The following is a 55565-nucleotide window of genomic DNA, read 5'->3' as shown; positions in this document are numbered from 1 at the left end:
CCAGGCAAAGCCAATAGCCTTTGAAAACCACAGTTCCCCTTTTGACTAACAAGATTTTGTTGTTTGGAAATTCTATTATGGCTGTTACTGTTCTGCCGCTAAACTTCATGTCATAGCACCAAAAAGATTAAGATAGGTAAAAAATTCTGCTATTCTGCTTTTCAGTTGTGAATAAGGACGCATATAAGGGAAGGAAGGCTTTGTTAGTATTGGGTTATTCCAGTGAAGCGGAGTTTCTCCAGTTTCATTGCAGGCGTATTGACCTCTTCCACTATTTCAAGTTTTTTTCCAAGCATTGGAATTCCTTTTAGAGCAGATAGCATGCTGTCTGTATAGCGTAGATTCATTACAGGCTTGGCGATTTCACCCTTTTCAATTAGAAACGTGCCGTCTCTTGTAAGCCCTGTGAGAATTGCCTTTGTAGGCTCAACTGGGTTAGTGTAGTGAAATCTTGTTACGAATATGCCATGTTTCGTTTCTCGAATCATCTCTTCCACAGACGCGTCGCCAGAAGCTACTGAGATGTTGAAAGGTATGGGTCTATTGTAGAACCCAAATACCGGCGGTAACACGTGTCCAGTGCTCTTTTTGCCTTTTTCTTTTCCTGCAGTAAAGGAGTCGTAGCAAATGCTTTTTGTCGAAACCCTGCCGTTATTAATAAGTTGCACCTTCTTTTTTGGAACGCCTTCGCCGTCTACTGGAAAGGGATACAATGCCTTTGCGTCTCTTGGGTCGTCCTTTACGTTCAGTTTTTTGTCAAACACTTGTTTTTTCAAATTGTATTTAATGAAGGATTGTCCATCTTGGTAGCTAGTTGCTGAAAAACCAATGTATCCCAGATACATGAGAAGCTCTGCCGTAGCCCGTGGCGAAAGAACTACTTCGTATTCTCCGATGGGAATTTTCTTTGGGTTTACGCTTTTAACCGATTTCTCTGCTGCTTGGCTACTAATTTTTACGGGGTCAATATCTTTTATTCGCTTAGAATGCTGCTCTGCTGATCCAAAACCCTGTGAACCTTTTGACTTTGAGATAACGGTTGTCTGCAAGGAGGTTGTCGAGATTTTTGCCCACGCCGAAATTCCAAGCGAGTTTGCAATGGCGAAAGCGAAAGATCCAGTGAAAAAGGATCCAGCAACTGCGTTGACTAGGCGAGATTTTGAATGCGCCGTATCTATGGCCTCTTTTACTCTTTCTGCTCTAAAGTCGGGTGTACATTTTGCAGTTTTCTTGTCGAATGTTCCTTTTATTGGAGTCCACTTTATCGGTTTGGGAAGGCTTTTGAAGTTTTTATTTGGAGGCATGACTTTGGCGATTTTGACGGCTTTTTTCACCGAGTCTTTAATTTGCTTTGTCTCTAAAGAGTTGGCACGTAATATTCCAACTTTTTTGCCGATAACAACTTTTATCGCCACTCCACCTCTTTTTGAGGCAACGTTTTGATGGATTTGTGAATTAGCATACCTTGTCAACGCAGAGTCTACGAAAAACGCAGCTGTCTGTGCTTGGTCTACTTCATGTTTTAAAGCAAGTTCAACGGTTTTTTCAGCGATTTCCAAAAGTCTTTTTGTAACCATACTTGTTCTCACCTTTTTTACTTGATTAGTCCCACCTTGACTTTTTTAAAGCGAGCAGTACCGCAGCCATGCCCCACATACATAACTTGCCCAGGCACTCCTTTTCCACAATTATGTACTCCCCACATTACCCAGTCATCTTTGCTTATGGCGTCGCATGACCCCCAAAATTGCGGTGTGATGCCCGTGTAGGTTGGATTTCTAACCATTTTTTCTTTGCTGCCATTTTTTATTGTCCAGCCAATTTCGGTGCCAAACTGAAAGTTTAATCGCCTGTCATCTATGCTCCATGACCTATTTACCTGCATCAAAATTCCTTTCTGTGTATCCTCAATGAGTTCTTCTGCTTTCCAGTCGCCTGGCAGTAGGTTGATGTTTGTCATTCGAATCAGCGGTATGGTTAAAGGTGAGTCTGCTCGCATGCCGCCGCTGCTTTCTTTCAGTTTAAGTAACGCGGCCGTTTCTCGCGATGACTGGTAGCCAACGAACATACCCTTCTTCACAAGATAGACTTTTTTAGCTGGTGTTCCTTCGTCGTCATATCCGAGCGTGCCCAACCCGCCTGGAACCGTCGCGTCGGCAACAATGTTGACGTGATTCGAACCATATCTGAGCTTTTTCAATTTATCTGGTGTAAGGAAGCTTGTGCCTGCATAGTCGGCTTCCATGCCTAAGGCTCTGTCGAGCTCGGTTGGATGCCCACAGCTTTCGTGAACTTGAAGTGCCAACTGATCACCAGTAATGATTAAATCAGTGTTTGCCGAGGGACATTTTTCAGCTTTAAGCAACTGTACAGCTTCTTTCCCCGTTTGTTTTGCGTGTTTAGACAGTTTTAGAGATTTGAATAACTCGTAGCCGCTTGTTGAGAAGTTGCCGCGGAAAGAGCTTGGATAGGAGCGCCGTTGCACTTCACCGTTTTTTATAGCCACAGCCATAATTCCACCGCCGCACCAGTTTATCTGTTGACGAATTTCAGCGCCTTCCGTGCTCATGAACAGCTTTTTCTCTTGCATTGCTCTGAAGAAAGCATACGACACTTTGATGAGAGGCGACTGTTTTGCAACGGTACGTTCTGCGTTCATCAACGTTTCCATTTTTTCTTCTAACGGAATTTCAAAGGGGTTTTTCCTTACTGGTGTTGAATAATTACTTTTCTTTGCCTCAGTTTTCTTTAATGCTACAGCTTTTTTCTTGACTTTGGCGCTGGCTTTTGCGATCGCCACAGCTTTATGAGCTATCTCTTTAATTTCTTTTTTAGTCAAATCTACGGATGCTGCGAATCCCCAAGCACCGTTTATCATTACACGTATTCCGATGCCATTCGTCTGCAACAAGTTAGTTTCTTCTGGAACACCGTTTTTCACAGTCAAGTTTTCATCTAGAATCTCTCCAATTCGGACGTCAGCGTATGATGCGCCTACCTTAACTGCTTCCTCTAACCCTTTTCTTCCAAGGTCCAGTGACATTCTACTTTTCTCCTTTTGACCTATGTTTGGTCTAGGATGCTTAAAAAATGTATACTCGTGGTTAGATCATCTTACGATGCGAATTTGCCGTTGATCGATCAGAACACGTCTTATGTAGAAAGGTATTAAAAAAGAAACGCTGCCAATATCTTACTGAAGACGCAGAAAGAAGTGTTGATATGGAGCTTCCTGAGCTAACCATTCTAGGCCACCAGATGGAAAAAGAGATTACGGGAAAACGAATTTCCGAAGTTGAAGTGGCTAACCCTAAATGTTTGAACACGTCCTTTGAACAGTTTCAGGAAGTTGTTGTTGGGAAAACCATCAACTCAGTTGAAAGCAAGGGTAAGTGGCTTTTCATCAAACTTAACTCAGATCATGTTCTTCTATTTAACCCAGGTATGGGCGCTGACGTCATCCACTTCAAACCGTGTGGCAAACTGCCCGAAAAATACCAAGTGAAATTCGCTCTAGACGACAAATCAGGCTTCACTATCCGCGTCTGGTGGTTTTGCTATTTACATCTCATGCTAGAAAACAAGCCTGGCGAACACAAATTAACCTCAAAGCTGGGCATAACATTGCTAGATAAAAAATTCACGTTGGATTATTTCAAACAGTTACTTGGCAAGAAACGCGGCAACATCAAAAATTTCCTGCTTGACCAGAAGAACGTAGCAGGCATCGGCAACGTCTACATTCAGGACATGCTTTTCAACGCGAAACTTCACCCAAAAAGAAAAATTCCATCACTCACTAAAAAGGAAATTGAAGCCCTTTACAACTCTATACAATCAGTAATAAACGAAAGTATTATGCTAGGCGGGCTAACCTACGAGAAAGATTTCTACGGTAACAAAGGTGGCTACGGCGCGAAACAATTCAAAATAGCCTACAAATCTGGCAAGCCTTGCCCCTCTTGTCAAACAATTATACAGAAAATCAAGACGGGCTCAACTAGCAGTTTTATCTGCCCAGCCTGTCAACCTTTAGACGAGTAGGGCGCGGCTAAACTGTTTCAACCTTAGTTATTTCAGGTATCTTTCGTTTGAGGAATTTTTCAACTCCCCATTTTATTGTCATTGTTGACATTGGACAGCCAGCGCATGCTCCTTTCAACTTAACCTTAGCGATTCCGTTCTCTACATCGATAAGTTCGATGTCTCCGCCGTCAGCCTGTAAATTCGGCCTTATCTCTTCAATTGCGTTTTCGACTTTTTCTCTAATCTTTTCTTCCATTTTAGTTCACTAGGAGACATTAATGAGGATGTATCATAAAAACTTCTCTTAAAAGATGTTTCTTACACGGCTCCTAAATCTAATAGCAGGATTTTGCGTTAGTTGTTTTTATGTCTGCAAGAAGAAATAATAGCACCCATTCCTAATGTGTACGGTAAAATGTTGAATGTCTCTCTGCTTCCTCTAGACTTTTTTGGCAGTTTATTCTCTGTCAGATTTTGGAGAGACGGGCAAATATCTTTGTGGAACTTTGGTTACCAATGTAAAAAACAACTCTGCGAGGGATTAGTCAATGCCGCACTATGTTGAGATCATAGAAAACTTGTCACGAATGCTAAAACCCGTGTCAGCAGTGCAAAACGCAGATGCTACTGTTGCTCTCCTGCTAAGACCTGTGAATCAAGACTTTAAGATTCTCCTAGTGAAGAGAACAGAGAACCCTTTTGATCCATGGTCGGGACAGATGGCTTTTCCCGGCGGGAAACGCAACCCCAAAGATCGGAACATAAGGCACACAGTTGTTCGAGAAACGCTAGAAGAAACCAACATAAACATTATTCGTCGCGGTCGTTTTTTGGGGGTGTTGGAAAATATGAGGTCAACTGTGAGACCAAAACTATCAGTTGCTCCTTTCACCTTTCTTTTAGAACATGAGCCTACAATAATATTAAACGAAGAATTAGAAGGGTATTCGTGGATTTTCTTGAAAAAACTGCGAGAATGTAATGGAATTGCCAAACTTCCTTTCGGAGAAGTTCCAGCATATATTGTTGAGGGAAATGTTATTTGGGGCTTGACTTATAGAATTCTGGAAAATTTTATTCAAATCTTTTGGCGAGCTACACGCAATCGCTCATCTCTTTAAGGTTTTTCGCTAAAACCATGCAAGGCTATTAATAGTCTTTTGATTCAAATCTGCATAAGTCGAATATTGGAATAACCTCTTTATTGCTGCAATAGTTTTATAAACTAGCGAAAGGCGGAAGAAAGGAGAACACACACTTTGTGTAGCAGTAAACTTGTCGCCAGTTTAGATGTAGTTATACACATGTTGGCTGATCCATGCTGGAGCAAGAAGGCTAAAGAGGTGAAGACTTTAAGAGAGATGCAGCAATTCCTTCTCGACTTTTGTAAGGCTAATGGAAAGGTAACACGAATAGACAAGGACACTGTACACGTCTACCTCTAGTTAACATTATCTAGGCAAAATTGCTGTTTAGAGATTCAGATTTCCATTTCATAGACCTTTTCACTTGGAAACTAGAACCTTCCTCTGTGAAATGTTTCATGCATAGAAAAAAAGCCAGCAAACTTGTTGCGGCCATTACAATGGCGTTCTTTCTGACTCTAATGCTTTCTAGGGTATGTTCTGCACAGAATTATGAGCAGCAGTATTTTCTGTTAAAAGGACAATCTACTTATCGACTTACTCTTTCAATAACTCATTCACTATACGAATATTACCAGCAGAAGAATCATCAATTAACTCAAGATAACTTTGCAAGTTTTGTAACTCCTTATTCACTAGCACTAGTAGCCGAAGACATTAGAAGCATATTCCCAGATGAGGAAAACTTCGTAAACGCGGTTCTCATGTTGGTTCATCAAATTCCATATCAAATCGTTGAAGAAGCTAAATATCCAGTTGAAACTATCGTCGAAAACAAGGGCGATTGCGATTTACTTTCGTATGTTGCAACGTCATTGATAAAATCTCAAGACTTGAGCGTTGTCCTATTATACTATGAACAGGAAAGCCACATGAACATCGGTGTAAGTCTTCTCAACCCTCCAACAAATGCACGGGCAACAATTTCACACGTTGACTACATGGAAACTCGATACTACATAGCAGAATGCACGGGTGATGATTGGCGGAACGGTTGGAGGGTTGGTGAGTGTCCTCCCGAGCTTGAAGGGGCTCAGGTAACTGTTGTCACTCTGGAGAACAGTGAGCAAATTGCCCCCGGTCAAGTTTCATCTAGCTTCGGGACATTGAAATCTTCAGCAATATCTTTGACTACTTCATCAAACTTCGTGATAGAAGGAAGCGCCGTAGTAATAACTGGTCAAGTTTCCGCCTCGAATCCTGAAGGAACCGTTACGTTGTATGCAGCAACGAATGGTTACTGGTTCTCTATTGAAACAGTAGAGTTAGATTCAAGCGGGCAATATGTTTTTTCGTGGATTCCACCGCTTTTGGGGCAGTACTATGTGAAGGCAAGCTGGTCTGGAGATGCTGAATATGCAGGGGCGGACAGCGGAACAGTTTCTATTTATGTTGTTCCCGAAATTTTGGTCTTTGCTGGTGGTGGGCTTGTCGTTATTACTATAATTGTTGTTGTGTTGTTTTTGATGTATAGAACTACGCATCCCCAGGAGATGCAAACTCTTGAAGCAGTTTCTCAATGAGATTTACAGATGGAAGCTTTCATTGTCGGAATATGTCGATTTTGGAAACATATTTTCTGAGGATATATACAGAAAATGATGTGAATCACAAATTCATAAAATATATTTGTAATTGCAATCTAAATTCCACCGATCTAATATGTTCTTCCAAGATAAGGAAAAACAAGAAACACACGCAAGAGACAGAAGCACAAGATTCAAGCAGACGGAAATTAAGAGAATCTTAAGAGCAGTGCCAAACGAGAAGGCTTTTTACTTCTACGAAGAAATTGGAAAACCTACGGGGCAAGTTGCCACGAGTTTACTTGATTTCTGCAAGAAAATTAACACTACTCCCTCCTCATGCTTGGTCTTCCACTTAAAGCGGAAAGATTTCGAGAGATGGATCAAGAAAACCATAAGAGATCCTGAGCTGGCTAAAAAAATTGGCAACATCAATCCCAATGACTTCAACTTGAAAACGAAGCTATATGCAACAGTCAACATGCACATCAAGGAACTAAAAGGAATGTTGCCAGCCCAATCGGTCATTTCTGAACCTCTGCCTGTTGTTCCGCGCTTCTCTAAAACTGAGCTTTCGCAATAAAAAGAGTATTCCCACTTTTTGGCTTTATCTTTCTTGCGAACCAGTTGTACTTGCTGCATTAGAGCATATACCACTGCCCTTGAATCCCTTTCATAAGCCCCTAAAATTCTAATTTCCCAAGTTGCACAACCTTTTAGATTAGTTTCATCAGCCTTTTATGCACGCTCAAAAGAATATTATTTGAATATCAGAAAAAACCTATGTGCGCATTGAAACACAATAAATCAGTAAATATGTAGATTCTAATTTAGGATCGATTTTAAGCGGTTGAGTGCGTTGATGCTAAAGGAAGATAGCAACGTAGCCACAAGCAGAATAATTTTTCACGTTGACATGGATCAGTTCTACGCCGCAGTGGAAGAGCGTGAGCATCCGGAATTCAAAGGAAAACCGGTTGTCGTTGGAGCCGATCCGAAAGAGGGAAAGGGACGAGGAGTGGTGAGCACTTGTAACTACGAAGCGAGGAAATACGGAATAAGTTCCGGAATGCCTATCTCAAGAGCTTGGAAATTCTGCCCTGACGCCGTATATATACGATCCCACTACAGACTTTATATCCAAACTTCGTCTAGGATCATGATGATTCTGCGGGAATATGCAGATAAATTTGAGCAGTGGGGGCTCGACGAAGCTTTTCTCGATGTTAGCTCAAAAATTGGCAACTTCGAAGAGGCAAGACAGCTGGCAGAGGCAATAAAGCGTGAGATTTACGAGAAGGAGAAGCTTACCTGCTCAATAGGTGTTGGACCTAACAAAGTTGTGGCGAAGATAGCAAGCGACTTTAAAAAGCCTGATGGGATAACAGTTGTTGAAGGGCGTGATGTTGAACGTTTCTTGGCTCAGCTACCTGTACGGAAACTGTTGTGGGTGGGCAAGAAAACAGAGCGTAAGCTAAATGAGATGGGTATAAGAACGATAGGCGATCTAGCTGCTTTTGACGTGTCGGTTTTGACTGAGAAGTTTGGTGTAATGGGTGCTCAGTATCACTTTTTAGCTTGTGGTATAGATAAAAGTGAAGTTACTGAGAGAGGCGTAGTCAAATCTGTAAGCAAAGAAACCACTTTTGAAGAAGATACATCTGACTTTAACTTAGTCCTTGAAACATTAGCCAAGCTCAGCCAAGGAATCTATGAAGAACTCGTAGAACGTAAACTGTTCTTCAAAACAGTGACTATTAAAATCCGTTATGAGAACTTTGAAACTCACACACATGGAAAGACCCTGCCTTTTTCCACGAATAATCTTCAAAGCCTCCAGAAAGCATCTAGAGAACTTATTCAACCATTTCTTAGCAAAAATAGAAAAGTAAGATTAGTAGGGGTGAGAGTGTCAAATTTCATCTCTAGCAAAGAACAGATAACTCTCATTTGATGATATTCTAGTAATAGCTTCAGGTGAAAGACAATAATAACTTATGCTCTTTTCAAAAGAAGATATACCCTGTAAAGGGTATGCGTGATTCCCCATTATTTTGGGGACGCACACCATTCGCGCTGTGCGCTTACCTTAAAATCTTACAGCAAAACAATATCAAACTTATGAAGAGAGAATCAACATTTAGGATGCGTGTGCAGAGATGAAAACTTATGTGCGGCTGCGAAAAATAGTTCTTCAATTAACATGTGGTGTTTAAGATGAGTTGGCCAACTAGGAAAGATTTGGAATTGTTGGGCAGCATGCCTAAAGACAAGCTACTGGAGCTTTTCTTTTTGCACATCAAGAATCTTTGGCGAGTTGACGGTCTGTATTTCCTTGGAATAGAAGAAAAATTTGGAACAGGGGCGGCTACTGAAATTGATGCAAACTGTTGGAAAGCCTTGGGTAAAATTGAGGCTAGAGAACTAAAAAAAATGTTAGGCGTGAAGGAGAATGTTGAGGCTCTGATGCAAACTTTGCGGAACACAAGTTGGGCTCTGTATCAGACCGAAAAACAATCTGAAGCATCGACTGAGAAAGGAACTTTCCGAGTAATACATTGTCGAACTCAAGAAACGAGAATAAACAAGGGCTTAGGCGAGTTTCCATGTAAACAAGTGCGATTTGGCTATCTCCAAAGTTTTGCAAAGGAGTTTAACCCAAACATGAAAGTAGTATGCAAAATGTGTCCTCCGGGGCCACATCCCAAAGGCATATGGTGTGAATGGGAGTTTACTCTACGTTAACTGCCTCAAGAAAAAACATGTTGGGTGATTATACTACATAGTAGTCGACAACTTTCTTCATGCGTTTTGGAGCCATTTTCTCGCTCAGTTTTTTGAGGATGCGAATCATCTGCGGCTGGAAGCGTGCAAGGTCTGTAAGCGTCACTAATCCCATTAACCGTCCACTTTCAACTACTGGAAGCTTTTTTATCTTCATTTTAAACATTAGCTTGGCAACTTCTTCCAATTCCATGTTTGGTTCCACGACAATTAGGGGTTGAGACATAACTGTCTCCACTTTTGTTCTTTTAGGATTCTTTGCTTGACTTACCACTCTTTTTAGCAAGTCTCGTTCTGTTAGTATGCCAACTGCTTTACTGTTTTTGGTAACAATTAGGCAGCCAATTTCAAACCTGTTCATGATGTCTGCCGCTTCCTTTACTGTTGATTTCTCATCTACCGTGATTACCTCTTTAACCATTACATCTTCAACCTTTAAGGACATAGATACACAACCACATTTAGTATTCTAAACTTGGCATATAAACTAACAAAGATTTACAGTTATTTCTTTTTAGTTTTTGTCTCTGCGTAGAAGGACAGACACATAGTGGCAGGGATTTTTCTTTTAACCATATGTGTCTTATAAGAAACTTCTTTTGGAATTGCTGAAACAGAAAAACTAAGAACCTCGTGATTGGGGTTCAAAAAGGTTAGTTTGGCGTAAACGGGGCCTTATTCCTACTCCAAGACCCTGCATAACTCGTCTATTATCCTCTTGACCCGTCCTTCAGTCGGTATTTTCGCCAACTCGAACTTTTCCCGCCGCCTATCTAGCGGGCGAGTTGCATCTATACCCATCTTAGTGGTCTTGCCAGACTCTTGGTTCGCAGAAGGATCCAACGTAGAACCTCGAGCACTTGGAATAGTAATCAAGTCTTCGTTCGCTTGAAAACGCGTTGCAATCGCCCACTCCACTTCCACAAGATTGTAAACATCTACATCTGCGTCAACAACTACTGCATGTTTGAGGCTTGGATGAGCGCCGAAAGTAGCCATCAAAACGTTTTTAGCGTCTCCATCTTTCTGCTTCTCGATTGAGACTATGGCGTGAAGCCAGCCGCACCCGCCGTAGCTGAGATTAACCGCTTTAACCTTTGGCACTGTGTTCGCAGCTGCCTCCCAAATCTTCACTTCCCGTGGCAAACCCATCAAGAGCTTGTGCTCGCTTCCAGAAGGGAGAAGCGCTTGGTAAACAGCGTCGTTACGCCGCATCACCCCAACCAACTCGATGACTGGCTGGCTTCTCTGAGCGTCATATGTGCCCGTTATGTCAACAAGCGGACCTTCCAAAACCTCTTCTTCAGTTGACATCACGCCTTCAAAAACGTATTCTGCTTCTGCAGGCGCATAAACATCTACATGTTTACACTTCACTAAGCTGAAATTGCCCTTAAGCAACGTATTGGCGATCTCGTATTCGCTGACGCCGAAAGACACTGGAGACGTAGCTGCCATCGAGATCGCTGGATGCAAACCTATGGAAATAGCCACTTCCAAGTCCTTTTTTGCCTCTTTCGTCATGCTCCACAACTTGTAAAGCTGCCGGGGCACAAGCCTGATGGCTAAGCGTTTGTCATCGAGCACCTGAAGCCTATGAATCGAAACGTTCTCAACCTTCTTATCCGGACTGCGCGCCGAGACTATGGCTGATGTTATGTAAGGACCAGCGTCTTTCTCAAAATGAGTTAGAATTGGAATTTTGGATAGCTGTGGCTTTTCCACAACTTCCTTAACTGGGCAGTCTTCAACAGTTTTTGGTTTGGTTGGCGAACACCAAGCTTCTGTTAGATGACGATACAGGTTTTCTTTTTCAACATCTAAAGCTTTGCAAAGTCTCTCTCGTGTTCCACAAACATTAGCCACAACTTTAGTCTCGTAGTTTTCAACATTGTCAAAAAGAAGAACTGGGCTGTCATGATCGAAGGCTTTCATTATAGAGGAGATTTCGAATCGTGGCGACACTCTTTCGCTTATATGCACCGCTTTCTGTTTCTTTTCTGTTTCTTGGAGAAAGCTTCGCAAACTCATATGCTGACACTCTCTCCTTCTCTATGCTCTTGTTCTGCTTTGTTTACTGTAGTGACTTTTTCGAAAAGCTTCATTAGGACCGGGTTCGCTTCGGTTTCGCTTATGGTTTTGAGGTATATGGAAACTAGGCCTATTTTGCCAGTTTTGTTTGCTAGGCGTTCTGCTAGCATGCGTGCTGTTGTGGTGTTTCTGTCTCCTAGAAGCACTGAAGACAAAAGTGGCGTAGCAATTAGTTCAGCGGTGGGGGGTACGGATGCTGCTAAGGTGCCTAGCTGGTCTTCCGCTTCGCTAAGTAAAACCAAGACCGCGTTTTTCGTCTCTATGTAAATAGCTAAAAGGCGCATATTCTTCTCTAAGATTTCTTCTTTCACTATTGTTGCTCTAGGCATTCAAAATCCACCGTATCATAATTAGCTCTACTTAACCATTATTTAGTGTTTAGTCAACGATTGTTTGAAGGAGCCTATTCAAGCCTCTTTATTATGTGGTATCCAAACTTCGTTTTCACGATAGGCGAAACTTGTCCTTTCTGAAGGGCGAACGCGGCTTTTTCGAATTCCTTCACCATCTTTCCTCTGCCGAAGGTCCCGATGTCTCCGCCACGTTTTCCTGAGGGACAGAGCGAAGCTTCCTTGGCGATGTTTGCGAATTTTTCTCTTTTCTTCAATCGTTCTAGAACCGTGTTTGCCTCTTTTTCCGTTTTTACAAGGATGTGGACGCAGTGAACTTTGTTTGGCATGAAGAACAATTGTGCGAAACTGTTTATAAGGTTCTCCGCTGCTGCTTTTGTTGACAACTTAAAAAGCGACCCTATAAATGCGGTTTTGCTTAATGCTTATCTCAAATGGCGACATACAACATGACCAAGAAAAGGGCAAACAAAATCTTGAAAGTGCTTCGAAAAGAGTTTAAGTTGCCAGACTGGAGGAGAAAGGAGAGAGACCCTTTCGAAACACTAATTGTCACCGTGATTTCGCAGAACACAAACGGCAGAAACACGGCTAGAGCTTTCGAAAACCTTTCGAACAAGTTTGAGATAACTCCCGAAGCCCTTTCGAAGGCTGACGTAGAAGAAGTTGAAGAAGCTCTCAAAGTGGCGGGTTTGTATCGAAACAAATCAAAAGTCATCAAAAAGCTTTCCCGTATCGTTCTGGAAGATTTTGGAGGTTCCCTAAACTTCATCTTTGGGACATCACTCGAACAAGCTCGTGAAAAATTGCTTGGGTTGCCAGGTGTGGGTTCGAAAACCGCTGATGTTGTGCTTCTTTTTAGTGCAAAGAAGCCAACCTTGCCGGTTGATACACACGTAAATAGAGTTTCGAAGAGACTGGGGCTAGTCGATGGGGGAGCCGATTACGAAGGCGTGAGAAAGAGGCTTCAACTACTTTTTGACTCTCAAGACTATTATGCTGTTCACATGTTGTTAATCTTGCATGGAAGAAGATATTGCAGAGCAAAGAAACCATTATGCAAGAAGTGTCCAGTTAATCAGTTGTGCCCGTTTACCTGAGTTTAAGATTAGCTCCAAACAGTCGTGGTTGTGCCGATTTCTCTGTATACATTATCTAGCCTCACCTTGCCTACTCGTATAGTAGCCACCTTTTGAGTTACTGGAGTGTAAACTTTCATAACTTTCCTTCTGTAATCAATGCCCCATATGATGCCTAGACCTAAAAACTTGTTTTCTTCATCATACAATCCCACAACTAAGCCTTTTTCATCGCCTTTCTGCACAACTCTGACTCTCTTCTTGAAAACTTCCTCAGCTTTATACAACCGTTCAAAGTCGAGTCTTTGACTTCGCCTCAAGACTACCCAAATGGCTTCAACTGTTTCTTTGCAGAAGACAGGTTGAATTCCCAGGGTTTTCTCTATTCTTCTTAACCGTTCATTGGTGAGAAATAGGCTTGGAGAAGAGTGTACCCCCTCTATTTTAGTCCAGTTAAGCGGGAAGCCTTCTACTTTAGCGTTTCTCAAGTATCTTTTGTAGCTTAGCTCACGGAGAGTTCTTCTTCTTTCTTCGTCACGTTTTCTGACAGCAGTAGACGGCTCCGCAGTTAAAACTCGATTTTTCTCAAGCTTGTCTATTATAGGCATAAGCTCTTTTTCTCTTTCTATCCCTACAACTACGTTAGGCACAATTGTTTCTGTCAACATAACTTTGTATTGAACAGCCTCTTCACCTTCAACCCAGCCGTCAGTATTTATCACTAAAAAACCCCTATTTTTTTGGAGAACACGCCCTTTGAAGTCAACAATGCAATCGGCAACACGTTCCTCTGCACCACTCGGGCTTGTAAGACCAAGAAAATACACGTCGTTAGCCTTGACATAAAATAAGTCCTTTACAGGTTTTTTGATGTAGGCTAAACCTATTGTAGCGGGCGGTCCTATATCTGATTGTCCCAAGTCAGCGTCAATGACAGCTACTGTTCGATTTGCTTTGATAGCAATGTTAGCTAAGAACGTACAAAGACTCGTCTTTCCAGAATCCATTTCACCCATAATCATGACAACTGTTGGTTTCTCCAGAGCAAGAATGTCTTCTGCTATCTTATGCCATGAGGCAGGAACGGTATCTCCATCAGCCTTTTCAACTATTGAGTTTTTACTATGCATTATGTCAAAAGTTGCTTCTTTTTTGACGTAGAAAGGCATACGTTTCCCATCTCTAATTACAATTGTTTCTCCAACACCTAACGGTGCACCAAGAACTTCTACTTCGCCTGAAACAAACCGTACTGAGGCTGGGCCGTTGACGAGTAGAGTTTTGTTAGCTGTAACTTCTTTAATCACTATTTTTTCCTTCTCGGCAGTACCCGACCTTGTCTTTGAGCGATTTTTATGGCTGAGCTGATATCTATTTTTCCTCTTCTATGTGAGGTTTCGCCGAGAGATTGGCTTGTTCCCTCTTCTCTTACGCTTTCAATGACCACGTTTCCCGGAAGAACCTCATTTAGACGGCGCCAAAGTTCTTCCGCATAAGAAGGTGCACCATTCCCGATTCTAATAATCGCGTGAGTGGCTGGTGTGCGGCTTAAAACGTCTTTTATTGTGTTTACTGTTTCGTTTAGGCTTGTACAGTTTTTGGTTTCGACCATATTTCCGTCTCCGAGAACTGCAGCGCCGAAGTTCTGACCAGGATCGACTCCTACTATGAGTCTTTCATACGTTCTCTTTCCTTTAACTATCCTAATTGCTTCATCTACAACCTCTACTGGATCTTTGCCTTCTTCGTATTCTAGCACATTTCCATATGTTATTTTCGGGTGCTCCTTCTTTGTCGTTATGACTACTTTTACGTCTATGGGAACTGTGTCATTTGGCGTTAAGCTTAAGAAAGACACGTTTCTCTTTTTAAGCTCATTAACTAGCAAGTAATAGGCTTTCCCAGAGACTGTTGCTACAGCGATTTTTGCTTTCATAGCTTAGTCCTTTCATGTTGACCATAGTCAACGTAAACAAAGTTATTAGTTTTTAGCAGGTATTAATCTGTTTTGACACGTGAGTCTCCTTTGCAAAAAATAATTCCCACAGGTTGCGGTTCACTAGATGAGCAATTGAGAGGCGGATTACTAGAGGGAAACATTGTGCTCGTTTACGGAGAAGCAGAAACTGGGAAAACGACATTGGCTATCCAATGCGCTGCTAACTGTGCAAGAATGGACTACAAAACAATTTTCATAGACTGCGACAACACTTTTTTTCCTAGGCGTATGGCTCAAATTGTTGCTGACGACTTTGAAGCGCTTGCGTCTCAAATTATTTTGATGAAACCTGAAGATTTTGAACAGCAAACTTTTGTGATCGATAGGCTAAGCGAATACATAAGCAGGAAAGTGGGGCTCATTGTTGTTGATACTGTTACAGGTCTATACCGTGAAAGATTAGGAGATGACATGAAGGAAACATTTGCCCTAAACCGTGAATTGAACCGTCAAATGGCATGTTTAGCTCAAATCACAAAAACTCAGAAGGTGGCGAGTTTGATTGTTAGTCAAGTGCGGAGCGTGGTTTTTGAGGAACGCGAACTAGTGCAACCCGTTGCTACAAGGGTTTTGAAGTTTTGGGCAGACACGATTATAAGCCTAAAGCCAACAGCCAAAGCAAACATAATCAAAGCCACAATGAAAACACATACAGATAAAAAGCCTGCAAAACCAATATTCTTGAAAATTGAAGAAAAAGGCTTACACGACTTTAGGAGATAAGCTTTCGGAAAGGAGATTTGATAAGGGACATGTCGCTGGAATTGGTCGCGGAATCTCTAATATACATATTTCCCGCCTACAGCGCCAATGCCGTTCCAGCAATATTAGGTGGAGGACAACCTTTAGACTTCGGCAAAAACTTTAAGGATACTCGACCAATTTTTGGTTCTCACAAGACTTTTAGAGGCTTCTTTGCAGGTTTACTTGTCGGAACATTAGTAGGCGTTGGAGAAAGCTTTGTTTTCAACAACTATAATCCATTGTTGGGTTTTGTGCTCTCTTTGGGCGCAGTAATGGGAGATTTGGCTGGCGCTTTTGTTAAGCGACGGCTAGGCTTTGCTCCTGGTGCTTTGTTCCCCATTGTTGATCAGGTTGGCTTTGTTTTGTGTGCATTGCTTTTTTCTCTTCCAATTGAGCCACCAACAATTGCCGAGGCGTTAATCATTCTCGTTGTCACAATACCGATACACCTTTTAACAAACTTTCTGGCGTATTTGGTGCGTTTGAAAAAGAAGCCGTGGTGACTTCTTCTAGGCGTCTGTTTTTCTATTATTGGAAGGGTTTTATTGTGCTTGGGAAAAGAAAGAATTCCACTAATACCCACCCGATTAGCAAGAGGATCAAGCCGATTAAGAGTGTGGTGTATGCTTCTCGTGGGCTGTAGGCATATTTGGTGCTTTGATACATCAATATTAGTCCTATGATGCCGAGTGAGTATAAAGTCATAGAGGCGATGCTTTCGCCCAAAAGTTGATCGTTTAGGGCTTGGGGGTAATAAGGTATGATTCTTCCGCCACTGATAAATGCCACTACTGGCTGTTCTATAAGGTCATATATTCCCCCTCCGAGCAGAAAGACAGAGGTTGCTATGGCTATGCCTGCTAAAAGAACGGTTGAGGGCTTGAGCGTCACGAGTTTCCAGTAGGCTTTCTGTAGATAATAGGAAAGCGATGAGGCACTTTTTCTTGCTTTGCGAGACATCCCTTTCTTTGCTCCTAAGAGTTAAGCATACTCTTCTTCCCTATATGCGTTCTCATAATCTACTTAAATATCCCTTCTCTGCCCAAACATATTCCTACTCTTTGCAGCCTATTGCTAAATAAAATCCCAAGTGAGTAGAAGAGACTCACACATCGTTTTCCCCAACCTTTAAACTTGACAAACCCTAAAGAAAATAGCCACACAAAAGGCGCACCACTATGCCCAACCCAAAACTACGCAGCATCCACAAAGCAGGCGTCCGAGTACTCAAAGCGATCTCCGCACCAATACGAATACAAATCCTAGCCCTACTCCTAGAATACGGTCCTATGTCTTATACAGAAATCATGAACACCTTAAAACTCGATGCTACCCGCGACGCCGGACGCTTCGCCTACCACCTCAAATCTCTCCTAAAAGCCGACCTTATCGAACCCGACGTAGAAACCAAAAACTATCGTCTAACAGACCTCGGCCGGCGCATTATCGAAATTACAGACGAAATAGATGACCGAACATACAAACGTAGAAAAATGCTCGTCCGCACCTCCCACCTGTCCATAGAAGAGTTCGACAGAAACAAAATCACCCAATCATTAATCACAGAAGCCAACGTCCCTACAGATCTTGCCCAAAAAATCGCTCGAGAGGCAGAAAAGCGTCTCCAGCAGTTCAAAACCAAATACTTAACAGCCCCTCTGATTCGTGAAATCGTCAACACAATTCTCCTAGAAAAACACTACGAAGAATACCGCCACAAACTCACGCGTCTTGGCCTCCCCGTCCACGAAGTTACCCGCCTGATTGACGCTCCAAAAACAAACGTAGAAGCAGTTCATAAGGCAGCAGGAAACGCAGTCATGGAAGAATACACTCTTCTCAGCATTTTGCCCCGCAGCATCTCAGATGCCTATCTAAGCGGCAGCCTGCATCTCAACAACCTAGGCACATGGACACTGAAACCAAACGAAATCACTCACAGCCTTCCATACTTCCTACAATTTCAAAAACCAAAAACCCTTGAAGCCGCCCTCAACATCACAACAAACGTCACCCGAAACACTGCAACAGAAACGACAGGGCAACAAAACTTAGACAACTTCAACATCCATCTGGCTCCCTACACAAAAGACATAGCTCCCAACAAAATCAAAGAACTCCTGCGCCTCTTTATCAAAAACCTAAATCAAACAACTCCAACGCCCACAACAATAAGCCTAGAGTTTTCAGCGGAAAAGAGCGCGGCATACGCTGATGAAACTCAACAGCTCACGCTCTTCCTGCTAGAAACATTAGCTGAAGAAAACAAAATACATCCACTAAAGAACCCAAAAATAATCATAAAAACGCAACGAGTTCTCAAAACTAGTGAGGCAGAATCTCTGCTGCATGAAGTACACAAACTAGCAGCAACAAGCATTCTCGTATACTTTGCTAACCTGTACCCAGATAACCAAATAAACGCTACATACACAGCTTCAGGTTTGAGACTTGCAGACGAATGGCAACAAGACTGGGAACTTGACACTCAACGAACAGGAAACCTAGACACAGCGACCATAAATCTGCCCAGAGTTTCCGTTGACGCCAAAGGCGACGAAGACAAATTCCTTGAACTCCTTGACGACCAGCTTAACATGGCCAAACAAGCCTTAGCAATCAAATATCAGACGATTAAAAAACGAGTAAAACAAAACCTCTTACCTTATTTGACGCAAAAAACAAACGGCGATCAGTACTTCAGATTAGAAAACACAACAAGAACAATAGTCTCTATGGGAATAAAGGAAGCCGTTCAAAAATTAATGGGCAAAGAGATTGCTGAAGATATTGGAAAAGCCTTCGTGATTACGGAAAGAATTTTGAAACACATTAACGCCTACGCGAAAAAACATGCCAAAAAACCGCAAGCTCGATTGACAACAGCTGTCATTCCAAACAGAACGGCAGCAAAGAGGCTTGCAATGCTAGACGTGGAGAAATATGGCTGGGGAGTTGTGAAAACGAAAGGCACAAGGGGGAATCCCTACTACTCAGACATAAACACAGTTTCCCCACTCGAAAAGGAACAATTTAACATTGAAGAACGAATACACCAACTAACCCTTGGCGGACACTTAGCCCTCATAGAGACCGAAGACCAGCAGCCCTCTGTAGAAGAACTGCTAGCCAAAACAAAACAATTGACCACAAGCAACATAGGCTTCTTCGCCTACAATCTCTCTTTTACATACTGCCACCATTGTAAAAGCACATCTCACGGAACACACCTAAAATGTCCCAACTGCGGCTCTACAAACATTTTAACTCTAAAACAGTTTTAACGAAAATAATGAAAAAACATGGGTTCTACATTTTTATGTCAAACACCGCGTATGTCAATTTTGGAGAGTAAAACTACAGAATTTTATATGATTTATTCTAAAAATTTCAAGTAGTCTGTCATATGTGCAAAATTCACAACTTTGTGTGTATAAAAACCATGGCTTAAGCATAGTCGACAATCTGTTTTTAGCATAAAATGTATATTGCAAGTTCTAAGAGCCTAGTGGCAGTATTGTGTTTTGCTGCGGGGGTTTTTCCACGAGCAAACAAGAATATTCCGTAGATTCACTCAAATATTTCCCGCGAGTCAGAACGTCCAGAATAATGTTCGAAGACTTCAACCCTAAAAAAATAAAAAATTCCCTAGTGAAAGAAACAGGACTTCCAGATGAAGTTGCAGACAAAATATCACTAGACATCGCAAACCGAATAAAAACATTAGATCTGGAGTTCTTATCTGCTCCGTTGATTCGCGAATTTGTATGTGTAGCACTGTTAGAGAACAACTTTGAACCTGCCAGAGCCCGATACACTAGGCTTGGTCTTCCACTATTTGATGTCGACAGGCTTATTCGCGCTGGCGACAAAGAAAACGCTAACCTTCAACACAATCCAGAAACAATTCACAAGCTCGCCGCCGACACCATCTTTGACCAATACGCGTTATTAAACTGTTTGCCACCACACTTGGCAGACGCCCACATTGCTGGTGCTATTCATATTCACGATCTTGAATATTTTGCGACTAGACCTTTCTGCCAAGAGCACGACTTGCGCTTCTTTCTTAAGACTGGCCTTATTGTTGACGGTCAGGGCGTGCATACGGCTGTTGCTGGCCCTGCGAAGCATCCTGAGGTGGCGATTTTGCATGCGGCGAAGGCTTTGGCGGCGGCGCAGACGAATTGGGCTGGTGGACAAGGGTATGACTTCTTTAATGTTTGGCTTGCTCCTTTTGTGCGGGGCATGTCATATGAGCGTATGAAGCAGTTGGCGCAGATGTACATTTACGAGATGTCGCAGATGTACGTCGCGCGGGGTGGTCAGACTGTGTTTTCCAGTATTGCTTTGGAGTGTGCGGTGCCCAAGATTATTTGGGATGTGCCTGTAGTTTTGCCTGGTGGAAAAGTTAGCGGGTTGGAGACGTATTTGGACTATTTTGATGAGGCTAATGCTTTCTTTAATGCTATCCTCGACGTTTACATGGGCGGGGACTATGTGGGGAAGCCGTTTAACTTTCCGAAGTGTGAGGTGAAGTTGCGGCGGGAGTATTTGGACAAGTTTGAGGATGAATATGTTAAGGTGGCTGCTTTGGCGTCGAAGTTTGGGACTCCTTACTTCCTTAATCTTTGCCCTGATTATATGCCAGATATTGTGAATAGTCAGTGTTGCCGGTTGATTTTTACGCCTGACAGTGACGAGTTGAAAGATTTTCATCGGGGTGCTATGCGGATGGGGAGTTTGCAGGTGGTGACTGTTAATTTGCCGAGGTTGGCTTATGAGGCGGGTGGGAACGATAATAGGTTGTTTGGGTTGTTGGATTTGCGTATGGATTTGGCTAAGGATGTGCTTTTGGTTAAGCGGGGTGTTGTTCGGAAGAGAATGGAGGGTGGTGCGTTGCCGTTTTGTAGTATGGATTGTTTTGGGGAGCCTTATTTGAATTTGGATAAGCAGGTGTTGAATGTTGGGTTTGTTGGTTTGAATGAGTTGTTGAAGGCGCACTTAGGCAGTGAACTGCACGAGGATGCGGGTGCTTGGCGTTTTGGGTTGCGGGTGATTAGGCACATGGTTGAAAGGGTAAATGGATACGCAGAAGAAACTGGTTATCGGTTTGGTTGCATCCAGACCCCCGCAGAGAGTTGTGCGCACAGGTTGGCTTTGGTTGACAGGAAGATTTTTGGAGATAAGGCGATGGTGCAGGGCGACTTGGGTAATGGTGGGATTTATTATACGAATAGTTCGCATGTGCGTCCTTCGGCTGGGATTCCGTTGTTGGAGCGGATTAAAATTGAATCTAGCTTCCACCCGTTAACCAAAGGCGGTGCGATTATGCATGTTTTTCTTGGGGAGAGTAGTCCGTCTGCGGAGTCGGTTTGGAGTTTGATTAGGCGTGTGGCTACGGAGTCGTTGGCGGCGTATTTTGCGTTGACTCGGGATATGACGATTTGCCGTAAATGTAATGGTGTAGAGGCGAATTTGCAGGCTCGGTGTAAGCGGTGTGGGGCTGAGGGTGATGATTTGGAGCATTGGTCGAGGATTACGGGGTATTATCAACAGTTGCGGGGTTGGAATGCGGGGAAGGTGCAGGAGTTTAAGGACAGACACAGATACACAGTCTAGCTATGGCAGAGACATGAAAGAACATATGAAAATCTATTTTGATACCAACGTTGCTGATTTCGCGTTTACTGCTAAATGTTGGGAGGAAAACAAGAAAGACGTAAAATTTTCTGGCAGTAAAGACATAGACATGACCAAAAACATCCTTGCTCTTAGGTACCTTCTTGATTTGAACATTGAATGGAACTTGACATTTGGTACATCTATACTGATGAAAAGAGAAATAGAAAAAATCAGATTTGAAGATAATCTTCGCTATTACGCCCAAAAACACCTTTTTCTTGAAACATTTTACTATACCCTAGAACACCTGTCATCAAGAATATTTGAAAAAAGACAAAGCAAAAAACCGAGTATCAAAGAAGAGAAAAGAATGGTTTCGAAAGAGGCTTATAGGAATTGTCGTAGACAAAGATGATGTCGAACATCTCCTTGAGTTTATGGAGAGTGGTTGGGATGTATTCTTGACTTTAGATATAAAGCACATTTTGAAGAGAAGAAAAATCTTAAGCGAGATCGGTCTAAATGTTTTCAGTCCTTTGGGGTTCATTAGAAGCTTCTTAAGTGTTGAAAGTGGAGATGAAGCATTAGAGTTGCTTAAAACTGCGCTACATGGATCTTGGTCGAGACATTTTATAATCGAAAATCCCATAGGAAATAGCAACATTTTCTAATAGTCCAGCACCGGCTTCAAAAAAGAAGGAATCCTCTGCCAAGCCCTCTGGACCCAATCAAGCACATGGATCGATGGCATCCTCCGCCAAGAATGGAAACAACCATAAATCTTGAAACCATAAATCCCAAATCCACATTCTTAATTCATAACTCTTTTACTCCTTTCTCCGCCGTACTATTCTATTTCAGAATCGGAGATGACAAAATTGAATAAGAAACAACTACTAATCATGATAATACCTCTAGCTCTTTTAACATTCATCCCTCTAATCGTACAAGCCGCCGAAATCACCACATGCACCTTCAACAAAACCGCCTACAACCAAGGCGAAACAGGCTACACATCAGTAACCATATACAACGACAAAGACGACAAAATCAGAGTCACCGAACTAACCGCCCACATAGACTACTACTACGAAGGAGGAACTGCCTACATCCAAACCTTCTACTACCGCACCACAGACCTTCCCGTAGAAATCCAACAAGGCCAAACAGAAACCCTCAATCTCCCCTTCACACTACCAAACAACATCGCTCCAGGCTACACAACCCTCCTCGTAAAAGCCAAAACCGAACAATGGAATAACAACTCTGAAACATGGTTCTCGTCAGAACACCCAACCTACCAACCAACACTCTACATAGAATCACCTTACAAACAGCAATTTGAAGACCAACAAGCAACCAACGACCAATTACAGGAACAAATACAGGAACTACAAGCAATTAACACCACCACAATAAATATAATGTATCTCTTAGGTGTTACCGCCATAATTTTCGCAGTGATAATGATGTTTCTCATAATCCTCAACAGAAAAGCAAGAGTAATACCGCAACCTGCAGTCTAAATACAAATCTTACACCATCCTTAATTTTTTTCAAAATCCAATGGACAGACGCCCACATATACGGCATACTCAGAATGGAAACAACCAGAAATACTAGCCTAAATTTCGAACTTCCCATCTCTCAAAACTATCTTCGTTTCTCCATCTTTTCCCGTAACCTTCACTGTTGGCTTAGAAACAAGAAAATCCATGTGATTACTCGAAACATTCCTTCCACCCGGCATATCCGTATTATGCCCAAACGCAGTATGAATAGTCCCAAGAATCTTCTCAGCCTCCAAAAACTCCTCCAACGACTTAGCCTTCGGATTAACCCCAAACGCAAACTCGCCCACCACCTTAGCCCATTCATCCGTACCCAAAGCACTCCTAACCTGCTTAAGTGCCTCTTTGTCCTCCGAAACCGTGCCTACCACCTCACCCTTCTCCACCATAAGCTCAACAGGACTCTTCAAACGACCAACCCCCCCAACAGCCACATCACACACAAGCCTACCCTCCAAAGAATCCTCAACAGGCGCCACAATAACCTCCCCAGTCGGCAAATTCATCCACCTCAACGACTTCCAATCAACAACCGTATCAGTAAAAAACTCCCTCCCCACAACACTAAACGAAACATCAGTACCCGAAGGAGACACAACCTCAACCCCTGCAGGCTGCCCCAACTCCCTCATAAGCCTACCAGCGAAACCCTGCATACTCCTATGCTCCTCAGCAGACAACGCCAACGCCCCATCAGTAAGCATCCGCAAACTCACACCAGGACAATGACCCAAACGAACTCTCCCCCCCCTCGTCTCCAAATGAATAAGCTTAATCCGAAACGGCACCTCCTCCCCAACCCCCCGCAACAAATTCACGTACAAATCAGGCTTCTGTCCACTCAAAACCTCCAAAAGATGCCTAGGAACCTCCCTCCTAAACCCTCCACCAGTTTTTAAGACTATAAACCTCGTCCAAAGCCCCAAAGCCAAAGCACCCTCAGCAAACGCCCTTCCAACCTCAACCTTCACATCATCACAAAAAACCACAACCCGCTCACCAGTCACAGCCCCAAAAACACACCCAAAAGCATTCCTAGCAGCTTCCCAACCACGCAAACAAACCACCACACTCCCTAATACAGCAACCAACAAAATAAACTTTAAACTACAACACATATTTGGAACCAAATAGTCTAGTCTCTGCGCGGAGAACACACACCCTTAAAAACCACAACACACCCCTCTAAAACGAAGCACACCCATGACACTCACACTTTTCGACCCCTGGAAATCAAAACTATGCACCTGCCCAACAAAACTAACCCTAAACCCATACACAGGCTGCCCCCACCAATGCACATATTGCTACGCCAGCTCCTACATACCCAACTTCTCCCACTGCAGACCAAAGAAAAACCTAATTCCAAAACTCAAAAAAGAAGCAACCAAACTAAACGGCGAACTCATTTCCATCGCTAACTCCAGCGACCCCTATCCCCCAATGGAAAAAACTTTAGGTCTAACAAGAACATGCCTCCACATTCTTTCAAAACACAATTGTAAACTTCAACTAGTGACAAAATCCCCCCTCGTAACAAGAGACATTGATATACTCCAAAAAACACCCAGCATGGTCTCCATAACCATAACAACAGAAAACGACAAAACCGCAAAATCCCTCGAACCCTTTGCTCCACCACCCTCAAAACGATTAAAAACGTTAAAAAAACTAGTTCAAGAAAACATTCCAGTATCCGCTCGCATTGACCCCATAATCCCCTTTATTAATGACAACCCAGAAAAACTCATCAAAAAACTGGCTTCAATTAGAGTCTCCCACATCACATGCAGCACATATAAAGTCAAGCATGACAACTGGAAAAGGTTTACTCACGCCTTTCCTTCCCTAGCTAAATCGTTACAACCCTTATACTTCGAGAAAGGAGAACGAATAGGGCGAAGCTTTTATCTTCCAAAACAGATGAGACAAGGAATAATAAAAAAAGTTAAGGAACTAGTCGAGAACGAAGGACTAAAATTGTCTAGCTGTAGAGAAGGCTTCCCGCAACTTAACTCAGCGATTTGCGATGGTTCATGGCTGATACCTTCGCTGGATACAGGACCTACTAAGAAATGCCATTGAAAATTACTTCTAGAAAGTTAAGCTTTTAAGCCTTATCAATGAACCGACTGACAGTAGGCACATCCGGCGACAAGCCTCTCCTCTCCCTAGTTACTCTAATAACCTCTGCAGTAACACTCTCTGGTGCCTTTTCCCAATGATCAAAAGTACTCTGCCAAAAAGCATGCCCTGAAGTAGCCGACCGCATTTCAGCAGACAATCCGAAAGTTTCAGCGACTGGAATAAATCCCGTGATCATCGTTAAAGGGCCTTTCTGCTCCGAGGCAACGATACGTCCCCGCTTCCTTGTAATCAGACTAGAAACTTCACCAACCCATTGAGCTGGTACTGACACACCAGTTTTGTAAACAGGCTCAAGAATGACAGGCTTCGACGACAAGAAGGAACCTAGAATTCCGCGTCGAGCAGCTGGCATGATTTGCGCCGGGCCCCTATGCACTGGGTCTTCATGTAACGAAGCGTCCATAAGCTTCACTTTTAACCCTCTCATAGGCTCTTCGCACAGTGGCCCATTCTGACATGCCCATCTGAAACCTGAAATTACCATGGTTCGAACTTCACGTAGATATTGTACTCCTTTCGTCAAGTCAACCAGAACATTCCTATGTTCTTCCAATGTCCATACATTTCTCGCTTCTTCTGTGGGCCAACCTGCTTCCTTCAAAATTGTGCCCATTTTCTTCCTTCCCATCTCCTCTGCCAAGTCGCCCTTCTCGATCAATTGAATAATGTTCTCTTCAAGCGGCTCTACTTGTATCCAAAACTTGCTGTGTTTGTTTGGGCTTTTTGCCATGGCAATAATTCCAGGTGATAGTGTAGATTCTCTGTAGACCACTAGTGGTTTGGATGTGATTATTTCGAGGTCTCCGCTTGCGTATTCTTTGAGGAACTTTACTGCGATTTCTAGGTGCAGTTCGCCCATGCCGCTTAGCAAGTATTCACCGGTTTCTTTGTTTATGCTTGTTACGAGGTTTGGATCTTCGATAGCTAGGCGGTTCATAACGTCGATGAGGCGAGGTAAATCTTTTGGGTGTTTGGGTTCGATGGCAATTGTGATGACGGGTTCGGAGACGTACTTTATACGTTCAAAGGGGACCATTCCATCTTTATGGTTGATGCTGACTAGGGTTTCGCCTGCTCTTGCTTGGTCGAGGCCGAGGAGTGCTGCTATGTTACCTGCATCTATTTGGTCGACGACATCTCTGAAGGCGCCCATATACATGGAGACTTGTTGTATGCGGTAGTTTCTTTTCGTGCCTACTAGGTATACTTGTTCTCCTTCTCTTACAACTCCCGAGAAGATGCGTCCAGTTGCAACTAGTCCAGCATGGGGATCCATTTGTGCTAGTGTGATGCACATTACTGTGGGACCTTTAGGGTCAGCGTTGAGCATTGCTTTTCCCAGTTCTGAGTCGATGTCGCCCTTCCAAACTTTTGGGATCCTGTATTTTTGGGCTTCTAGAGGGTTAGGTAGATGTTTTACGACCATTGTTAGGATGGCTTTGTGGAGGGGAAGTTTATTGGGTAGTTCTTCGACTTTTTCGTTTTTGTAAGCGTCTATTATGTCGTTGAATTTGATGTTCTTTTCTTGGGCAATGTCAACTGTGAATCCCCAGCGGTGGAGAGCTGAGCCGAAGGCGACTGTGCCTTCTGCAGGGTCAACTTTCCAGTTTTCTTTTTGTTCGGCTTCGCCGTATAAAGCGATGAGGTTGTTGAAGTCGCGTATTATGCGGGCGAGTTTTTTTTGGATTTCGTTGGGGCCGAGTTTGAGTTCTTTGATGAGACGGTCAACTTTGTTTATGAATAGTACGGGTTTTACGCGTTCGTTTAGAGCTTGGCGAGTGACTGTTTCGGTTTGAACCATGACTTCTTCGACTGCGTCTATGACTACTACTACTCCGTCTATGGCTCTTAAGGCGCGTGTGACTTTCCCTGTGAAGTCTACGTGGCCTGGGGTGTCGATGAGGTTGATGAGGTAGGGTGTTCCTTTTTCTTCGTGGAGGAGGCTTATGTTGGCTGTTTTTATTGTGATGCCGCGTTTTTGTTCTTCTTCGAGGTAGTCGAGGGCTCGGGCTTCGCCTGCGATTTTGGGGCTTAGGAGGCCTGCTTCAGTGAGTAGGCTGTCTGTCATGGTGGTTTTGCCGTGGTCTATGTGGGCGATTATGCCGATGTCTCGTATGTTTTCTTTTTTATTCATGAGTTCGAGCATGTCTTTGGTTTGTTTGAATCTGGGCAATGTTATGTGTTCCTTTTTTGCTTGTGAGCTTACATGGTTGTAATGGTTGTCTCCTATTAACTTTACTGAGTATGAATGAGGTGTGTGTTTGGCGTGGTGACTGGACTGCTCTATTTGGTTTCTAGTAGGTTTGATGTTTTGTCGAGTAGAAGCTCTGTCTAATCTGGGATTTGCAGCTATTGCGTTTTTGCTAGGATCATGAAAATTCCGAGAGTTATTAAGGCTACGCCGCTAATATTGAAAAAGATGGAGTATGTTAAACCGGGGCTCGTAGTGGTGTTGTAGATCACTATTGCGCCGATGAGAATTATTAATAGAGCAAAGAATTTCTCTGCGATTGTGAAACCTGTCGAGTCTTCTTCTCTGCTCACGTCATAACACCTTTGCGGTTAAGGCTTACATATGGTTGTCTAAGTTTTATTTTAATCTTCTTAAGCGTATATGATGCCTATTTTGTTTCCCTTAGTTTGGCTGGCAAGTACTCGTCTACGATGTATGTGAGACCGTAACGGCTGAAGGCTTCCTGTTCTGCTTTCTTCCGAATTTTCATGAATGTCTTTATCTCTCGCTGCCACAGCTTGTCCTTGTATCGTGGGTCTCGCTGCAGCTCGTGAAGACGTTTTATGTCGATTTCTGTTAAGGGATCGCTCGGCAGCTTATAATCAACTATGTCCGTCGCCCAAACTCCGCTCCATTTTGCGTCAGGCGTCGTTAAGTCTCGAAGATGGGCGGCGTTAGCTGAGCCTGAAATTATGACCATGGCAATGTGCATTCCCCATGGGTCGCCGTCTGTCAAAATATAAACTGGCAATTCCAATTCCTTGTTAAGTCTACGAATAAAGTGGCGTGTAGCTCGGGGAGCCTGCCCCGCAGTCAAGACAAGCAGCGCGTTGTGTTTTTTGTGCACGTTTTCTTCGATAAACCGGGTGAACAAACCGCCCTTCTCGATAGCGATTACTTTGTCTGCGCTGGTTTTCACGAACTCGCTGTATGTCAATGCTGGGCCTACCATTAAGCCGTCTGGGTGCGATGTCAGGTTCATTTGTCTTCCTTCATAGCCTGGCACGGTGTATTCGATTGTTAAGTCGCCGAAGACGGCGGAACGTTCCTCTGGGAAAACATTGAAGTCTTCTCTGGCAAGACCTATTGTTGTTTCCAAGTCTGTGATTATGTTGTCTGATTCTGACTGGTCTTTGAAGGACATGTTGTAGGCTTGGGCTGAATAGTAAACGTCTCGAAGGGTTGAGGTTTTGCGTTGAGTTGAGAGTTTATGGGCGAAGAAGGCTGTCCAAACAAGCTGGGTGAAAGGGCGGATGTGACGGATGTTTCGAGCACTCCGCTTGACTCTTCTTTCTCCTAGGATGTATTGCCGAAGCTCGGGACTGTAGCAAATATTCTCTGTGGAACGGCTGGGCATCTTAATCCACGGAAACTCACCTTGCTCCATCTGGCGATAAAGCGTTTCACCAAGCTTTTCCAAGTATGATACTGTTTCCTTTTTCTTCTCCACTGCTGAAACGTTATTTTCTTGTTTCTTTTCCTCCAATCCTGTTCACACTCTCTAACAACTTTCTAATGTCAGGCTCTCTTTCCATACCAGCTAGTTCTGTAGAAAACTCGGCAATCTTTGGCAGATACTTGGAGAAAACACTTAGCCGCCTCTTCTCCTTCTCCACGTGTTCACGCTTTGACAGAAAACGTTGAAGTTTCCGTGCTGCCTCTCGTACACCGTTTAAGACCTCCCTCTTAACCTCAGGTCTATCGGCAATAAACTCTTTGCCCACAGTCTTGTACGGAATTTTGGTGCTGCAAATGTGAACCAGCACGACAATGGGCATGTCCTGCGAGACCTTGTATCTACGCCAGTTCATGGCTTTGATGACGCGGAACGAAACGTCGCTGGCTTCGTCGTAAAGAAGAGGAATACGATTGGCAAAACGGTAGAGTACGAACTCTCCTTTTTTTGAAATGTCTCCCCCGTAGGCTATTGCCGTTTCTACGATGAAAGGGTGACCTGCGTAAGTGGAAGGTTTGCGTTGGCAAACCGCGATAAATTCTGGTTTCAGCTCCTTCAAAATTCCAGCTCTCAACAATTCTTCCCCAAGAGGTGAGAGGCAACTTGCGCTTGGCGGTCGAAACTCTTCGAAGTGCTTCATCATCTGCACAAGTTTCACGATTTCTTGGGGCCCCAGCTTTTTCGGGTTTTTTGTTTTTGGAATGACAGCGAATTCAAGAAATTTGTGGGCTACGTTTTCGCTTACTCTGTGAAAGTGGGTTCTCAAAAAATCTAACATTTTTCGACGAGGTGTCATTTGTATGAGGCGTTTAACCGTTTCCACATCCACCCCATATGGGTGGGGTAATGTTTCTTTGGGTGGAGGAGGCATTTTCGTTGTTACGCGTGTGAATTTGTATAGGCGTCCTTTTGGGTCGACGAAGGTTATGTTGGCGTAGGGATTTACAAGTGCCGTTTGTTTCAAGTATTCCAAGATTTTTGGCATAGCGCGGAAATAGTCGCCTTCGAGATGAAACTCTACAATTGTTCCATGCCACTGTTCCTTATTTATCAAAACTTTGCGTTCTAGAATTATCGGCTTGTTTCTTTGAATGTCAATCATTATGCTATACTCGTAGACTTTCGTGGAGCCTGTGCTTGAGACTATGTGGGCTGGTTTGTGAGTGGTAATTTGTCCATACAGAACTGCCATTGTGCCGCCTAGTCCAAAGGTTCCTCGAGACTGTTTTAACTTGTATTTTGAGCCGAAGAGCACTTGTCCGAAGGCTGAAGGAATGTGGCGCGAGGTTATTCCTGAGCCATTATCTTCAACTCTCAACCTGTAAACTCCTGTCTCTGAGCCACCTTCGCCGTAAGTTAAACGGACGTAGATTTCTGGAGGAACCTTTGCCAGTTCTGCGGCGTCTAGAGAGTTTTCCACGAGCTCTCTTATGGAGGCGAATATAGCACGAGATGGGTTAGTGAAGCCTGCTATGTCGCGATTACGATAGAAGAAGTCGGCTGGGCTGATTTCCTCGAATACCTGACTTACCATCCCGCTTTCTCCACTTTTTCACCTATTAGTGGGTATATGTTGTGGCATGTAGAAATATATCTTTTCACAACAAATAAGGCAATTTTCTGCAACTACTTTGGTTTTTGTGTCGTTTGCCGCCGAGATAGAACCAAAGAAGCACATATACAGACGCTTTGCACTTCAAGCTGTCTCGTAGGGCTTCTTCCATAGCTCCATCTTCTTTTTCTTTAACTCTCTCCTTTTTGCATGTAGAAACCTGTACACCGAAGTATGTAAACGTCCACGAATAAACATCTCAATGGCCTGCCGAGCGATTTCAGCCTCTTCAATAGCGCCGATGATGCTGATTGTGTGACCATAAACCGACACATAAGTATCCGTCAGCTCCTCAATAAGTCGCCTAGTCTTCCCCTCCCTGCCAATAATCCTCCCACTTAACCGCTTAATATCAGACTCCGACTTCCCGACAAAGTCTCTCAAATCAATAACCATCAACATAGCCTCCTTCTCATCTAGAAGCCTTCCAGCTTTCTCCGGAGAGAAACCTCTACCGATAGCTAAAACGATCTCTTTTGCCCTAAAAAGTGTTGAAGGATCAATTGTCTCAGGTGCAAGAATGATGCTGACATCGCCGCTTTCACTGTCAATACCAAGACATATTCCCAGTTTCTTTTCAATTAGCTCTTTTGTAGAAGCATTCGGGCCTATAAGAACACCTATACGGCTTTTCGGAATTTTCACAAAAGTGCTAGGTCTCGCCATGTTCTGTAACTTTCCTGTACATCTCATCAGTCGATAAAACATCTACCCCTAGCTTTTTAAAATGCCTATTAAGGTTTTGCAGATCGCGTTTGAGAAACGTGGTCGCCAAGGGGTGGGAAAGAAGCACAGCTTGCGCCATGTCGAAAAGCACTGGCTTGCCCCTCCAAACCATTACGTTGTACTCACTTATGTCGCCATGAACCAGTTCTGCTCGTTGATAAAGTCGTCTAATATACTCCAAGAGCTGGTTGTAGATGAATTCAGGGTTTTTAGGAGTCAATTCTTTCAGTTCTGGAGCGGGATTACCATCTTTGCCGACAAACCGCATAACCAACACGTTTTTTCTTATCGCAACAGGTTTAGGAACCCTAACTTTTGCCTTTAGAGCCAAATGCAGATTTTTGAACTCCTTCAGCGCCCACGCAAAAACCAGCGAACGGGTGTCGCGTCTCATGTGCTTAAATCTTGGGTCGCCTTCAAGGTATTTGAGTTTGCCTTTTTTGAACTCCGCTGCGATTGTTAAATAAATCTTTATAGCCAACTCTTTTCCATCTCGATCTTTTCCCCAGTAAATTCTTGCCTCCTTTCCAGCTTTTACTACGCCGTGAATTTCGTCTATTACGCCTTTGTTTAAGAACTCATAAATGGTCATGAGGGTGGACTTGTCGAAAACTTCTTCCAAAACCTCGTATTCTTCACTTCTTTTTTCCTTCAACAATTGTTCTGTTTCATATTTTTCCTCTTTTTGTCTGAGTCTTTTATCCACCCGTTCTCGATAAGCCACCAAAACTTTCCTCGCTTAAATGGTTAAAAGACCCTTTTTGCGAAGCATCTCCGCCTGCGCTCTAGTGTAGCGCCAAAAAATATCGCCTCTCTTGTCGCTTTGAAAATCCCACGGTGAAACCAAAACAACATCACCTTGTCTAATCCAAACTCGCCTTTTCATTTTTCCTCGTATACGACAGAGACGTTCATACCCATCTTGACATTTCACTAAAACTCGATCAAAACCCAAGAGTTTTACAGCTATGCCTAACACGTCGCCTGGAGCAGGCATAACCACCCTGCTAAGTGCCTCTTCACTTAAGACCTTCTTTTTACCCAAACAGCCACCTCAAAAAGGCTCTGTATCGTTCCTTAAAGACGTAAGTGTTCCTTATAATATATTCCATCTACAACTTCACGATTTGAGCGTGAGGAACACCCTCAATCTCAATAACTGCATCAGGATGCACCAAGCCCTTTTTTATAGCCCTTTTCACAATCTTTCGTCCAACCATGTTAACTATAGTTGACTGTTGGATCAGGTCTATGGCTTCTTCTAGGCTGACTAGAGAGCCTTTGTAGAATTTTTCTTGGATGCGAAAGACTATTTTTCCCTCTTTCAAAGTTTTGCCTAGCATGTCGGTGTCGCACATCGCTAGGAGGACGCGTTTGCCACATCTTCGCAGGTTTATGTAAACGTCCAAGAGTTTTCCGCTTCTATGAGCCTAGATAGCTTTGACGGATGATTTTGCGCCGCATGCCTCGCATACTAAAAAGAAGAGACGTTTCTCTTTCACGACTTTTGTGTCTGGGCGTTTACAGACGGGACATACGACAAAGCTTTCAGTGTAAATCCTCACTAAGCGTTCAAGCGTGTTGTGGGGGAACTTGCCCTGAAACGTGGCACGTGTCTCTTCCAAGGTGCCAGCCGTCGCCATCTCATTTGTTAAAAACTTCATCAGGTGCCGCGGGTCTCGATTTAACGCGTCAGCAATTTCCTTGAAGTTATGGATGTATGTGCGCATGCCAATTACTGAGGAGCGCACTCTGGGAACTTCGAAGCGTTCACCTGTGCCTTTTTCTTGTGGGAGTTGGGATTGAGCACGTTTTAGGAGTTCTTTGTAGCTTTTCATTAGTCGACGCCTCCATGTTCGGTGCTTAAGGAGAAGAAAGCGAAGTTTAAAAGCTTTTAACAATATGAGTTCAATAGCTTTAGTTTGGAAGGTGTGTTCTATGGGTTATGTCTATCTTTATACGGGAACCGGAGGCGGAAAAACGGCTAACGCTCTAGGCTTAGCTTTACGCTCAGTAGGCCACTGCCACACTGTTGTTATAATTCAGTTTTTGAAATGGTGGAAAAACACAGGCGAATATAAGATAAGGAACATGCTTAAACCGTACTATGAAATCTACCAGTTCGGTCGTGAGGGGTGGCATGGGTTAGACAATCTGGATGAGAGAGACCGAAAGCTGGCAAAGGAGGGACTTGCTTTCGCCAAGAAAATTGTTGAGGAAAAGAAGCCACACCTGCTTGTCCTAGATGAAATTAACTTGGCGGTTTATTGTAAGCTCTTAGATGTGGAAGAGGTTATCGCTTCTCTCGACAGTACGCCGAAAAAGACAGATGTTGTTTTGACTGGGCGGTTTGCGCCGAGGGAGCTTTTTGATAGAGCGGATTTTGTCAACGAAATTTTGGACATTAAATATCCGGAAGAGCCAATTTCTACGAAGGGTATCCAGTATTGAAGAGAGAGCCAAGTTATGGAAGATGATACACCTATTCTTACCCCTCAAGGCTTCTTGCGACACGTAGCTTCTGCAAGAAGCGTAGGTGTAGAAACGTTTCAGATACCTCCACGAATGATTATTGTCTATCAACGCCGCCACTTTGACTTTGTCAATCAGCTCATTGATGGCAAACCCGCTGAATGGTGGTGGTATGGCGACCGCTTACGTATGCATATCGGTTCTTTTAACAATGTCAAAATCGTCGCAGTAACGAATTTCGTCGGTTCTCCAGCTGCAGCAATGGGATTCGAAGAGTTGATTGCGTGCGGTGCCAGAAAGATTTTCGAAGTGGGAATTTCAGGTGGAATACAACCTTTCTTGAAACCCGGAGATATCGTTGTTGCTATTGAGGCAGTATGCGACGAAGGCACCACGCATCAATATTTTCCAAACCTACGAAGGTTGGCGGCTTCTCCTATTTTGAAGAGGCGTCTGATTGAGGCTTTAAACAAGAGCCGTGTAAACCATCAGGTAGGAGCAGTTTTGACCACTGACGGCGTATATAGAGAGACAAGAAGCAAAATGGCAAAGTTTCGGAAAATGGGTGTCTTAGCGGTTAACATGGAAACCTCTGCTCTCTATGCCGTGGCAAAATATCGAGGCGTGGAAATAGCTTCTGCAAATGTAATCTCTGACCTTCTAACCGAGTCTGGATGGCAACCAGCTTTCAACGAAAAGCGAGTTTTGAACAACGCAGAGACCCTGTTGAGGGTGGTTGTAGAGGCTGTTTCAAAAGCTTAAAGATATAGTTCTGAGAATCCTTTATTTCTTACTCGCTGGTGTATAGTCTTGGTCGAATCCTATACACATCCTTATATTCCAAACTCGAAGCCAGAAATCAAAAGGGCTATGATGAAAGAAATTGGCATAGAAAACATCAATGCACTGTACAAAGACGTCCCAGAACGATTTATGCTGAAACACAGATTGAACCTGCCCTGTCCCATATCTGAATATGAAGTCAAACGCCACGTAGAGTCGCTGTTGGCTAGGAACAAAACTAGTCAAGACATGCCTGTCTTTTTAGGCGCCGGATGTTGGCCGCACTATGTGCCTGCAGTGGTTGAAAACATCATTCAACGTACAGAACTCCTAACCTCCTACACGCCCTATCAACCAGAGATCTCCCAAGGCATGCTTCAACTGCTTTTCGAATATCAAAGCATGATATGCGAACTAACAGGCATGGACGTGGCTAACAGTTCTTTATACGATTGGGCATCTGCTTTAGGAGAGGCTGCACGAATGGCTATGCGCTTAACGGGTCGCCGAGAAGTTCTCGTTCCTAAGATTATTCATCCTGAACGCTATGCCACCTTGGCGACGTACATTGAGCCGGCAGGGATGCATGTTCGCAAAGTTGATTATGAAAAGGCAACGGGACAGTTATGCCTAGAAGACTTGAAGGCAAAGATTTCCGATAAGACCGCAGCCGTTTACATTGAAAACCCTTCATACTTGGGATTTATTGAAACAAGAGGCGAGGAAGCTGCAAAAATTGCTCATGAACATGGAGCCTTGTTTGTCGTTGGCGTTGACCCCACTTCGCTTGGGATTTTGAAACCGCCTGGAGATTATGGTGCGGAGATCGTTATTGGGGAGGGTCAACCTCTTGGGAATCCCATGAATTTCGGTGGTCCTTTGCTCGGGGTTTTTGCTTGTCGAGGTGACATGTCTGTGATTCGGCAGATGCCTGGGCGGATTATTGGTATGACAACCACTCAAGATGGGAGCAGTAAGGGATTTTGTATGGTGCTTCAGACGCGAGAGCAGCATATTCGGCGGCAAAAAGCCACATCTAACGTCTGCACTAATGAGTCTCTATGTGCTGCGGCTTCTGCGGTTTACTTAGCACTACTTGGACCCAATGGTTTGAAAGAGCTGGGCGAGGCTATTATGCTCAAGTCGCATTACACGATGAAGCGTTTATCAGAGATTGAAGGAGTCAGAACGCCTGTTTTTCAATCTTGCCACTTTCAAGAGTTCACAGTAAACTTTGTCAATAGGCGTGTTGGCGAAGTACATGAAAGACTTTCAAAACGTAATGTTCATGGCGGAAAGGACATTTCAAAAGAGTTTCCAGAGCTTGGTGAAACGGCGCTCTACTGTGTCACAGAGGTGCATTCAAAAACGGACATCGATGGTCTGGCAGATGGTTTGGAAGAAATTTTGTGGCGAGGTGAAAGCTGATGGCAGAGTTTAGGCAGGCTCGCTGGAACGAACATGTTGTCTTTGAGCTTGGACACGGTGGTCGAAGAGGATACATCATGCCTAAAGTTGATGAATCTATTAGGCAAATAGTGGGCGATGTACAAGCCTTGCTACCTGAGAAAGTACGTCGCCAATCACTTCCAGAACTGCCTGAGCTGTCGGAGGTTGAAGTTGTTCGTCACTTCACGAGGCTTTCTCAGATGAACTATGGTGTGGATTTGGGGCTTTATCCTCTTGGAAGTTGCACGATGAAATACAACCCAAAGATCAACGACCTCTTAGCTAGTTTGTCCTCTTTGACGCAGCTTCATCCTTACCAAGACGAGAAAACCGTGCAAGGCATGCTAGAAATTCTCTACACTCTAAGCGAGTGGCTGGCTGAAATCACAGGCACCTACCAAGTTTCCCTCCAACCTGCGGCAGGAGCGCATGGCGAATTTTTAGGCGCACTCATAATGCGAGCTTATCACAAGCTTAACGGAAATCTCTCCAACCGGACAGAGCTCATAGTGCCTGACTCTGCACATGGAACCAACCCTGCAAGTGCCACAATGGGGGGCTTCAATGTAATAATTGTGCCATCTGATAAAACTGGATGTATAGACATTGACGCCCTAAAAACGGCAGTTTCAAACCGAACAGCAGGCCTGATGCTCACCAACCCAAACACGTTAGGAATCTTTGAAGAAAACATAGAAGAAATAGCAGACACAGTTCACAACGCTGGCGGACTGCTCTACTACGACGGTGCAAACCTCAACGCCATCCTCGGCAAGGCTAGACCTGGCGACATGGGCTTTGACATAGTCCACATCAACATTCACAAAACTTTTGGCACGCCTCATGGTGGAGGAGGACCGGGTGCAGGACCGGTAGGTGTATCTGAAGAGTTGGAAAAGTTTCTTCCCGTTCCACGAATAGTCTTCGACAGCGAAAGCTATCACTTAAGCTACGACAGACCCCACAGCGTCGGCAAAATCAGAAGCTTCTACGGAAACGTGGCAGTTCTTCTTAGAGCATACGCTTACATACTCAGCTTAGGCGCCGAAGGATTAAAGGAAGCTGCAGAGATTTCAGTGTTAAACGCCAACTACCTAGTCAAGAAGATAAGGGAAATCGGTGCGTATGAGCTGCCTTACGGTGCAAAAAGACCGAGAAAACACGAGTGTGTATTCAGCACAAACCCTCTTCGGAAAGAGAAAGGCGTAAGAGCCATAGACGTTTCTAAGCGTCTCCTCGACTATGGGATTCATGCACCCACAAGTTATTTTCCGTTGATTGTGGAAGAGGCTTTGATGATTGAACCGACTGAATCTTTCGAGAAAGAGGAACTTGACCGCTTCGTTAGTGTCATGTGGAAGATTGCCGAAGAAGCAAAATTCAACCCAGAGCTAGTTTTGAAGGCGCCCCAAAACACTGCCATAACGCGGTTGGACGAAGTGAAAGCCTCGCATCCAAGAACCATGGCGGTGAGCTGGAAAATGTATACTGAGAAAACAGCCAAATGACAAGTCGAGTCACTGCGCAGAGATTATCCGAAAAACACTGTAAAGAGACAATCTTCCGGTGGTTGGAATATGCAACATGAAGCTAAGCTTTAGAGATTGGGGGAAGGGGGGGAGAAAGGAGAAGTCGAGAAGGCCATTTTGCAGTTACTTTGTATTTTATTAGTTTCCCCAGAATATATCTAGAGGTGTCAGCAATAGTTAAGTTTTGACTTCCTTGAGAAGGGTTTATTTTAGATTCTACGCATAATTACTGCAAAGGGAGTTGGGCCGTGAGAGTTTCTGTGCGGATGTTTACAACTTTGCGCGAGTTAGCTGGAAAAGGCGAAGAGACTCTGGAGTTCGGTGTAGGAGTTGTGACTGTCAAAGATGTACTAGGAGAATTAGTGAGGCGGCACGGGAAAGCGTTCAAAGACTACTTGTACGATGAGGAGGAAAGAGTGGAGGAGCATTTGCAGCTACTCGTTAATGGGAAACGTGTGGGCTTGTTGGAAGAGCTAGAGACGCGGTTGAAGGAAGGAGACCAAGTAGCAATTGTTCCACCCATAGGTGGTGGCTAACCCTTTGACTATTGCTACTTACGGGATCAGTTTCTTCTGATAAATTAGCTCTGTTTCAGTTTCTTCACGGCTGAAACCAGCTTCTGTGAGAGCAGCAGCGATTGTGGGAGTGTTACATGCAAAAGCGTAAACATTCATGATTCCTTTTTTGTAAGAGTAGGTTTTGAAGAATTTCATTATGTCTACGATGACTTGGCGGTCACCATCGATGTAGCATGTTTGGAATGGTTTTTCTTGCCACACATCTTTTATGGTTTCATCTATTAGCACTAAGCCACCGATAGCTTTGTTGTTGTCTTGCACTATGGCTTTTTTGTCGGCGATGAATCTGGCGAGGGTTTGTTTATTCAGTGATGCCCACGTAAACATTACTGTGTACAAGCCTGCAGACTTTTTGAATACTTCAGAACTTGTGAGGAAACTCCACATTTTTTCCAAATCGCCTTTTTTTGCCCATCTGGAGTTTTCGGTTTCTTCAACTCTCAGTTTTTCACATTTCATAATTAGAAAATCAGAGACTTGGGTGAAGCCTAGTGCCTCTAGTACCTTTTGGGCTGCATAGTTATCTGAGTCTGTTGATAGCCTCGCTGTTTCGCTTCCTTTGTTTTCAGCCCATTCTAGGCAGGCGTTTGTTAGTGCGGTGGCGACTCCTCTGCGTCTGTAGTTTGGGTCGGTTCTGGCTGCTTGTAGCCATGCTTCGCCAGGTTTTCGTATGGAGACGCACATTATGCCTACAGGTTTGTTGTCCAGAGTGGCTGTGAAGAGTTGGGCTTGTTTTTCTTTTAGCCACACATCCCAGACGTTGGGGACGTAGTCACCCCAGTCGAAGGTATGTTCGCAGAACTTGAAGACTGCTTCTCTGTCGCTTTGTTGGGCGGGGCGTATGGTGAGCTTGTTTTGCATGGTTGAAGGCACATTTGAAGAAAGATAGTTTCGCTGTATTTAAGATTGGAGATTTCTATGGTGTGTGTCTCCTAGATAATAATCGGAACAGAATATTATTATCACTTTTTGGGAAAACCTATACACTCGTGTAAATGGAAGTTGCTAATGTTGTTTTTCGTGGCACAAAGGGTTTAAATGCTAAGTTTTGCGTATGCTTTTGTTATTGCGAGGCCGCAGAAGTATGGTGAAATATGTTTTTATCACAGGCGGCGTGCTTTCTTCGGTAGGTAAAGGCATCGTAACATCTTCGGTGGGTAAGATGCTTCAAACAAGAGGCGTCAAAGTCACGGTTAATAAAGTTGATCCATATGTGAACGTTGACGCAGGCACTATGAACCCATATATGCACGGCGAAGTTTACGTCACGGATGATGGGGGAGAAACCGACCTCGATCTAGGATGGTATGAAAGATTCTTAGACCTAAACCTGACTATGAACAACAACGTTACAACAGGCATGGTTTATCAGACGGTAATCAAAAAGGAACGAAAAGGCGACTATCTTGGTCATTGTGTCCAAATAGTGCCCCATGTTACAAATGAAATTAAACGGCGAATTCGATACGTGGCTAAAAAGCCTGGGGTGGACGTTGTGTTAACCGAGTGTGGCGGCACCGTGGGCGACATAGAAGGCTTACCTTTCCTTGAAGCCATAAGGCAGATGCGCCTTGAAGAAGGATACAAAAACACTCTTTACATCCACGTGGCGTTGGTTCCAATACTTGATGTTACGGGTGAAATGAAAACTAAACCATTACAGCACAGCGTAAACGAACTTCGCCGCATCGGTATACAACCAGACACGATTGTGGCGCGGTCAAAAAAAATGATTGACGCCGAAGCACGGCAAAAAATCGCTCTTTTCGGAACTATACCTGAAAATGCCGTTTTCTGCTCCTATAATGTCCAGTCTATTTACGAAGTTCCACTGATCTTAGATGATCAGGGAATGGGAGATTTCATTCAAAACCGTCTCCACATTTCTACAAAAAAGCCCAAATGGGGCGAATGGAAAAATTTTGTCAACGCCGTTTTAAAGCCGCGTTACGAAATCAAAATTGTGCTAGTTGGAAAATATGCTGGCTTGACGGACAGTTATGTAAGCATGAATGAAGCGTTTAAGCATGCAGGTGCAAAATGTCAAACCAGCGTGTCTGTGGACTATGTGGAAGCCGAGAGATTCGAAGAGCACCCTGAGAAACTTGGAGCACTCCAAAATTATGACGGTATATTCGTCCCGTATGGCTTCGGTCCAAGAGGCGCTGAAGGCAAAATCGCCGCCATCCAGCTTGCAAGAGAGAATAACATACCGTTTTTAGGAATATGCTACGGTTTCCAACTGGCAGTTGTAGAGTTCGCTAGACACGTGTGCGGACTTGAAGACGCGAATAGCGCTGAAATCAATCCATCCACCCGTTTCCCTGTGATTGACCTAATGCCAGAACAGCATGGAGTAAAAACGAAAGGAGCTACAATGCGGCTTGGCGCTCACAAAATACTGGTTAAAAAGGAAACCCTTGCTTATTCTCTATACCAATCTGAAGAGATTTACGAACGCCACCGCCACAGATACGAAGTCAACCCCGAACATAGACCTACGCTGGAGAAGCATGGTTTAATTTTTTCAGGCAGAAGCGTTGACGGTAAAAGAATGGAAATTTTAGAACTGCCGGAAAAATTCTTCTTTTTTGCATCCCAATTTCATGGAGAGTTCAAAAGCCGCCCTGCAAAACCTGACCCGGAATATTATGGCTTCGTGAAAGCTTGTTTGGATAGAAAACTTGGAAGGGCTAAAGTTAAGCTTTAAAGCATGTTTGAAGTATGGAGGAATAACGGAATGTTTGGCAATGTAATATGTGGAGGAAGCCCGTGCCTCTATTCTTCGTGTCGGATGCCGTGTTAGATGAACGAAAAACATAGAATACTGCTGAGAACCATTCCCTTTATCGCAATTGGTCTCCTGATCTTCATTCTTTACTTGGTGTTGTTTGTTAACATTCCAGAAATGATAAGTATAATTCAACGTGCAAATATGTTAATTTATTCTCTCGCTGCATTAGCCCTTATCTTGGCAACATTCCTTTTCGCTTTATCTTGGCAACACCTTTTGCTTCCTTTGTCAGTAAAGACTCCTTTGAAGAAGGTTTTTGCATATGTGTGGATCGGTGTCTTTGCAGACCTTCTTGTCCCAGCAGAGTCTGTTAGCGGAGAGATAGCTAAAGCTTATCTTATGTCGAAAGAACCAAACAGTAGTTCTGGAAAAGTAGTCGCTTCTCTTGTCAGCCAACGAATGTTAGGCACCATTACAACTACTGCAACTCTTTTCATAGGTTTTCTGGGGCTGTTAACTCTTAATTATCCAATGTCAGGTTTGATGCTTCAAATCCTAATATTAATGACTATCTTAAGCGTGGTTGCTTTTGGGTTTCTAGTGGCAGTTTGCGTCAAGGAAAAATGGACGGAGCGCTTAGTCATCGCCATTATGCGTTTCGTGGAACGTGTATCTAGTGGGCGCTTCAAGCTTGAACATCTTCAAACTAAGATAATTGACGCTTTAAGAGCCTTCTACGAGTCTTTAAGAACTTTTGGCTCTAAACCAACCAAGCTTGTTCCTGCAATTTTCTTTAATGTTTTGTCGTGGTTTTTCAGCATTGCAATTGTTTTCCTAGTTTTTGTTTCAATAGGTTACTTGGAGCCAAATATACCAGTTCTTTTGCTGAAAGTAGCTGTTGTCTACACTCTTTTGGTTGCGATAAAATCAATTCCCCTAGGCGTTCCAGCGGAAATAGGACTACCCGACATAATCATAACAACGCTGTTTATTCTATTTGGAATGCCACCCGACATTAGTGCCGCTGCCACAGTTCTCACAAGAATTTTAACTGTGTGGTTAAGCTTCTTTATAGGATTAGTAGCAGTCCAATGGTTCGGGATTAAAAGTTTGATGGAAAGTGGAGTTTTTGGCAAAACGAAGGACAAAGTATGAAATATACGCAGATTTGTTAGAAATCGTTGCAAGGAGAGGCTACTGTCGGTTAACCAGAGCCTCTTACGGCGCAAACTTGCCAGTTGACAGGGCTAAAAAATCGTTGGCTTTTCTTGCTTCAAGAGGTTTTGTCAAGGAGGAGAGTGTTGATGATTCTAAAATTTACAGGATTACAAAACGCGGCCTAGAATATTTAGAAACTTTCAAACAGATGCGTAAGCTTTTTGCGGCTCTGGATGAGAAAATCTTGCCCGCGCAGGCACGCATACAAGCAAAACTGACTCTTAGGGCGAAGGAGGCAAAAGTTGGCGAAGACGTAAACTTAGAAATAGAGCTGATTAATGTAGGAAATGCACCAGCCTTCCTGACCAAAGTTGAGAAATTTCTCCCTGCAGGTTTCGAGTTAGTTGCAAAACCCGATTACTGTCACTTGGAAGACGCATATCTTGACATGAAAAGGAAAAAACTCGACCTCCTCAGAACCGAAGAAATCCGACTTACCCTAAGGTCTATGGACAAAGGCACATTTTCAATAAAACCAAAAATTACTTATGTGGATGGAGCTGGGCGGCAATTGTTCTGTGAGCCCGAACCTGTAACAATTAGCATTTTAGAAAGTGTTGCTGGTCGTGTTAGCACGGGATATAGAGACCTTGATAGCTTACTTCTTGGAGGGATACCTGAAAATTATGCTGTTATATTAACTTCAATCTCCTGTGATGAAAGGGATTTGCTAATTAAGAGGTTTCTTGAAGCGGGAGTGAAAGAGGGGCAAGTTACGTTTTACGTTACTATAGAAGCGAGTGGAGTAAAAAATTTAGCAGAAGAGTTTCAGTCAACATTCTACCTCTTCGTATGCAATCCCCAAGCGGACACGATCATCGAAAGCTTACCTAACGTATTCAAACTGAAAGGCGTCGAAAACCTAACAGACATTAACATCGCTTTGACCTCGGCTTTCCGCAAATTGGACGCTTCGCTAAGGGGACCAAGAAGGGCTTGCATAGAAATCATCTCAGACGTTTTGCTACAGCACCACGCCGTTCAAACCAGAAGATGGCTAACCGGACTTATTCCAGAGTTAAGATCAAAAAGTTTCACCACACTAACAGTAATGAATCCCCAGATGCATCCTCCAGAGGAAGTTCAAGCAATTCTAGATCTTTTCGAAGGAGAAATCACAATCTACGAGAAGAGAACCAAAAAGGGTCTAGAAAAAAATCTAAGAATCAAAAAAATGTACAATCAAAAATACCTAGAAAGCGAAATGTCTCTGATAAAAAAGAGACTACAGATATAAGAGGAAAAAAAGATAGCTATAAGGTCTAAACCAGTTAATCTCTGAGTATTTATGGACCTATTTTTTCCCAAATAACGGCATGTTGGGAAAGACCTCAATACCGTTCTGACCTATTGAATATGGCACAAGACTTGGGTTGACCCTGGCTTCTCTCATCTTTTCAACTTGTATCGCTCTCGTTGTAGTCGCTTCTGAAAACAGAGTTTGCATCATGATAACGCCGTGAACCAAGAATTCTTCTTCTACGGCATTACGTTCAAGGCCCAAGTACCCTAGTTCAGTGGTCACAAGGCTTGTAACTCCCAAATCTGCCAGCGATTCAATCAAATCCACAACTGCAGTCCTTCTTTCGATAGGATCTGGAAATCGATAGGTGAGTGCTGCAAACGTGTCCACCACAACTCTTTTCGCATTAATCGCAGAGGTTTTTGCTTGCAAATCCTCGACTAGTCCATCAATGGATAGTTGCTTGCCCCGTAAGCTCCGAGTCTCTTCCTTGTACAGCGTCTCTTTCAGCATAGCTACCCGTGAAATTCGCGTGGCATCTATGAAAGAAAATTTCCTTTCTTCCTCTGCCTTCCGAAAATTCCATCCAAATTGCTGCATTTCAGAGTAGAGGTGATCTTTACTTTCGTCTAGGCTGACGAAAATTCCATTTTCTTGATTTTCATAGATTCCTTTGTATAAAAATTGACCGCACATAATGGTTTTTCCCGTGCCTGGTCCTCCAATAACCAAAATGACCCTGCCTTCAGGAAAACCACCGTCAACTAGTTTGTCGAGTCCTGGAACTCCTGTACCAACTTTTTTTGGCAATATATTATCCCACCTGATGACCTTAGATAGCTTTTCGCGATTATTTATAGCTTATGCTCTCTCGTACGCGTGTGAAAAACCTCGGATTCAAATTGTAGTATCTCTTTATAGTCACAAATTGTGACTACAAGACGTGTATCCTACATGTGCGTTGCCTTTTATACTCACCAATTCGCTTTCTATATTTAGGTGAAAATAATATGCCAGAAAACGTTGTCTCTCCAAGAAGCACTGTTACATTGAACATTGTTGAGGGCGATTTAGAAGTTGGAAGTCATGCAGTAGTAAAAGGTGAGGGCACTCCTCCGAAAGTCGCTGTTTCAGGGACCGTATATGTCGAAGGCGGCTGCGTCTTCGAATGCAGCCTCTCCGCGGAAAACTTGGATGCGCGTGGATGTATGCACATTGGATGGAAATCGCGCGAAGACGAAGTTACGGTTGAAGGAGATCTTGGAATTAGAAATCGAGTTAACATTGAGGATGGATGCTTAGTTGTTTTCGGGAACATGACTGCTAAAAGGGTGAATGTAGATAGAAGCTTAGTAGTGAAGAAAGACTTTGAAGTTGATGAAGTGGACGTTGGCGGCAGCCTCAAAGTAGACGGCGCCACAATTGCTCGAGAAATAGACGTTGGCGGCAGTTTCAAGGCTGAAGGCGAGGTAAAAGCTGAAGGCATCGACGTCGGCGGCTCGGTAAAAATTGAGTCAAAGGTCATTATAGAAGAAATTGACGTGGGCGGAAAAGTGGAGGTTAACGGCGGTAAAATTGACTGCGTGGATGTTGGCGGCAGTTTTGTCTCAAAAGACTCACTGGAATTCGGGAAGATAAATGTTGGGGGTGCAGTGAAACTTGCTGGAAAAAGCCGCGGCGGCGACATAGATGTAGGCGGCTCTTGTAAAGTTGAAGGAGACTTGAAGTTTGGTGACATAGATGTAGGCGGAGTTATTGCTATTTCTGGATCCGCTGAAGGAACGAACATTGACGTGGGCGGAAAAGTAAAAGTTGGCGGCGACATGAAGCTTTCTGAAAAGCTCGATGTGGGCGGGGTAGCAGATATAGATAAAGAACTGATTGCTCAAGACATAGATGTGGGCGGTCGGTTATGTGCAAGAAAAGCCACTGCCAGCAAAAGGGCTTCTGTAGGCGGCTCTATCGAGACTGTTGAAGGCGTTAGCGCGTCCTATGTACGCATTGGAAGAAGAGGCAAAGTTAGAGGACCTATGAAAGCTGATGAGGCGGTGGTAAGCAGAAGAGCACAGGTCGAAGACGTTTATGCTAAGATAATAACGTTGGAAAGAGATGCGAAAGCCAGAAACTTGTATGGAGAAAGGATAAGGCTGGAGTCAGGCTGCAACGTTTATGGTGAAGTGCAGTACACTGAAAGCTTAGAAACCGAGCGAGGAGTGACCTTCGCAAAAACACCGCAGAAAGTGGATAAGCTTTCGTGACCAGTTTTTGAGCACTTTTACCCAGAAACATTAACTCTACTGCTCAAGCATTATATTACATACTTGAGGAAGAAAAAATGCCACTTATTGATAGGTTGAGGAAAGAATTCGCCTTTATTAAAGGCAACTATGCCATTCTTGTGATAAGCTGGATTCTCATAGATTTCGCTATGGAACTCCCAGCAACTTATTATGCACTTTATGTTCTTGAGCTAGGTGCCACGGAAACAATTCTTGGTATGATAGGACTCTTTTCATTTCTAGCCTTGGCTTCTATGCAGTTTCCAGGCGGATATTTGGCAGACAAGTTTGGCAGAAAATGGCTTATTTCTTCCATGACTTTCGGGGTAGCGCTTTCTTTCATTCTCTACGCTATAGCTCCTTCATGGCACTTTATCTTGCTAGGAGCGGTTTTAATGAGCTTGTTTAACTCAACCTATCAGCCAGCCTTGATGGCGATGATCGCCGATTCTGTGCCCTCTGAAAGAAGAGGCATGGGGTTTGGCATAATAATGCTTATAACAAGTGCTTCCACCACTCCTGGACCTTTTGTCGCAGGCATACTTTACATCCAGTTTGGCTTGGCTCTAGGTATGAGAATAAGCTATTGCATTGTCGTGGTTCTCTTCTTAATTGCAGCGACCCTCAGATTACTGCGATTAAAGGAGACTGTGACAAATGCTCAGAAGCCCAGTTTAAGTGAGCTTTTGCAAAGCTATCCGACTGCTCTGAAAGAGAGCTTTGGCGTTTGGAAAACCCTACCTCGCTCGATGTTTTACTTATTCCTTTCTGGAGTGGTTACCACTCTTGGATTCGCTGCAGTTCAACTTTACTTTGTCGTATATGCCGTAAAAGAGCTCTTAATAGACGAAGCTGTATGGCCGTTCATTCTCACTGCGTTGTTTATCACGATGATAGTCTTAGCTGTTCCTATTGGGAAAATTATAGACAAATTCAACAGAAAACTGCCTCTCTTAGCGGCATATGTAATTTTCGGGATTTCGATGTGGTTTTTTGTAAATGGAGACTTGTTGAGGCTTTTTGTTTCTCTTGTATTGGTGGGTGTAGGACAGGTTATGATGAACTCGGCTTTCGGTGCTTTACAAGCTGATTTAACTCCGAAGGAACAACGTGGAAAGGTAAATGGTTTCACAAACTTTGTAAACTTCGTATTTATGGCATTTGGTAGTCTGCTGGGGGGTTTCTTGTATGAACATGTTTCCCCCCAGCTGCCTTTCTTTCTTGCAATGGTTTCTATTGTTCCCTCTTTTATTCTGACGCTTGCTCTGGTTCATGAACCGGAAAAAAAAGAAGAATAAGCATAATGGTAGCATGAAGAAACTTGAACCGAAGATCGACAACGCTAAGCACATTTTTTATATGAGATCTCTCCCATTAGAAGCCATGCAAACCGACTCTACTAAAGCAAGGTTAATTCAAATATCACTGTGGACAGTTATGGCGGCGCTAGTTTGCGTAGCAACTCTACTTATCAGAATTCCGAATCCTATGGGAGGATACTTTAACGTTGGAGACGTAATGGTTTTCGTCAGTGCATTAACCTTCGGGCCTATCGTCGGCGGTGTTGCTGGAGGAGTTGGCTCATCATTAGCAGATTTGATTGGATTTCCGGTATTTGTAATTCCAACCTTAGTCATAAAAGGCGTAGAGGGCTTCCTTGCAGGTCTCATTACCGATAAAAAAAGCGTTTTTCGAGACATACTCGCCGTGATTGTAGCTGGCGTTGAAATGATTGTCGGATATTTCATAACTGAATTCTATTTGTGGGGGATAGGAGACGCATTATTAGAGATTCCTGGAAATATAGGTCAAATAGTTATTGGAGGACTTGTAGGGATTCCCATAGCTGTGATTGTACGAAAAAGATTGCCTGAAATTCTAAGAAGCTAACTTTTTCGATACACTGCACATTTTAGTTTTTAAGCCTCTGTTATTAATGCTACTAATTGATAGCAAGACCAGAATAAAGGTAATTTCAAACACTGTGAGGTTACTAGCGTATGAAACTTCCTGCTGGTAAAGTTCCGCCGAAAATCCTCGAAGAAATAGTCTTTGACCATTTAGGCACAAAACGCAAAGAAGTGGTTGTAGGTCCATCTTACGGTTTAGACGGAGCCGTAATTGAAATTGGAAGCAGGTTACTCATCACTTCTATGGATCCAATCACAGGAGCCTTGGAAAGAATAGGATGGCTAGCGGTGAACATAAACGCGAATGACGTAGCCACCTTCGGCGTAAAACCAGCCTTCTTCTCCTCCTGCCTTCTACTGCCTGAAAACGTAACAGAAAAAACTGTAGAAACCATTTGCAGGCAAATAGACTTTGGTGCTAAAAAACTCGGCATAGCCGTGACAGGGGGTCACTCAGAAACCACTCCTAACTTGCCATTTCCTATAGTTGTCGGTTGTTGTATGGGCATAGCTGAGAAAGGACATTATGTAACAGCGCGAGGAGCGAAGGCTGGCAACATGCTGATACTTACAAAATCTGTAGGTATGGAAGGTACAGCAATTCTAGCCACAGATAGACACACTCAACTTGCAAGAAAAATAGGAAAATCAATGTTGAAAAGGGCTGAGGGGTTTTTCAACCACATAAGTGTAGTGAAAGAAGCCATCTTAGCCTTCGAAACAGGTTGCATAACGGCGATGCATGACCCAACAGAAGGAGGAGTTGCTGGTGGAATACACGAATTAGCCGACGCTTCAAATGTAGGTTTCAAAGTTTATGAAGAAAAACTGTCAATCACCGGGGAAACACTGAAAATATGCCAATTCTTCCAAATTGACCCATTGCAACTTATTGCCTCTGGAAGCTTGTTAATTGCTGTGGAAAAAGGCTCTGCCGACAAAGTTGTGGAAGTTTTAGAGAAAAACAAGATTGCTGCGGCTGTTATAGGTGAATTTCTGCCTTCTCCAAAGAAACAACTGATAGTACGTAGAAATGGTCATGTGGAAGAATTGGTTAGACCAGTGTCTGATCATCTTTGGCTAGCCTTAGAAAAAAAGCCTATTAGTTAACTACATGCTTTTTCTTCAAGTATTCGGAGGCTTGCCTCGGTCTTTCTAATCTCTTAATTTTTTCCTGCAGTTTTTTGTAAACAAAATAGTTTCTCAAGTTTCTGAAGACTTCAAATACAATGTCTTTTTCATGAGCGTGAATAACGTTGAAGTCTGGATCTAAAACTATCTTATATCCCCTTGCAAGCATTTCTAAAGTCCAGTCATAATCTTCTCCGCCGTATTTTTTCGTTTCTGGAATTATGTTTAACAAGTTTTCGTCAAAAGGATATTCTTCCCATCTTGATTTCCGAATGATGCAGTTTATTGTGGAAATCCAACGTATTCCCTTCATCTGTTTCTCAACTAGATAAAAAAGTCTCTTTCCAAATCCTTTGTCTGATGGTAAGAAAAAGCCACTTACGCCCGCAACATCTTCACGTTCAAAGTGCTTCAATCCACTTTCCAGCCAATGCAACGACGTTGGCAGCGAATGTCCATTAGTTATACACACGAGCTCCTCTTTGGAAGATGCCACTCCAAGATTCGCCGAATAGGGATGTGAAAAATCTTCATGTTTGAATGTTAGAAGTCTAGAGTTAGAATAACTTTCCAAGCGTCTACTCACGCATCTTGTTTCTTTTTCACTGATAAAATCCATAACAATCAATATTTCAGAAGGAATAACTGTTTGATTTAGCAGACAATCTAAGACACCGCTGAACAGTTTTTCCCGACCAGCACATCTGATAACGACTGAAACGGTCATTTCAATTCTTCTGCCAAGGTTAAGCGCTTTCTTTTTCTACGTAACTTTCATGTCTACAGGATTTTAAAGTAATCGAAATGTCAGCGCTTACTTCTCTTCTCCAACTAAAACTAGTTTTAACTCTTGGCTCTAATGTTACGCAACATATTCTGGTATAAAACAATGACGGCGTATAATGCATACGACAGCAACAACTGAGGATAACGAATGGCAAATTTAAGTTCATTAGAAACAAAGAAGATACTTTTCTTTATTGTCCAAACAATTGGTGGTCGGTAATGAATACAGTAGGGCTCATAGGCGGAAACCACCTTGTAGCCTTTCTTACAAATCCACGATTTGATGTAAGCGTCTTCATACACATGTAGATTAGAAGGAATGTGGATATCTTTGACTGCTTCACGTCGCACCAGTAAGTCGTGGGTTCCACCTCTTTTTCCAAAAATCTTCAGTGTAACTCTTTCAAACAATTTCAAGACGGTTATATTTTTCAGCACCGACCAAACTTCTATTCCCCAAATTGCACCCACATCAGCTTTTATAAGCCTCTTTGCCTTCTTGAACCATCCTTTGCATAAGATGACGTCGCTGTCAACAAACACAAACCATTCAGTCGTGACCGCTTCTATAGCTTTTTGTCTTCCCTTTCCTCTTGTTCCTTTTTCACTAAGGAGAACAACATTATGGTGTTTTTTGTTGAATTTTCTAATTATTTTTAAAGTCTTATCTGTTGAAAAACCATCCACCACAATTAGTCGGTTAACTGGAACATAATTGTAGATGGAGCTTAAACACTTCCTTAATGTTCTTTCGCTGTTCTTTGTTAAGACGACTACATCTACCTTCATTAGATGTTCAACTCTGCAGTGGGTGGTGCTTAAAGATCTACTAGGCTCTTTCAATTGACAAAACACTTATAACATTTGTGCTTAAATAACCGACCGCTCTTAGCTTAAGAGTAAAAATCCTCAATGGGGCATCTTAAATGAGGCTCTCGCCTTCCAAAGTTCTTGGTTTATTCAAGCGTTCTCTCGCCTTTAACAAGCCTCATCACGTGCAATGGATGCTTACACGTCGGTGTAATTATCGCTGCAAAAGCTGTGATGTATGGCGAGACCAGAAACCGACAGCGGAGCTTTCCACCGATGAAGTGAAAGCAGGATTAGATGTTCTTCGCAAAATGGGAGTAATAGAAATTGTTCTCTCTGGAGGAAATCCCCTTTTACGTGAAGACATTCGGGAAATAATAGATTATGCCTCTCGATACTTTATCACAACAATTTATGACAATGGAAGTCAAGCTGTAAAAAAAATAGACGCTTTACAAAAAGCCGATTTCGTCGCCATATCCCTCGACACATTAGACGAGAAAAAATACAACTATCTAAAAGGTGTTCACGGTGCTTGGAAAAACGCGTTAAATGCAGTTCAAACTCTGCATAACCAAGGAATAACTGTAGGAGTTTCTCCTACCATCTCACAACTTAACATGCATGAGATACTGGATTTCACTGAACATTTTACTGAGAAGGGAATTCCCGTTCTTTATTGTTTATATCAACATGACTCTCTTGCGCAGCCATTGTTTCAAATAGGGGAGAAAGACAAAGAACTTGAAATCATGGACAATGAGGCTTTTGCAAAAATCTGCGACGCACTTGCAGAAAAGAAAGACAAATGTCAAGGAATTCTCATAACAAAAAAAATGCTAAACACCTTGAAAGAGTTACACTTAACTGGACAAAGAACCTGGGAATGTAAAGCTCTTCAATCCTTTTTCATGATAGACCCGCTTGGAAATGTGGCTGGTTGTCATCTTGAACAACCTGTTGCCACAGTTTTTGACTTACCTAAAGTATGGAACAGCCAAAGATTTGAGAACTCAAGAAAAATGTACCGGAAATGCAAAAAATGCTCCTACATGTGTTACATGTTCTATTCCCTACATGCAAATATCCAAGGCAACATAGAAATAGTAAGGGACCAATGGAAAAACGCCAAAACAATATTGACCCGCTAAAACATGTTAGGCTTCAATGTTTGGTAAGACAAAAATTGAATTGTGAACTGGCAAAGGTGAAGATTTTTAAGAAGGATTTAGTTAGAGTTTGTAGCCAATTTTTCTGAGAAACTCCTTTCTCGCCTTGACATCGCTTTTAGTTTCGATTCCTTTGCTTCTTAAACCGTCTACCACACCAAGTACTCCTCTTCCTTGCTCCGTTTCACACACAATAATCTGCAACGGGTTGGCTGTAGCGGCATAAATGGTGCATACTTCTGACACTTGTTTAATTTTGTTTAAGATGTTGATGGGGTAGGCGTTCTTGATGAAAATTATAAAACAGTGACCGCAGCTAAGCTCAAATGCTTTTTGAGTCGCTAGATGTTTCAGTTCGTCGTCGTTGCCTTCGCTTCTCACCAAACACGGACCAGAGCTTTCGCAGAAGCCTACACCGAATTTTATGTTTGGAACTGACTCTACTAATACTTCGTAAAGATCTTCAACGGTTTTGATGAAATGTGCCATGCCCAAAATAACATTGCAGTCTTTCACCGCCTCAATTTTCACCACTTTAACATCCAACTTGTCTCACCATCACTTCTGAACTAGTATTGTGTTATCTGTCTTTATTCTGTTTGGTTAAGGTCTTAATGGCGACATTGCTCTGAGTCGTTTTACAACTTTCGGTAATACTTGAAGAATGTAGTCAATATCCTCTTCGGTATTATACTTTCCAAGCGAGAGTCTTAAACTGCCACGAGCTTCCTCTGGCTTTAATCCGATGGCGAGAAGCACGTGGCTTGGTTCTCCAGCCATTGAGGAACAAGCAGACCCTGAGGATGCAGCTATTCCTTCCGTGTCGAGGCCTAGAACCACGGCTTCTCCTTCTATGTAAGAGAATCGGAAATTTGTATTGTTGGAAAGTCTTTTCGTAGGGTGACCATTAAGATACGTATCTTCAATTTCTAAAGTGCCTTTTATCAGCTTGTCACGTAGACAAGTGAGTAGTTCTGCCTCTGGCTTCATCTCTTCTTTTCGAAGTTCCACTGCCTTGGCGAAACCTACTATTCCTGGCACGTTTTCGGTTCCCGATCTTAGGCCGAATTCGTGTCCACCACCATGTATTAAAGGTTCAATTTTGAAGTTTTTATTGATGTACAAAGCGCCAACGCCTTTTGGTCCATATAGTTTATGTGCGTTAATCGTCATGAAGTCGATGTTCATTTTTTTGACGTTGATGGGTAGTTTGCCAAAGCTTTGAACTGCGTCTGTGTGGAAAGAGGTATTGTGTTCGTGGCATGTTCTCACAATTTCTTCGATTGACTGAACTGTTCCGATTTCATTGTTTCCGTGAACGACGGATACGAGAGTCACGTTTTCTTTTAACGCTTCTTCAAGAGCGTCCATTTTCAGTAAGCCATATTGGTCAACTGGTAAGTACGTGACCTTAAACCCCTGCTTCTCCAGCCATTTTGCCGAGTTTAATATGCAGTCATGGTCAATTGTAGAAACCGCAATGTGGCATCTGGCTTTTCCTTTTTTAAAAGCATGCCCTTTCAGCACAAGATTGTTAGCTTCTGTTGCACTCCCCGTGAATATTAGTTCGTTTGCGTCAGCGCCCATGAACCTAGCTATTGTCTCTCTAGACGTTTCCAAGGCTTTTTTGGCTTCGACACCGAAAGAGTTCAGTGAAGAAGCGTTACCATAAAACTTGGTGAAATAGGGCTGCATAGCTTTGACTACACGTGGATCGACGGAAGTTGTGGCAGCATAGTCCACATAGACTTTTCTGATGGCTAATCCACTCCTCTGGTAAAGAAGGAAGATACCCAAGCATATTTTAACTTATTTCCAGTGCGGGTCCGAGGGGATTTGAACCCCCGGTCTCCGGCTCCGAAGGCCAGCGCCTTAATCCAGACTAGGCTACGGACCCACACAAGAGATAGAGAATAGGTGATTAAAGAGTTTCTTTCTGAAAATGCTTATAATTAGCAGTTGTTTATTTCTAATTTTACAGCTGAGTTGTGGGCCGGTAGCTCAGTATGGCTGGAGCGTTCGGCTGATAACCGAAAGGTCGAGAGTTCAAATCTCTCCCGGCCCACTTGAGTTTCTTCCACAAGTCCTAAAAACTGAAGTTACCTAGTAATTGAGTCTAAGCTAAAATAGGTGAGATGTCTTGAGCAAGAAGCCTGTTCTCTTGATGTTTTTGGCTATGATTCTCATGGGAGTGTTAGTTGTATCTATTAATGTTCATAGAGTTGAAGCGCAACTTCTTACAGTCTACATTAAGGCCAATGGTGACGTTGATCCTTCTTGGGTGCCAATCCAAAGAAACGGTGATGTCTACACGTTCACTGGTGACATTATGGTTGATGGCGACGCCACTGGAATGATAATCGAAAGAGACAACATGACGCTTGATGGAGCAAATAATCACTTCTCACGTTCACCATTACTTGTGTATGCCATTGGGATAGAACTCACTGGAAGACACAATGTGACGATTACGAACTTGGTGATTTCTGACTTCTCTGATGGCATTTTCTTGAATTCCACTTCCCAAGTAACAATCAGGCATAACACCATTCAATATCAGAGTGACGGTGAAGGCGTGCGAGTCTACTTCTCTTCTAATGTCACCATCTCAGAAAATGAGATAAACAACAACCTTAGCGGTATCCATATCTGGGCTTCTTCAGACAATGAAATCATAGGAAACAATCTGACGGCAAACAATGGCGGCATCGCTCTTGGCGGAGACAATAATACACTCTACAGGAACAACGTACAGGCGAAGTACATAGGCATCGACATCTTTGGAAGCTACAACATTATATCGGGGAACAACATAACAAATTGCGACACAGGGTTCTTCTTTGGTATGGATACGGTTTATGACACCGTCTCAGGAAACAACATAGAAAACAACAATTATTCATTATATTTTGAGCAGGCCTTAAACCATAGCATAATCGGAAACAACATTGCGAACAACAAGAAGTACGGTGTCCTCCTTGACTGGTACTCCTTTAATATGCGAATATACCATAACGCATTCGTCAACAACACGAATCACATGGATGTTTCCAATCCTGCCAATCTTAACTTCTTAGACAATGGTATTGAGGGTAACTACTGGAGCAACTACACTGGTGTTGACTCAAACCATGACGGGATAGGTGATACGAACCACACTATCAACGCAAATAACGTGGACATGTACCCATTGATGGGCCCTTTTCACAATTTCAACACTTCTGCAGGTGAGTATGTCAGCGTTGTTTCCAACTCCACAGTAACATACTTCAACTATGCAGAGACTAAGGGCTGGATTACAATACAAGTTCGCAACGCTACAACAGAACAGACTTTTGGCTTCTGCAGAGTCTCAATACCGCATAATTTGATAGATCCAGAAGTCACTTGGATCAACGTTGTCATCGATGATGGAACAGTGACACCCCTTTTCTTCAACAACACACTATATGACAACGGCACCCATCGATGGATATACGTCGCTTACCCCCACCCATATTCATTGCACGAAATAGTGATAATTCCAGAGTTTCCATCATTCCTCATTCTACCGCTATTCATGATGGCAACACTACTAGCAGTCATGATCTACAAAAGAAAACATTCTAACAAAGTACATACACAGGTTAATCACGTTCAGGTTTTCGAGTCTTGTTCGTTTGTTCCTTGAACCTTTCTCCTCCCCCTATGCCCCTTTCCTTAGAATAGCCTTGATTTGAGTCTCTTTTGGATGCCCTTAGGTGTATCGGTGTATCACGATAAAAACTGTGTTAGAGGGTTTATTAATGACTCCATTGGTTTTAGGGTTTGAGATGGAGAACACGGATGCAGTTCGGTTGGAAAATTTGAGAATAGGGAGAGACATTAGACTAGGGGCTTTAAAGAACTTAGTAGAGTTTCATGTATACTTGTGATTGAGGGTCTCTCTGTTCTATCCATCCTCTCTGTACTACATGGCTTGTCTCTATTGCCTCATTATTCATATAGCTGGTCTCCCTTTGAACCGTTAGGTTATATTCCAGAAATTTTATGAAAGAGTACCTTTGGTTTCCTTTATCTTTAAGTACTGATTCTGTGGTTGAAAGACAAGAGATTAGTATACAGTAAATATAATCTAAAAGGGAACTTAGAGGCAACAGAGACAACAACCGATAACAGAGAGACCAACCAAAGACCTAGCCTAGAAAACAGAGGAAGATAATCCCAGAAAACAGTCATGACAACCCTACCCCAATAACCATAACCCTAGTGGACGGTTGTATTTTGTAATTTACCAATCATAGGGTATCCAGATTATAGGAGTGTTTCTGATTGTTGTTGGATCTGTTTCAGGGAAGGATAGGTTTGTTTCTGGAGTGT

The 55565-nt window shown here is 43.1% G+C and carries 55 protein-coding genes and 2 tRNA genes; 30 read left to right on the top strand and 27 right to left on the bottom strand.

Features of this window, described 5'->3' with window-relative positions; translation table 11 throughout:
* Positions 1-203 precede the first annotated feature (203 nt).
* The gene (locus OEX01_02195; protein MDH5447800.1) at positions 204-1577 is read right to left on the bottom strand and encodes a TldD/PmbA family protein; all 1374 of its coding nucleotides are present in this window, start codon (positions 1575-1577) and stop codon (positions 204-206) included.
* A 17-nt stretch (positions 1578-1594) separates the two neighbouring features.
* Positions 1595-3043 carry a TldD/PmbA family protein gene (locus OEX01_02190; GenBank protein MDH5447799.1) on the bottom strand — a complete coding sequence of 483 codons (1449 nt, stop codon included), beginning with the start codon at positions 3041-3043 and terminating at the stop codon, positions 1595-1597.
* 179 nt (positions 3044-3222) lie between these two features.
* Between OEX01_02190 and OEX01_02185 the strand changes: the two genes are divergently transcribed.
* Positions 3223-4044, top strand: a complete 822-nt coding sequence (locus tag OEX01_02185) for an Fpg/Nei family DNA glycosylase (GenBank protein MDH5447798.1) — start codon at positions 3223-3225, stop codon at positions 4042-4044.
* Between the two features lie 7 nt (positions 4045-4051).
* On the opposite strand, the gene OEX01_02180 is transcribed toward OEX01_02185, so the two are convergent.
* Positions 4052-4270 carry a NifU family protein gene (locus OEX01_02180; GenBank protein ID MDH5447797.1) on the bottom strand — a complete coding sequence of 73 codons (219 nt, stop codon included), beginning with the start codon at positions 4268-4270 and terminating at the stop codon, positions 4052-4054.
* Positions 4271-4574: 304 nt separating this feature from the next.
* On the opposite strand from OEX01_02180, the gene OEX01_02175 reads away from it, so the two are divergent.
* The 6 genes from OEX01_02175 (at position 4575) to OEX01_02150 (ending at position 9442) form a co-directional block, all read left to right on the top strand.
* The gene (locus OEX01_02175; GenBank protein ID MDH5447796.1) at positions 4575-5147 is read left to right on the top strand and encodes a CoA pyrophosphatase; all 573 of its coding nucleotides are present in this window, start codon (positions 4575-4577) and stop codon (positions 5145-5147) included.
* Positions 5148-5285: 138 nt separating this feature from the next.
* The gene (locus OEX01_02170; protein MDH5447795.1) at positions 5286-5471 is read left to right on the top strand and encodes a hypothetical protein; all 186 of its coding nucleotides are present in this window, start codon (positions 5286-5288) and stop codon (positions 5469-5471) included.
* A gap of 98 nt (positions 5472-5569) precedes the next feature.
* Positions 5570-6694: an Ig-like domain-containing protein gene (locus OEX01_02165; GenBank protein MDH5447794.1), complete on the top strand. Its 1125-nt coding sequence runs from the start codon at positions 5570-5572 to the stop codon at positions 6692-6694.
* Between the two features lie 139 nt (positions 6695-6833).
* A complete protein-coding gene (locus OEX01_02160) occupies positions 6834-7280 on the top strand; it encodes a DUF5752 family protein (protein MDH5447793.1) in 447 nt (148 codons plus the stop codon).
* Between the two features lie 279 nt (positions 7281-7559).
* Positions 7560-8651, top strand: coding sequence for a DNA polymerase IV (gene dinB / locus OEX01_02155; protein ID MDH5447792.1), 1092 nt, complete (start codon positions 7560-7562; stop codon positions 8649-8651).
* 263 nt (positions 8652-8914) lie between these two features.
* On the top strand, positions 8915-9442 hold the full coding sequence (locus OEX01_02150) for a DUF6125 family protein (protein MDH5447791.1): 528 nt from the start codon (positions 8915-8917) through the stop codon (positions 9440-9442).
* 28 nt (positions 9443-9470) lie between these two features.
* Here OEX01_02150 and OEX01_02145 read toward each other — a convergent pair whose 3' ends face one another.
* The 4 genes from OEX01_02145 to OEX01_02130 all read right to left on the bottom strand — a co-directional run bounded on the left by OEX01_02145 (position 9471) and on the right by OEX01_02130 (position 12308).
* Complete coding sequence (locus OEX01_02145; protein MDH5447790.1) at positions 9471-9926, bottom strand: CBS domain-containing protein; 456 nt, start codon at positions 9924-9926, stop codon at positions 9471-9473.
* Between the two features lie 236 nt (positions 9927-10162).
* Positions 10163-11512 carry a UbiD family decarboxylase gene (locus tag OEX01_02140; GenBank protein ID MDH5447789.1) on the bottom strand — a complete coding sequence of 450 codons (1350 nt, stop codon included), beginning with the start codon at positions 11510-11512 and terminating at the stop codon, positions 10163-10165.
* Positions 11509-11901, bottom strand: a complete 393-nt coding sequence (locus tag OEX01_02135) for a proteasome assembly chaperone 4 family protein (GenBank protein MDH5447788.1) — start codon at positions 11899-11901, stop codon at positions 11509-11511. The genes OEX01_02140 and OEX01_02135 overlap by 4 nt, the downstream gene beginning before the upstream one ends.
* Positions 11902-11975: 74 nt before the next feature.
* A complete protein-coding gene (locus tag OEX01_02130; protein ID MDH5447787.1) occupies positions 11976-12308 on the bottom strand; it encodes a peptidylprolyl isomerase in 333 nt (110 codons plus the stop codon).
* 63 nt (positions 12309-12371) lie between these two features.
* Between OEX01_02130 and OEX01_02125 the strand changes: the two genes are divergently transcribed.
* Positions 12372-13022 (top strand): endonuclease III, encoded by a 651-nt coding sequence (locus OEX01_02125; protein MDH5447786.1) that lies wholly within the window; start codon positions 12372-12374, stop codon positions 13020-13022.
* An 8-nt stretch (positions 13023-13030) separates the two neighbouring features.
* On the opposite strand, the gene OEX01_02120 is transcribed toward OEX01_02125, so the two are convergent.
* Together OEX01_02120 and OEX01_02115 are read right to left on the bottom strand one after the other, a co-directional pair.
* Positions 13031-14308 carry a Clp1/GlmU family protein gene (locus tag OEX01_02120; GenBank protein ID MDH5447785.1) on the bottom strand — a complete coding sequence of 426 codons (1278 nt, stop codon included), beginning with the start codon at positions 14306-14308 and terminating at the stop codon, positions 13031-13033.
* Positions 14308-14937: a hypothetical protein gene (locus OEX01_02115; protein ID MDH5447784.1), complete on the bottom strand. Its 630-nt coding sequence runs from the start codon at positions 14935-14937 to the stop codon at positions 14308-14310. Before OEX01_02115 ends, OEX01_02120 begins: the two co-directional genes overlap by 1 nt.
* 90 nt (positions 14938-15027) lie before the next feature.
* On the opposite strand from OEX01_02115, the gene OEX01_02110 reads away from it, so the two are divergent.
* Positions 15028-15723, top strand: coding sequence for an AAA family ATPase (locus OEX01_02110; protein MDH5447783.1), 696 nt, complete (start codon positions 15028-15030; stop codon positions 15721-15723).
* Between the two features lie 29 nt (positions 15724-15752).
* Positions 15753-16247: a CDP-2,3-bis-(O-geranylgeranyl)-sn-glycerol synthase gene (locus tag OEX01_02105; protein MDH5447782.1), complete on the top strand. Its 495-nt coding sequence runs from the start codon at positions 15753-15755 to the stop codon at positions 16245-16247.
* 25 nt (positions 16248-16272) lie between these two features.
* Here the strand turns inward: OEX01_02105 and OEX01_02100 are convergent, their stop codons facing one another.
* Entirely contained in the window at positions 16273-16704 is a 432-nt protein-coding gene (locus OEX01_02100; protein MDH5447781.1) for a hypothetical protein, read from the bottom strand.
* 218 nt (positions 16705-16922) lie between these two features.
* Between OEX01_02100 and OEX01_02095 the strand changes: the two genes are divergently transcribed.
* From OEX01_02095 to OEX01_02080, 4 genes are all read left to right on the top strand, one after another.
* A complete protein-coding gene (locus OEX01_02095) occupies positions 16923-19028 on the top strand; it encodes a helix-turn-helix domain-containing protein (GenBank protein ID MDH5447780.1) in 2106 nt (701 codons plus the stop codon).
* Between the two features lie 325 nt (positions 19029-19353).
* Positions 19354-21366, top strand: coding sequence for an anaerobic ribonucleoside-triphosphate reductase (gene nrdD / locus OEX01_02090; protein MDH5447779.1), 2013 nt, complete (start codon positions 19354-19356; stop codon positions 21364-21366).
* 13 nt (positions 21367-21379) lie between these two features.
* Positions 21380-21784, top strand: coding sequence for a hypothetical protein (locus tag OEX01_02085; protein MDH5447778.1), 405 nt, complete (start codon positions 21380-21382; stop codon positions 21782-21784).
* Positions 21785-22247: 463 nt separating this feature from the next.
* The gene (locus tag OEX01_02080; GenBank protein MDH5447777.1) at positions 22248-22895 is read left to right on the top strand and encodes a hypothetical protein; all 648 of its coding nucleotides are present in this window, start codon (positions 22248-22250) and stop codon (positions 22893-22895) included.
* A gap of 98 nt (positions 22896-22993) precedes the next feature.
* Here the strand turns inward: OEX01_02080 and OEX01_02075 are convergent, their stop codons facing one another.
* Positions 22994-23998 (bottom strand): aminopeptidase, encoded by a 1005-nt coding sequence (locus OEX01_02075; protein ID MDH5447776.1) that lies wholly within the window; start codon positions 23996-23998, stop codon positions 22994-22996.
* A 145-nt stretch (positions 23999-24143) separates the two neighbouring features.
* On the opposite strand from OEX01_02075, the gene OEX01_02070 reads away from it, so the two are divergent.
* Positions 24144-25025 carry a radical SAM protein gene (locus tag OEX01_02070; protein ID MDH5447775.1) on the top strand — a complete coding sequence of 294 codons (882 nt, stop codon included), beginning with the start codon at positions 24144-24146 and terminating at the stop codon, positions 25023-25025.
* A 25-nt stretch (positions 25026-25050) separates the two neighbouring features.
* On the opposite strand, the gene OEX01_02065 is transcribed toward OEX01_02070, so the two are convergent.
* From OEX01_02065 to OEX01_02025, 9 genes are all read right to left on the bottom strand, one after another.
* A complete protein-coding gene (locus OEX01_02065) occupies positions 25051-27261 on the bottom strand; it encodes an elongation factor EF-2 (GenBank protein ID MDH5447774.1) in 2211 nt (736 codons plus the stop codon).
* Positions 27262-27437: 176 nt separating this feature from the next.
* Positions 27438-27632, bottom strand: a complete 195-nt coding sequence (locus OEX01_02060) for a hypothetical protein (GenBank protein MDH5447773.1) — start codon at positions 27630-27632, stop codon at positions 27438-27440.
* Positions 27633-27709: 77 nt separating this feature from the next.
* Positions 27710-28807: a DNA topoisomerase IV subunit A gene (locus OEX01_02055; protein MDH5447772.1), complete on the bottom strand. Its 1098-nt coding sequence runs from the start codon at positions 28805-28807 to the stop codon at positions 27710-27712.
* Positions 28782-30311 carry a DNA topoisomerase VI subunit B gene (locus tag OEX01_02050; GenBank protein MDH5447771.1) on the bottom strand — a complete coding sequence of 510 codons (1530 nt, stop codon included), beginning with the start codon at positions 30309-30311 and terminating at the stop codon, positions 28782-28784. The genes OEX01_02055 and OEX01_02050 overlap by 26 nt, the downstream gene beginning before the upstream one ends.
* A 162-nt stretch (positions 30312-30473) precedes the next feature.
* Entirely contained in the window at positions 30474-31055 is a 582-nt protein-coding gene (locus tag OEX01_02045; GenBank protein ID MDH5447770.1) for a KH domain-containing protein, read from the bottom strand.
* A complete protein-coding gene (locus OEX01_02040) occupies positions 31042-31839 on the bottom strand; it encodes a serine protein kinase RIO (GenBank protein MDH5447769.1) in 798 nt (265 codons plus the stop codon). The genes OEX01_02045 and OEX01_02040 overlap by 14 nt, the downstream gene beginning before the upstream one ends.
* Before the next feature lie 15 nt (positions 31840-31854).
* Positions 31855-32160: a translation initiation factor eIF-1A gene (gene eif1A / locus OEX01_02035; GenBank protein ID MDH5447768.1), complete on the bottom strand. Its 306-nt coding sequence runs from the start codon at positions 32158-32160 to the stop codon at positions 31855-31857.
* 67 nt (positions 32161-32227) lie between these two features.
* Positions 32228-32524, bottom strand: a complete 297-nt coding sequence (locus tag OEX01_02030; GenBank protein MDH5447767.1) for a DUF424 family protein — start codon at positions 32522-32524, stop codon at positions 32228-32230.
* Positions 32525-32545: 21 nt separating this feature from the next.
* A complete protein-coding gene (locus OEX01_02025; GenBank protein ID MDH5447766.1) occupies positions 32546-32953 on the bottom strand; it encodes a translation initiation factor IF-2 subunit beta in 408 nt (135 codons plus the stop codon).
* Positions 32954-33053: 100 nt separating this feature from the next.
* Here OEX01_02025 and OEX01_02020 point away from each other — a divergent pair, with 100 nt between their 5' ends.
* From OEX01_02020 to OEX01_02000, 5 genes are all read left to right on the top strand, one after another.
* Complete coding sequence (locus OEX01_02020; protein ID MDH5447765.1) at positions 33054-33566, top strand: cob(I)yrinic acid a,c-diamide adenosyltransferase; 513 nt, start codon at positions 33054-33056, stop codon at positions 33564-33566.
* 15 nt (positions 33567-33581) lie between these two features.
* Positions 33582-34349, top strand: a complete 768-nt coding sequence (locus tag OEX01_02015) for a nucleoside phosphorylase (protein ID MDH5447764.1) — start codon at positions 33582-33584, stop codon at positions 34347-34349.
* Positions 34350-34397: 48 nt separating this feature from the next.
* Positions 34398-35798, top strand: coding sequence for an aminomethyl-transferring glycine dehydrogenase subunit GcvPA (gene gcvPA, locus OEX01_02010; protein MDH5447763.1), 1401 nt, complete (start codon positions 34398-34400; stop codon positions 35796-35798).
* Positions 35798-37327 (top strand): aminomethyl-transferring glycine dehydrogenase subunit GcvPB, encoded by a 1530-nt coding sequence (gene gcvPB / locus OEX01_02005; protein ID MDH5447762.1) that lies wholly within the window; start codon positions 35798-35800, stop codon positions 37325-37327. Before gcvPA ends, gcvPB begins: the two co-directional genes overlap by 1 nt.
* Positions 37328-37596: 269 nt before the next feature.
* Complete coding sequence (locus OEX01_02000) at positions 37597-37884, top strand: MoaD family protein (protein ID MDH5447761.1); 288 nt, start codon at positions 37597-37599, stop codon at positions 37882-37884.
* An 18-nt stretch (positions 37885-37902) separates the two neighbouring features.
* Here the strand turns inward: OEX01_02000 and OEX01_01995 are convergent, their stop codons facing one another.
* Positions 37903-38787: a GNAT family N-acetyltransferase gene (locus tag OEX01_01995; GenBank protein MDH5447760.1), complete on the bottom strand. Its 885-nt coding sequence runs from the start codon at positions 38785-38787 to the stop codon at positions 37903-37905.
* 223 nt (positions 38788-39010) lie between these two features.
* Here OEX01_01995 and OEX01_01990 point away from each other — a divergent pair, with 223 nt between their 5' ends.
* The 3 genes from OEX01_01990 (at position 39011) to OEX01_01980 (ending at position 43115) form a co-directional block, all read left to right on the top strand.
* Positions 39011-40636 (top strand): CTP synthase, encoded by a 1626-nt coding sequence (locus tag OEX01_01990; GenBank protein ID MDH5447759.1) that lies wholly within the window; start codon positions 39011-39013, stop codon positions 40634-40636.
* A gap of 96 nt (positions 40637-40732) precedes the next feature.
* Complete coding sequence (locus OEX01_01985; GenBank protein MDH5447758.1) at positions 40733-41815, top strand: flippase-like domain-containing protein; 1083 nt, start codon at positions 40733-40735, stop codon at positions 41813-41815.
* Positions 41790-43115 carry a hypothetical protein gene (locus OEX01_01980; protein ID MDH5447757.1) on the top strand — a complete coding sequence of 442 codons (1326 nt, stop codon included), beginning with the start codon at positions 41790-41792 and terminating at the stop codon, positions 43113-43115. Before OEX01_01985 ends, OEX01_01980 begins: the two co-directional genes overlap by 26 nt.
* Before the next feature lie 57 nt (positions 43116-43172).
* Here OEX01_01980 and OEX01_01975 read toward each other — a convergent pair whose 3' ends face one another.
* Positions 43173-43931, bottom strand: a complete 759-nt coding sequence (locus tag OEX01_01975; protein MDH5447756.1) for a hypothetical protein — start codon at positions 43929-43931, stop codon at positions 43173-43175.
* Positions 43932-44131: 200 nt separating this feature from the next.
* On the opposite strand from OEX01_01975, the gene OEX01_01970 reads away from it, so the two are divergent.
* The 4 genes from OEX01_01970 (at position 44132) to OEX01_01955 (ending at position 48420) form a co-directional block, all read left to right on the top strand.
* Positions 44132-45379 carry a hypothetical protein gene (locus OEX01_01970; GenBank protein ID MDH5447755.1) on the top strand — a complete coding sequence of 416 codons (1248 nt, stop codon included), beginning with the start codon at positions 44132-44134 and terminating at the stop codon, positions 45377-45379.
* A 77-nt stretch (positions 45380-45456) separates the two neighbouring features.
* A complete protein-coding gene (locus tag OEX01_01965) occupies positions 45457-46698 on the top strand; it encodes an MFS transporter (GenBank protein ID MDH5447754.1) in 1242 nt (413 codons plus the stop codon).
* Between the two features lie 13 nt (positions 46699-46711).
* Positions 46712-47290, top strand: coding sequence for an ECF transporter S component (locus OEX01_01960; protein MDH5447753.1), 579 nt, complete (start codon positions 46712-46714; stop codon positions 47288-47290).
* A gap of 110 nt (positions 47291-47400) precedes the next feature.
* Positions 47401-48420 (top strand): AIR synthase family protein, encoded by a 1020-nt coding sequence (locus tag OEX01_01955; protein ID MDH5447752.1) that lies wholly within the window; start codon positions 47401-47403, stop codon positions 48418-48420.
* Here the strand turns inward: OEX01_01955 and OEX01_01950 are convergent.
* Together OEX01_01950 and OEX01_01945 are read right to left on the bottom strand one after the other, a co-directional pair.
* A complete protein-coding gene (locus tag OEX01_01950; GenBank protein ID MDH5447751.1) occupies positions 48413-49168 on the bottom strand; it encodes a glycosyltransferase in 756 nt (251 codons plus the stop codon). The genes OEX01_01955 and OEX01_01950 overlap by 8 nt on opposite strands.
* Positions 49169-49284: 116 nt before the next feature.
* On the bottom strand, positions 49285-50016 hold the full coding sequence (locus tag OEX01_01945) for a glycosyltransferase family 2 protein (GenBank protein ID MDH5447750.1): 732 nt from the start codon (positions 50014-50016) through the stop codon (positions 49285-49287).
* A 137-nt stretch (positions 50017-50153) separates the two neighbouring features.
* On the opposite strand from OEX01_01945, the gene OEX01_01940 reads away from it, so the two are divergent.
* A complete protein-coding gene (locus OEX01_01940; GenBank protein MDH5447749.1) occupies positions 50154-51188 on the top strand; it encodes a radical SAM protein in 1035 nt (344 codons plus the stop codon).
* 81 nt (positions 51189-51269) lie between these two features.
* Here OEX01_01940 and OEX01_01935 read toward each other — a convergent pair whose 3' ends face one another.
* The 3 genes from OEX01_01935 to OEX01_01925 all read right to left on the bottom strand — a co-directional run bounded on the left by OEX01_01935 (position 51270) and on the right by OEX01_01925 (position 53103).
* Positions 51270-51752, bottom strand: coding sequence for an adenosine-specific kinase (locus OEX01_01935; protein MDH5447748.1), 483 nt, complete (start codon positions 51750-51752; stop codon positions 51270-51272).
* A gap of 57 nt (positions 51753-51809) precedes the next feature.
* On the bottom strand, positions 51810-52964 hold the full coding sequence (locus tag OEX01_01930) for a cysteine desulfurase (protein MDH5447747.1): 1155 nt from the start codon (positions 52962-52964) through the stop codon (positions 51810-51812).
* A 63-nt stretch (positions 52965-53027) separates the two neighbouring features.
* Positions 53028-53103, bottom strand: a tRNA-Arg gene (locus OEX01_01925).
* A gap of 93 nt (positions 53104-53196) precedes the next feature.
* Between OEX01_01925 and OEX01_01920 the strand changes: the two genes are divergently transcribed.
* Both OEX01_01920 and OEX01_01915 read left to right on the top strand, forming a co-directional pair.
* Positions 53197-53271, top strand: a tRNA-Ile gene (locus tag OEX01_01920).
* A gap of 75 nt (positions 53272-53346) precedes the next feature.
* Positions 53347-54876 (top strand): right-handed parallel beta-helix repeat-containing protein, encoded by a 1530-nt coding sequence (locus OEX01_01915; GenBank protein MDH5447746.1) that lies wholly within the window; start codon positions 53347-53349, stop codon positions 54874-54876.
* The last annotated feature ends 689 nt before the right edge of the window (positions 54877-55565 follow it).

Source organism: Candidatus Bathyarchaeota archaeon (assembly GCA_029882535.1).
Lineage (GTDB): Archaea > Thermoproteota > Bathyarchaeia > Bathyarchaeales > SOJC01 > JAOUKM01.
The sequence above is the reverse complement of the archived record's forward strand: the minus strand, read 5'-3'. Positions and strand labels throughout refer to the sequence as shown.

Coding starts and splice junctions, on each gene's coding strand:
- OEX01_01970 (MDH5447755.1), top strand. CDS start 44,132: ATGCCAGAAAACGTTGTCTCTCCAAGAAGCACTGTTACATTGAACATT.
- OEX01_02115 (MDH5447784.1), bottom strand. CDS start 14,937: ATGAAAGCAAAAATCGCTGTAGCAACAGTCTCTGGGAAAGCCTATTAC.
- OEX01_02190 (MDH5447799.1), bottom strand. CDS start 3,043: ATGTCACTGGACCTTGGAAGAAAAGGGTTAGAGGAAGCAGTTAAGGTA.
- OEX01_02185 (MDH5447798.1), top strand. CDS start 3,223: ATGGAGCTTCCTGAGCTAACCATTCTAGGCCACCAGATGGAAAAAGAG.
- OEX01_02020 (MDH5447765.1), top strand. CDS start 33,054: ATGGGTTATGTCTATCTTTATACGGGAACCGGAGGCGGAAAAACGGCT.
- OEX01_02095 (MDH5447780.1), top strand. CDS start 16,923: ATGCCCAACCCAAAACTACGCAGCATCCACAAAGCAGGCGTCCGAGTA.
- nrdD (MDH5447779.1), top strand. CDS start 19,354: ATGTTCGAAGACTTCAACCCTAAAAAAATAAAAAATTCCCTAGTGAAA.
- OEX01_02140 (MDH5447789.1), bottom strand. CDS start 11,512: ATGAGTTTGCGAAGCTTTCTCCAAGAAACAGAAAAGAAACAGAAAGCG.
- OEX01_02125 (MDH5447786.1), top strand. CDS start 12,372: ATGACCAAGAAAAGGGCAAACAAAATCTTGAAAGTGCTTCGAAAAGAG.
- OEX01_02160 (MDH5447793.1), top strand. CDS start 6,834: ATGTTCTTCCAAGATAAGGAAAAACAAGAAACACACGCAAGAGACAGA.
- OEX01_02135 (MDH5447788.1), bottom strand. CDS start 11,901: ATGCCTAGAGCAACAATAGTGAAAGAAGAAATCTTAGAGAAGAATATG.
- dinB (MDH5447792.1), top strand. CDS start 7,560: ATGCTAAAGGAAGATAGCAACGTAGCCACAAGCAGAATAATTTTTCAC.
- OEX01_02050 (MDH5447771.1), bottom strand. CDS start 30,311: ATGGTAAGTCAGGTATTCGAGGAAATCAGCCCAGCCGACTTCTTCTAT.
- OEX01_02045 (MDH5447770.1), bottom strand. CDS start 31,055: ATGGCGAGACCTAGCACTTTTGTGAAAATTCCGAAAAGCCGTATAGGT.
- OEX01_02025 (MDH5447766.1), bottom strand. CDS start 32,953: ATGAAAAGCTACAAAGAACTCCTAAAACGTGCTCAATCCCAACTCCCA.
- OEX01_01990 (MDH5447759.1), top strand. CDS start 39,011: ATGGTGAAATATGTTTTTATCACAGGCGGCGTGCTTTCTTCGGTAGGT.
- OEX01_02150 (MDH5447791.1), top strand. CDS start 8,915: ATGAGTTGGCCAACTAGGAAAGATTTGGAATTGTTGGGCAGCATGCCT.
- OEX01_01945 (MDH5447750.1), bottom strand. CDS start 50,016: ATGAAGGTAGATGTAGTCGTCTTAACAAAGAACAGCGAAAGAACATTA.
- OEX01_02100 (MDH5447781.1), bottom strand. CDS start 16,704: ATGTCTCGCAAAGCAAGAAAAAGTGCCTCATCGCTTTCCTATTATCTA.
- OEX01_01950 (MDH5447751.1), bottom strand. CDS start 49,168: ATGACCGTTTCAGTCGTTATCAGATGTGCTGGTCGGGAAAAACTGTTC.
- OEX01_02015 (MDH5447764.1), top strand. CDS start 33,582: ATGGAAGATGATACACCTATTCTTACCCCTCAAGGCTTCTTGCGACAC.
- OEX01_01940 (MDH5447749.1), top strand. CDS start 50,154: ATGAGGCTCTCGCCTTCCAAAGTTCTTGGTTTATTCAAGCGTTCTCTC.
- OEX01_02175 (MDH5447796.1), top strand. CDS start 4,575: ATGCCGCACTATGTTGAGATCATAGAAAACTTGTCACGAATGCTAAAA.
- OEX01_01965 (MDH5447754.1), top strand. CDS start 45,457: ATGCCACTTATTGATAGGTTGAGGAAAGAATTCGCCTTTATTAAAGGC.
- OEX01_02085 (MDH5447778.1), top strand. CDS start 21,380: ATGAAAGAACATATGAAAATCTATTTTGATACCAACGTTGCTGATTTC.
- gcvPB (MDH5447762.1), top strand. CDS start 35,798: ATGGCAGAGTTTAGGCAGGCTCGCTGGAACGAACATGTTGTCTTTGAG.
- OEX01_02070 (MDH5447775.1), top strand. CDS start 24,144: ATGACACTCACACTTTTCGACCCCTGGAAATCAAAACTATGCACCTGC.
- OEX01_02105 (MDH5447782.1), top strand. CDS start 15,753: ATGTCGCTGGAATTGGTCGCGGAATCTCTAATATACATATTTCCCGCC.
- OEX01_01960 (MDH5447753.1), top strand. CDS start 46,712: ATGAAGAAACTTGAACCGAAGATCGACAACGCTAAGCACATTTTTTAT.
- OEX01_02195 (MDH5447800.1), bottom strand. CDS start 1,577: ATGGTTACAAAAAGACTTTTGGAAATCGCTGAAAAAACCGTTGAACTT.
- OEX01_01985 (MDH5447758.1), top strand. CDS start 40,733: ATGAACGAAAAACATAGAATACTGCTGAGAACCATTCCCTTTATCGCA.
- OEX01_02145 (MDH5447790.1), bottom strand. CDS start 9,926: ATGTCCTTAAAGGTTGAAGATGTAATGGTTAAAGAGGTAATCACGGTA.
- OEX01_02165 (MDH5447794.1), top strand. CDS start 5,570: ATGCATAGAAAAAAAGCCAGCAAACTTGTTGCGGCCATTACAATGGCG.
- OEX01_01955 (MDH5447752.1), top strand. CDS start 47,401: ATGAAACTTCCTGCTGGTAAAGTTCCGCCGAAAATCCTCGAAGAAATA.
- OEX01_01995 (MDH5447760.1), bottom strand. CDS start 38,787: ATGCAAAACAAGCTCACCATACGCCCCGCCCAACAAAGCGACAGAGAA.